General features: G+C 38.2%; 41 protein-coding genes and 1 pseudogene. 31 read left to right on the top strand and 11 right to left on the bottom strand.

Annotated elements, in window-relative coordinates; translation table 11 throughout:
* Positions 1 to 72: 72 nt before the first annotated feature.
* A complete protein-coding gene (locus tag ACHABW_RS17935; RefSeq protein WP_435757247.1) occupies positions 73 to 357 on the bottom strand; it encodes a hypothetical protein in 285 nt (94 codons plus the stop codon).
* A gap of 367 nt (positions 358 to 724) precedes the next feature.
* On the opposite strand from ACHABW_RS17935, the gene ACHABW_RS17940 reads away from it, so the two are divergent.
* The 4 genes from ACHABW_RS17940 to ACHABW_RS17955 all read left to right on the top strand — a co-directional run bounded on the left by ACHABW_RS17940 (position 725) and on the right by ACHABW_RS17955 (position 4,644).
* Complete coding sequence (locus tag ACHABW_RS17940) at positions 725 to 1,246, top strand: heme-degrading domain-containing protein (protein ID WP_435757248.1); 522 nt, start codon at positions 725 to 727, stop codon at positions 1,244 to 1,246.
* 648 nt (positions 1,247 to 1,894) lie between these two features.
* Positions 1,895 to 2,719 (top strand): STAS domain-containing protein, encoded by an 825-nt coding sequence (locus tag ACHABW_RS17945; RefSeq protein WP_435757249.1) that lies wholly within the window; start codon positions 1,895 to 1,897, stop codon positions 2,717 to 2,719.
* A 143-nt stretch (positions 2,720 to 2,862) separates the two neighbouring features.
* Entirely contained in the window at positions 2,863 to 3,156 is a 294-nt protein-coding gene (locus ACHABW_RS17950) for a hypothetical protein (RefSeq protein WP_435757250.1), read from the top strand.
* A 300-nt stretch (positions 3,157 to 3,456) separates the two neighbouring features.
* Positions 3,457 to 4,644, top strand: coding sequence for a PLP-dependent aminotransferase family protein (locus tag ACHABW_RS17955; protein ID WP_435757252.1), 1,188 nt, complete (start codon positions 3,457 to 3,459; stop codon positions 4,642 to 4,644).
* A 122-nt stretch (positions 4,645 to 4,766) separates the two neighbouring features.
* Here the strand turns inward: ACHABW_RS17955 and ACHABW_RS17960 are convergent, their stop codons facing one another.
* Complete coding sequence (locus ACHABW_RS17960) at positions 4,767 to 5,609, bottom strand: EAL domain-containing protein (RefSeq protein WP_435757254.1); 843 nt, start codon at positions 5,607 to 5,609, stop codon at positions 4,767 to 4,769.
* Entirely contained in the window at positions 5,606 to 6,763 is a 1,158-nt protein-coding gene (locus ACHABW_RS17965; protein ID WP_435757256.1) for a methyl-accepting chemotaxis protein, read from the bottom strand. The genes ACHABW_RS17960 and ACHABW_RS17965 overlap by 4 nt, the downstream gene beginning before the upstream one ends.
* A gap of 275 nt (positions 6,764 to 7,038) precedes the next feature.
* Between ACHABW_RS17965 and ACHABW_RS17970 the strand changes: the two genes are divergently transcribed.
* The 8 genes and pseudogenes from ACHABW_RS17970 to ACHABW_RS18005 all read left to right on the top strand — a co-directional run bounded on the left by ACHABW_RS17970 (position 7,039) and on the right by ACHABW_RS18005 (position 14,490).
* A complete protein-coding gene (locus ACHABW_RS17970) occupies positions 7,039 to 9,144 on the top strand; it encodes a sensor domain-containing protein (protein WP_435757258.1) in 2,106 nt (701 codons plus the stop codon).
* A gap of 240 nt (positions 9,145 to 9,384) precedes the next feature.
* On the top strand, positions 9,385 to 10,899 hold the full coding sequence (locus ACHABW_RS17975) for a flagellar hook-associated protein 2 (RefSeq protein ID WP_435757260.1): 1,515 nt from the start codon (positions 9,385 to 9,387) through the stop codon (positions 10,897 to 10,899).
* A 42-nt stretch (positions 10,900 to 10,941) separates the two neighbouring features.
* On the top strand, positions 10,942 to 11,151 hold the full coding sequence (locus tag ACHABW_RS17980; RefSeq protein ID WP_435757262.1) for a hypothetical protein: 210 nt from the start codon (positions 10,942 to 10,944) through the stop codon (positions 11,149 to 11,151).
* A gap of 120 nt (positions 11,152 to 11,271) precedes the next feature.
* Positions 11,272 to 11,622 carry a flagellar protein gene (locus tag ACHABW_RS17985; protein WP_435757264.1) on the top strand — a complete coding sequence of 117 codons (351 nt, stop codon included), beginning with the start codon at positions 11,272 to 11,274 and terminating at the stop codon, positions 11,620 to 11,622.
* A 116-nt stretch (positions 11,623 to 11,738) separates the two neighbouring features.
* Positions 11,739 to 12,128: a flagellar protein FlaG gene (locus ACHABW_RS17990; RefSeq protein WP_435757266.1), complete on the top strand. Its 390-nt coding sequence runs from the start codon at positions 11,739 to 11,741 to the stop codon at positions 12,126 to 12,128.
* 186 nt (positions 12,129 to 12,314) lie between these two features.
* Positions 12,315 to 12,704 (top strand): annotated as a pseudogene (gene fliS / locus ACHABW_RS17995) (flagellar export chaperone FliS); the annotation flags it as partial.
* Between the two features lie 391 nt (positions 12,705 to 13,095).
* Positions 13,096 to 13,506: a hypothetical protein gene (locus tag ACHABW_RS18000; protein WP_435757268.1), complete on the top strand. Its 411-nt coding sequence runs from the start codon at positions 13,096 to 13,098 to the stop codon at positions 13,504 to 13,506.
* 15 nt (positions 13,507 to 13,521) lie between these two features.
* A complete protein-coding gene (locus ACHABW_RS18005; protein WP_435757270.1) occupies positions 13,522 to 14,490 on the top strand; it encodes an alpha/beta fold hydrolase in 969 nt (322 codons plus the stop codon).
* A 46-nt stretch (positions 14,491 to 14,536) separates the two neighbouring features.
* On the opposite strand, the gene ACHABW_RS18010 is transcribed toward ACHABW_RS18005, so the two are convergent.
* From ACHABW_RS18010 to ACHABW_RS18020, 3 genes are all read right to left on the bottom strand, one after another.
* Complete coding sequence (locus ACHABW_RS18010; RefSeq protein ID WP_435757272.1) at positions 14,537 to 15,403, bottom strand: sugar phosphate isomerase/epimerase family protein; 867 nt, start codon at positions 15,401 to 15,403, stop codon at positions 14,537 to 14,539.
* A 124-nt stretch (positions 15,404 to 15,527) separates the two neighbouring features.
* Positions 15,528 to 16,982: a CoA-acylating methylmalonate-semialdehyde dehydrogenase gene (locus tag ACHABW_RS18015; protein WP_435757274.1), complete on the bottom strand. Its 1,455-nt coding sequence runs from the start codon at positions 16,980 to 16,982 to the stop codon at positions 15,528 to 15,530.
* A 305-nt stretch (positions 16,983 to 17,287) separates the two neighbouring features.
* Positions 17,288 to 18,295 carry a LacI family DNA-binding transcriptional regulator gene (locus tag ACHABW_RS18020; RefSeq protein ID WP_435757276.1) on the bottom strand — a complete coding sequence of 336 codons (1,008 nt, stop codon included), beginning with the start codon at positions 18,293 to 18,295 and terminating at the stop codon, positions 17,288 to 17,290.
* 613 nt (positions 18,296 to 18,908) lie between these two features.
* On the opposite strand from ACHABW_RS18020, the gene ACHABW_RS18025 reads away from it, so the two are divergent.
* From ACHABW_RS18025 to ACHABW_RS18035, 3 genes are all read left to right on the top strand, one after another.
* Positions 18,909 to 19,883: a sugar ABC transporter substrate-binding protein gene (locus ACHABW_RS18025; protein ID WP_435757278.1), complete on the top strand. Its 975-nt coding sequence runs from the start codon at positions 18,909 to 18,911 to the stop codon at positions 19,881 to 19,883.
* Between the two features lie 124 nt (positions 19,884 to 20,007).
* Positions 20,008 to 21,552 (top strand): sugar ABC transporter ATP-binding protein, encoded by a 1,545-nt coding sequence (locus ACHABW_RS18030; protein WP_435757280.1) that lies wholly within the window; start codon positions 20,008 to 20,010, stop codon positions 21,550 to 21,552.
* A gap of 26 nt (positions 21,553 to 21,578) precedes the next feature.
* Positions 21,579 to 22,574: an ABC transporter permease gene (locus ACHABW_RS18035; RefSeq protein WP_435757283.1), complete on the top strand. Its 996-nt coding sequence runs from the start codon at positions 21,579 to 21,581 to the stop codon at positions 22,572 to 22,574.
* A gap of 438 nt (positions 22,575 to 23,012) precedes the next feature.
* On the opposite strand, the gene ACHABW_RS18040 is transcribed toward ACHABW_RS18035, so the two are convergent.
* The gene (locus tag ACHABW_RS18040; RefSeq protein ID WP_435757285.1) at positions 23,013 to 23,402 is read right to left on the bottom strand and encodes a tautomerase family protein; all 390 of its coding nucleotides are present in this window, start codon (positions 23,400 to 23,402) and stop codon (positions 23,013 to 23,015) included.
* Positions 23,403 to 23,456: 54 nt separating this feature from the next.
* Entirely contained in the window at positions 23,457 to 24,224 is a 768-nt protein-coding gene (locus tag ACHABW_RS18045; protein ID WP_435757287.1) for a DeoR/GlpR family DNA-binding transcription regulator, read from the bottom strand.
* A gap of 201 nt (positions 24,225 to 24,425) precedes the next feature.
* Here ACHABW_RS18045 and fba point away from each other — a divergent pair, with 201 nt between their 5' ends.
* The 12 genes from fba to ACHABW_RS18105 all read left to right on the top strand — a co-directional run bounded on the left by fba (position 24,426) and on the right by ACHABW_RS18105 (position 38,323).
* A complete protein-coding gene (gene fba, locus ACHABW_RS18050) occupies positions 24,426 to 25,286 on the top strand; it encodes a class II fructose-1,6-bisphosphate aldolase (protein WP_435757289.1) in 861 nt (286 codons plus the stop codon).
* A gap of 205 nt (positions 25,287 to 25,491) precedes the next feature.
* Positions 25,492 to 27,192, top strand: coding sequence for a purine-cytosine permease family protein (locus ACHABW_RS18055; RefSeq protein ID WP_435757291.1), 1,701 nt, complete (start codon positions 25,492 to 25,494; stop codon positions 27,190 to 27,192).
* A gap of 123 nt (positions 27,193 to 27,315) precedes the next feature.
* Complete coding sequence (iolB, locus tag ACHABW_RS18060; RefSeq protein ID WP_435757293.1) at positions 27,316 to 28,131, top strand: 5-deoxy-glucuronate isomerase; 816 nt, start codon at positions 27,316 to 27,318, stop codon at positions 28,129 to 28,131.
* Between the two features lie 78 nt (positions 28,132 to 28,209).
* Complete coding sequence (gene iolC, locus ACHABW_RS18065) at positions 28,210 to 29,196, top strand: 5-dehydro-2-deoxygluconokinase (protein WP_435757295.1); 987 nt, start codon at positions 28,210 to 28,212, stop codon at positions 29,194 to 29,196.
* A gap of 9 nt (positions 29,197 to 29,205) precedes the next feature.
* A complete protein-coding gene (gene iolD / locus ACHABW_RS18070) occupies positions 29,206 to 31,122 on the top strand; it encodes a 3D-(3,5/4)-trihydroxycyclohexane-1,2-dione acylhydrolase (decyclizing) (protein ID WP_435757297.1) in 1,917 nt (638 codons plus the stop codon).
* An 18-nt stretch (positions 31,123 to 31,140) separates the two neighbouring features.
* Complete coding sequence (gene iolE, locus ACHABW_RS18075) at positions 31,141 to 32,034, top strand: myo-inosose-2 dehydratase (protein WP_435757299.1); 894 nt, start codon at positions 31,141 to 31,143, stop codon at positions 32,032 to 32,034.
* Positions 32,035 to 32,049: 15 nt separating this feature from the next.
* Positions 32,050 to 33,063, top strand: coding sequence for a Gfo/Idh/MocA family protein (locus ACHABW_RS18080; protein WP_435757301.1), 1,014 nt, complete (start codon positions 32,050 to 32,052; stop codon positions 33,061 to 33,063).
* A gap of 18 nt (positions 33,064 to 33,081) precedes the next feature.
* On the top strand, positions 33,082 to 33,909 hold the full coding sequence (iolI, locus tag ACHABW_RS18085; protein WP_435757303.1) for a 2-keto-myo-inositol isomerase: 828 nt from the start codon (positions 33,082 to 33,084) through the stop codon (positions 33,907 to 33,909).
* Positions 33,910 to 33,940: 31 nt separating this feature from the next.
* Positions 33,941 to 34,951, top strand: a complete 1,011-nt coding sequence (iolG, locus tag ACHABW_RS18090) for an inositol 2-dehydrogenase (protein WP_435757305.1) — start codon at positions 33,941 to 33,943, stop codon at positions 34,949 to 34,951.
* Between the two features lie 181 nt (positions 34,952 to 35,132).
* A complete protein-coding gene (locus tag ACHABW_RS18095; protein WP_435757307.1) occupies positions 35,133 to 36,143 on the top strand; it encodes a Gfo/Idh/MocA family oxidoreductase in 1,011 nt (336 codons plus the stop codon).
* 27 nt (positions 36,144 to 36,170) lie between these two features.
* Positions 36,171 to 37,094, top strand: a complete 924-nt coding sequence (gene iolE / locus ACHABW_RS18100; RefSeq protein WP_435757309.1) for a myo-inosose-2 dehydratase — start codon at positions 36,171 to 36,173, stop codon at positions 37,092 to 37,094.
* 44 nt (positions 37,095 to 37,138) lie between these two features.
* Positions 37,139 to 38,323 carry a Gfo/Idh/MocA family protein gene (locus ACHABW_RS18105; protein ID WP_435757311.1) on the top strand — a complete coding sequence of 395 codons (1,185 nt, stop codon included), beginning with the start codon at positions 37,139 to 37,141 and terminating at the stop codon, positions 38,321 to 38,323.
* A 659-nt stretch (positions 38,324 to 38,982) separates the two neighbouring features.
* Here ACHABW_RS18105 and ACHABW_RS18110 read toward each other — a convergent pair.
* A complete protein-coding gene (locus ACHABW_RS18110; protein ID WP_435757313.1) occupies positions 38,983 to 40,755 on the bottom strand; it encodes an alpha-glycosidase in 1,773 nt (590 codons plus the stop codon).
* Between the two features lie 286 nt (positions 40,756 to 41,041).
* On the opposite strand from ACHABW_RS18110, the gene manA reads away from it, so the two are divergent.
* Positions 41,042 to 42,001 (top strand): mannose-6-phosphate isomerase, class I, encoded by a 960-nt coding sequence (manA, locus tag ACHABW_RS18115; protein WP_435757315.1) that lies wholly within the window; start codon positions 41,042 to 41,044, stop codon positions 41,999 to 42,001.
* A 244-nt stretch (positions 42,002 to 42,245) separates the two neighbouring features.
* Here the strand turns inward: manA and ACHABW_RS18120 are convergent, their stop codons facing one another.
* The gene (locus ACHABW_RS18120) at positions 42,246 to 42,494 is read right to left on the bottom strand and encodes a hypothetical protein (RefSeq protein ID WP_435757317.1); all 249 of its coding nucleotides are present in this window, start codon (positions 42,492 to 42,494) and stop codon (positions 42,246 to 42,248) included.
* Positions 42,495 to 42,526: 32 nt separating this feature from the next.
* Positions 42,527 to 43,054: a single-stranded DNA-binding protein gene (locus ACHABW_RS18125; protein WP_435757319.1), complete on the bottom strand. Its 528-nt coding sequence runs from the start codon at positions 43,052 to 43,054 to the stop codon at positions 42,527 to 42,529.
* Positions 43,055 to 43,223: 169 nt separating this feature from the next.
* Here ACHABW_RS18125 and ACHABW_RS18130 point away from each other — a divergent pair, with 169 nt between their 5' ends.
* The 3 genes from ACHABW_RS18130 (at position 43,224) to hpf (ending at position 44,831) form a co-directional block, all read left to right on the top strand.
* Positions 43,224 to 43,409 (top strand): hypothetical protein, encoded by a 186-nt coding sequence (locus ACHABW_RS18130; RefSeq protein WP_435757321.1) that lies wholly within the window; start codon positions 43,224 to 43,226, stop codon positions 43,407 to 43,409.
* Positions 43,410 to 43,713: 304 nt separating this feature from the next.
* Entirely contained in the window at positions 43,714 to 43,911 is a 198-nt protein-coding gene (locus ACHABW_RS18135) for a cold shock domain-containing protein (RefSeq protein ID WP_120689036.1), read from the top strand.
* A 371-nt stretch (positions 43,912 to 44,282) separates the two neighbouring features.
* Positions 44,283 to 44,831: a ribosome hibernation-promoting factor, HPF/YfiA family gene (gene hpf, locus ACHABW_RS18140; protein WP_110938723.1), complete on the top strand. Its 549-nt coding sequence runs from the start codon at positions 44,283 to 44,285 to the stop codon at positions 44,829 to 44,831.
* The last annotated feature ends 51 nt before the right edge of the window (positions 44,832 to 44,882 follow it).

Here is a 44,882-nt window from a genome sequence, read left to right on the forward strand (position 1 = left end):
GTTAAATAAGTTAGAAGCTGAATCGAATCAACAATCGGAGATAAATAGATAATAACCGATAAACATAAATGATTATACTTCCTCTTTTATATCTAAATTCTCTAATTTAACAAGAATTTTTTCACCACTGTAACGTTTATATATTGCGAATAATATGTTGGCCACTCCGAATGTCCACCAAACAGTTAATAGACCTATAAAAATGTGTCCACCTACTGAACCCCACCCCCCGTGTTGTCTCATTCTTATTGAAGATTGCCCACGTGAAATCACTTCATAACCCATTGTTACGTAGTCATCAGTAACACTTTCCATTTCACGTACTGAGCCCACTCTTCTAATTCTGTCTATAGCCATACATTACCTCCTTTAAATAAAATAGTGGAAAAGTGTATTAGTAAAATATTCCTTTTAAATGATAAACTTGTTACCATTATATGAGCGGATAACTAAAATTATTAGAAAAATAGTGGTTTATTCTGTGATGATATAATTAAAAACCTTGAGTTATTGACTAGGAATAATTAAAATATATAAGGATCATCGTATTATTATAAGGTTGTTCAATAAAGTCAGTTAAACCGTAAATAATAAAATAATCAGTAGATAGAGTTGATGCTCATTCTACATGTGGAGCAGAGTTAGACAAACATAATGTGTATATTGCAAAACGGTTCAGAACAAATAATCAAATCCTCTATGCCTTTATAGGAGTGGAGGATATTTGATTTTATGGCACCTGTTTACCACCAATGAGATAGAGGGGAGCACAAAAATTATGATAAATGCAAAAGACAATTACGAAGAATTAGCCGCCCAAGAGAAAGGGTTGGAGTTTGAAAGGTTTTCCCGTAACGATGCGTTAGCTATCGGTCTTACTATCAATGAAAAAGCAAAGAAATTTAGCGATCCAATAACGATTGAAATCACCGTAAATGGTCTTGTGATATTTCGATACTTTTCAGAGGGATCAGTTCTTGACAGCGAGTTATGGCTTGCGCGGAAGAGAAATAGTGTCAATCTTATGAGCATGTCTTCACTGCGCTTCAAATACTGGCTGGAGGTGGCAGGGAAAACCCTAGAAGGACGAAATCTTAATGCTAGCGATTATGCTGCTGGCGGTGGCGGATTTCCAATAAATTTAAAGGGCACAGGACTAGTAGGCTCTATTTGCGTGTCTGGCCTACCAAATCATCTGGACGACCATCAGCTAATTGTCGATGCCATAAGTGAATTTTTAAATTAAATCAGGAAACTAAGGGACGGTTCTCTGCTTCCTGAAAGTCACTCTTGGAGTTCAGGTCGCCAGCGATCGCTCACTTATCTCTAAAAGGGCAAAGAAAAAGTCGAGATCACTTTTCTTTGCCCTTAATAGATTCACATTTAGGCGCCGTGCCTGTCACCACTTGGGTTAGGAAACTCGTGATAGGCACCACCCGAGCTTGCTTTGAAATTGCTTAAAGAGGATGAATTCCGAACAAATTCTAAAACAATAAAGGATGTATTAGTTTTAAGGAAGATTGACAACTCAACTTTAGTTGATTCAAAGATTGATAAAATTGAAAATAAAATTAAAGATATGACAATTGCCATATTTGATTCAAAGATAAGTGTAATTTTAATTATCCCCTTCCATCAAGAACTTCACTCATTCCAAATATTTAGAATCTGACGCAGAACACGTACATAATTGTGAATCAAGCGTGACAAGCAAGTAGGTATTTGGTTAGAATTTCCAGCCTACTTTGACAAGTAATAAGGAAAATTTTACCTCAATATTAGATAGATTCTATTTAAAATGGTTCTACATAATTTGGAGAAATTGCTTGTGCCTGCACAAACCTTTTTTAAGTTATAATAAGTTAACTAGAATAGAAAAAAGGTGTGAATATGGATGACCCCATTATTAAATTTTTCCAGGTACATAAGTGAAGATGCGGAATCTTTAGCTATTGAAGTGGTTGAAGGTGTTCTAAGCAGAATGAAACTAGATATTCCGCAATTGGAAAAAGAGCAAGCCAATGTTATGTATATTGAGCTTTTTGGATTTTTGGGAGAGTCATTAATTGATGAAGATAAAGAAGTGTTTCCAGATACCTTAATCGAGTGGAGTAAAAAAAATGCAGAAATGCAAGTGTCATCTGGAGGGGAAATTTCAGAAATTGTTAGGCGTTATCCACCAACACGGGAAGTCTTTAATGAAATAATAACGAGAATTAGTATAGAGATTGGTTTGTCTGTAAACGAAAATGCTATTGTGTTAAAAAGGGTAAACGCGTTGTTAGATGTCAGCTTAAATGAAACCTTTTTATCATTCGAACGTCTTTCCGATAAGTTCAAGAAAGATAAACAAAAAGAACTCCTAAAATTGTCGGCACCTATTGTGCCTGTAAAAGATAATATCGTGATTCTCCCACTGATTGGTGATGTTGATACGAATAGTGTCAAACATATATTAGACAATGTCGTTCCCAGAATTGCTGAAATGGGAGTTAAATATGTGATAGCTGATTTTTCAGGTGCCTTAACAATTAATGTTCAAATTGCACAATCGCTTCATAAAATAGGGGGGACGCTTCGTTTAATGGGTATAGATGTAGTTATTGCAGGTTTACGTCCTGATATGGTACAAACAGTTGTAAAAAGTAATATTGATATGTCTGCCATCAAGTCTTTTGCTAGTGTTAAGCAAGCTTTAGAGAGCATTCAGGAAGCGTAGGGACGGTTCTCTGCTTCCTAATTATTGAATTAGATGAGACTATAAGTTGAGAATAAACGTGAGTCAACCAGGTTGTTTTTCGTTCTGTACATGCTATGACCATAAATAGGTTATACTATACATAGTAGCTAAGGAGGAATCGTATGGACTTAGAAAATGTATGGGAAACGAAAGAAACGCTGAGAGAAGAATGGCGTGAGCATAAGGATATTCTAGTGGGAGCAAAATTTTCAGGAGCAAAAAAAGAGTGGGAAAAATTATTTACACAAATTCTAAACGCTAATGGTATTCTTCTTCAGTCGAATAAAAAAAGTGAACAGTACTTTGTAGAAGAAAACACTGGTGTAAAGCTCCAGGGCGGCGATTTAAAAGAGCGGCTTGAAAGCTTTTTAGAAGAAGGTGTTATTTCCAAAATTGCTTATCATTACGGGTTTTAGGTTCTGGTGAAAAGTGATATATAGAAGAGGGCATTGAAAAAGTCGATTTACTTTTTCAATGCCCTTTTAGTCGTGGAACGCAGGGACGGTTCTCTGCTTCAATCGACTGAATTAGCAATAATTCTATTCAGATCTCCGGAATCTCTCCAGCTGCAGTTACAGGAGAATATTCGGCGTCTCTTTTAAACGTAATTAATCTTAAAATAGTCATCAAAAAAGCAAACTGTTATGTTATGATAATAGTTATCTGATTTTTTCAAATATATGATTATTTAATTACTATAAAGGGTGGGGAATTTCGTGAAATATGGGTTTGCACAACGTGTTCGTTACATGCGATCTTCAGCTGTTAGAGATATTTTAAAGGTTGCTAATAAAGAGAATGTGATCTCCTTTGCAGGAGGAATGCCGGATGAGGATCTTTTTCCGGTAGAGGCAGTGCGCCATGCATTTGATAAAGCTCTTACTTCCGGCAACAAAACCCTCCAATATGGAGAGACGGAAGGTGTGATGGAGTTACGCGAGATATTAGTGGATAGAATGATGAAAAAAGGGATTCATCGGAAAGCAGAAGATATTTTAGTGACTTCCGGATCCCAGCAAGCGATTGACTTGTTCTCTAGAATTATGTTTAATCCGGGGGATATTGTCTTAACAGAGAATCCAACGTATCTTGCAGCTTTGCAAGTGTTCAACTCCTATGAAGTTAACATTGTTCCCGTAAAATCGGATAATGATGGCATGATTCAAGAAGATCTGGAAGAAAAAATTGTGAGGTTAAAGCCAAAATGTATTTATGTTGTTCCTACGTACTCGAATCCGGATGGTAAAGTGTGGTCGCTTGAACGTCGCAAGCATTTACTTGAGCTGGCTAATAAGTACCATGTTGTGATTTTCGAGGACGATCCATATGGTGATCTTCAGTTTGATTCTGCGGAAAAGGTTCCGCCTTTAGCTTCGATGGATGACAATAAATATGTCCTTTATACGAGCACGTTTTCGAAAACAGTGGTGCCGGCACTGCGAACAGGCTGGATTGTCGGGCCGCATCAAATCATTCGTTTAATGGCCCAAGCGAAGCAAGCAACAGACTTGCATACGAACTCGCTTTCTCAACATGCCTTGATTCATTTAATGAATGATTTTGATATTGATAACCACATACAGACCCTAATATCTGCATATCGAGAAAGAATGTATATTATGAAAGGTCTGCTTGATAGCGTGGATAATGATGAAATAAGTTACGTGACCCCGCGTGGAGGAATGTTCCTCTGGGTCAATTTACCTAAGCAGGTGAATACAACAAAACTATTAACTACTGCTGTTGATCACGGTGTAGCATACGTTCCAGGTGCTCCATTTTATGTGAAAAAGCCCAATCAAAACACACTTCGGCTAAACTTCACAAATGCCAAACCAGACCAAATAAAACTAGGCATGGAACGGCTCGTTTCTGTGATAGGGGACGGTTCTCTGCTTCCTTAATCGGGAGCGACATACAGATTCCAAATACACAAAAACAACTCCCAAAAACTTTTGGGAGTTGTTTTTGTGTATTTATTTATCCGAAAGTAAGTTACGTCAAACCAGTCATTCAAACTAAAACACTAGTAACTAGCGATACTCGCTGAAGGAGGTAGCTGAGGAAAGTGAGGGGAGGTTTGCGGGTGTCCAATAAAAAACCCTTGCGCGAAAGTAATTCCGAGCTCACGGATGGTTGCAAGCTCCGCTTTTTCTTCGATTCCTTCTGCGATCACTTCTGCTCCGGTCTCTTTTGCATAGCGAACAAATAAAGGTGCTTGCTGAGAAGGAGAGTGATGAATGTCTTGAATGAAGGAGCGGTCCAGTTTTATATAATCCGGTTGTAAATGTAGAATCGTTTTTAAACTGTTATAGCCGGAACCGACGTCATCGATAGCAATGCGAAATCCCTGTGAACGATAGTTATTGACGACTTTTTTCAAGCGGGCATAATCAGAAACATTTTGTTTTTCTGTGATTTCAAAAACGACCTGTTTAGGACGAAGACCGATCTTTTCCAATACTTTTCGTGTAGCACCTTGCTTATAGAGTTCATCCTCTAATACATTCGGGTGGACGTTGAGGAATAATTTCGTCTTTCGTTTCTCATGACAATTCGTTTGCTGTGAATAAATCGTCAAAGCCTTTTCCCGTGCCGTTCGCTCGTAGCAAAAAACCTGATTCGATTTTCCTAAGAAATCGTAAAAAGTCTCTACATATGGAAATATAGCTGATTTCTTCGGTCTGTTTAAAACCTCTTGGCCGACCGTTTCTCCGCTGGCAAGATGGACGATCGGTTGAAAATAGGGAGTCATCGTTTCATTTTTGATGATTTGATCAAGTTCCTGGTGTTGTTTGTGCTCTTGGTGAACTTGGTGCCAAGCCGAGTGTAAAGAGCGCAAGACACCAAGTAAGCAGGAGTGCTTCACAGGAAAGTTTCTCCTGTATTAACCACGTTATTACTTGTTGCTTCTCTTAAACTGCGAATAAAGCTCATCGATTCGTCACTGCACTGTTTCACAGCATCGGCTTGTTTTGCCATGTTTTTCAACATCTGACTTACTTGGGTAACTTCCTCATGCAGTGCGGAAAATTCTTCATTTGTACTCATCAATTTTTGGCGAAATTGATTCATTTTTTCCTGAGATTGATGTTGTTGTGTTGTTGTTTGTGCAATGACGTTTGTGGTTTCGTGGACATCGGTTTGAATAATTTTCGTTGCCAATTTTGTCTCTACTGCTAGGGCTCGAACTTCTTTTGCAACAACGGCAAATCCTTTTCCTGCCTCACCAGCTCTTGCTGCTTCAATGGTTGCATTCAAGGAGAGAATATTAACTTTGTCGGTGATCATTTCGATCGTATTTAGTGCTGTGGTGATCGCCTTGGCTTTTTCATTCAATTTTGTAACGGTTCGTTGCTGCTCTTCCATATCCAACCATTGCGATTTCGCGTGGATGATCATTTCTGTCATGAAATCGCGGCTTTTCTCAGCACGTTTGCCAATTGCACCAGCAGTATCCTGACCTTGAAAGCTTGTTTTTTCAACTTGTTGAACGTCTTCTTCAATCGTCTGAACATGGGCTTCTAATTGTGTCAAATAGGCCTGTTGGTCAGCGCGAATGAAGTCCTGAACCAATGCGGAAAGTTCCATTAAATCAGTCATCGTCAAATACCCGACAAGAAGAGAATTTACCTCAATAAATACTGCGTCAAATTTATCTTTCTCTTCCCGCTGAAGGGCCTGAGATATGATCTCGGAGACAGGATGATTCAGGGTGAAAACGAGAGGATTTTTTTTAGCGAAAATATGTATTGGGCGGTTGATAAATAAACTGAAACCGAAGCGTGACCCCATTTTTTGATAAAAGTGATTGATCATGATGTAGCCTTGATGATGAAAAGGCTCCTCAATTACAATACACTCCGTCTTCGAACTCTTTAAATAATCAACGAGATTTGCGCTCACTTTATAGGCATCCATGCGGTGAATGGTGCGCATCGTCTTTTGTATGAGTTGTGACTCCTGAGAATTGCTAGTGAATTTTAATTGTTTATTGGTTTCAACCGTTACTAAAGACACCATACCTATGACCTCCTTCTGATATGTTATATTATGCCAGTCATTTGTTAAGGCAATGTAAATATATAATAAAGTCTTTGTGAAGTTGGGTTAAGTTATCAAGTTATCAAGTTAACAGTTTATATCGATCGTTTTACACCTTGAATAATCTAATCTATCGGATAAATATCGACATTTTTAGACAATGAAACTATAATAGTAGATATAGTGTAGGTATTTATACCTTTCGTTAATTTAATTAATCTGAATTTTCAGGCATTGAATTGGAGTGAAAGATAATGAATGACTTAATCATGAGTTATAAACAATTTGCCAATCTAACGAGTGAGTATGTATGTATTCTGAAAAGCGAGAAATACGGTGAATATCGTTATGAATATATAAATGATCAGGCTATGCAGCAATTTCAAGAGTTTGGCGATGATGTTACTAATCTAAAAGTGGAAGAGGTACTTTCTTCTTATGAGGCGCAATTTTTGATTAAAAAATACAATGATACATATATAAATCAGGCAACAACTGTTTTTAACCAACATAAAGGTGGGATTGTTTACGAGACGAAGCTCACTCCATTCATGGATGTGGAAGGCAGGGTCACTCATCTGGTTATGATGATGAGAGATATTACCGTTGAACATAAAGCAGATCTTCATCTAGAAAAAACGAAAAAAGAGCTCTATCATCATATTAAAGAGAATGAAAAAGCTTTAATGGCAAGTAAGGAACGTTATAAATGTTTAGTGAAATACAATAAAGATGCAGTTTTTGAAATGAATCTGGATGGAATGTACCTCCATGCTAATCCGGCAATTGAAGAAGTTACTGGATATAATGCGGAAGAATTGAAAGGCAATACATTTCATTCGATTGTTGCTGTGAAAGATATTGATAAGGTCGTTTATTTTTTTAATGAGGCTAGAAAAGGCAAGGCGCAAAGCTATGAGTGCACGTGTGTGGATAAAAATAACAAATATATTTCCTTAGATGTAAAAAATATTCCCATTTATATAAATAACGAGATTATTGGAATTTTTGGGATTGCAAAGAATATCACTCCCCAGAAACTACAAGAGCGAAAGATTAAATTATTAGCCTATAATGATCCATTGACTCTTCTCCCTAATAAAGCATTGTTAGATGATCGAATCAATCAATCGATTCTTGAAACGAGAAAACAAAAAAACCTTATGGCTTTGCTGTATGTCGATTTAGATGGATTTAAAAATGTAAACGATTATTTAGGTCATTCTATAGGTGATCAATTACTAATCGAAGCATCACAACGCATAAGCAGGTGTTTGGAAAACCGTCAAACGTTAGCGCGTATAGGTGGGGATGAGTTTGTGATTTTACTCTCTGATGTACTGAATAAGGAAGCCGGAGTAAACTGCGCCAAGAAAATTATCGAAGTTTTAAAAGAACCATTCGAACTTCATGAAGTGAGTTTCCAATTGACCTGTAGCATAGGAGTTACTTATTATGATGGAAGTAAAGCTGTTACAGGAGAAGAACTGTTAAAACAGGCAGACTTAGCCATGTATCACATTAAAAAACGCGGAAAAAACAATGTCGTTGTTTATAACGAAGAAATGAATATAAATATAAAAAGGAAAATCACGTTGGAAACGGATATGCGTAAAGCTATTAAAGACGGTGATTTTTATCTGGAGTACCAGCCAATTGTCCATACAAAGACGAAGAAAACAATCAGCGCAGAAGTTTTAATACGCTGGAACCATAAAAGTTTGGGAAGAATACCACCGAATCAATTTATTCCAATAGCGGAGGAAACAGGTTTAATTATTCCGATTGGAGAATGGGTGTTTAGAACAGCTTGTTTGCAACTAAAAAAGTGGCAGCAAGAATATTTCGAAACGTTTAGAATTTCCATAAATGTATCGGTTCGGCAGCTCCAGGAACAGAAAAGGTTTATAGAGACTATAAAAACGATCTTAAAGGAAACGGGAGTGGCAGCGAAAGATATTAATATAGAAATAACGGAAACCCTTTTTATGGAAAATTACGAGGAATTATCTCAGATGATTCATCAGTTATATTCGTTAGGACTCCATATTTCTATGGATGATTTCGGGACGGGATATTCATCGATGAGTATTTTAAAAAATCTTCCGATACATACGATAAAAATTGATCGGTCGTTTATTGATGATGTGGAAGTTGGTTCGAGAAATAGAGCGTTAATTAACTCGATTATTAAACTTGCGGAACGCTTAGATATGCAAACGGTAGGAGAAGGGGTTGAAAACGAGAAGCAATTAGCGATATTGGCTGAAGAAAATTGTGATTACGTCCAAGGCTTTCACATATGCCGTCCGGTGTCAGCGGAAGAGTTTATCTTACAAAATTTCAAAGAAGGATTATAACCATACTTTTAAATATCAAGGGTTAAGAAAGACGCTACGTGTTTTTCTTACAAAAACAAATAAAATGTTAAGCACTAAACAAAATAGCTCTAATGCCGATATAACTAGTAGAGATTACGATTAGAAGACTAAAAACAGAAAAAAGTGGGAAGATCTAATGCTGCTTTTCTGTTTTTAAATTAGATGGAGAAACTCACTTTGTAGATTCTTCGTTATGAAAATAGGAAAAGGGGTTTTTTGATGAGACTTTCAGGTTTTGCTTCGGGTATGGATATCAATCAGATGGTAAAGGATTTGATGCAGGCGGAAAGACAACCAATGCAGAAGATGGAGCAGGATCAAAAAGAATTGATTCTGAAAATGGGTGAATATAGAGAAGTGAACCGAGAGTTCCTGGATTTTAGAAAAAATACGTTTGACACCATTATGCGAAGAGCGAATATGGATGCAAAACAAGTGAGTAGTTCGAATGAAGCGTTGATCAGCGGAACTGCTTCAGCTGGTGCTTCCAATGGGACGTATACGATTTCGAATGTATTGCAGCTTGCAACTGCTGAGTCTCATTCTAGCAGTCAAGGAATTATTAATAGCGATGGTGCTCAAGTAGATCCTAATGCTAGCTTATTGGACCAATTCGGAAAAAATTCCGTAGGATTTTCGATCACGACTTATGATAAGGCGGGGGCTGCAGTAACTAACTCTTTTTCCTTCGACGGCGCAGATACCTTAAATGGTGTATTAAGTGAGATTAACAATTCTGAATTGGGTGTTCAAGCTTTTTTTGATGAGCATAGTGGGAAAATTTCTATGTCTAGAACAGAAGTGGGTGTCTATAACGAAGGTGGGCATGAGATAGAATTTACAGATACAGATGGTTTCTTAACGAATACATTGCACATGACAGGCACACCTGACAATACTGCGCAAAATGCCGTTTTTACTCTGAATGGTTTAGCAACCGAGCGTCAAAGCAATGATTTTGAGATAAATGGAATGAACATTTCACTAAAAAGTAAGACTACAGAATCTGTTACATTAACTGTTTCCAATAACACGGACGATATTTTTGACACAGTCAAGGGATTTATCGACGATTACAACGAACTGATTGAAATGGTAGGTGGTAAGGTTTCACAGGAGTATCATCGTGACTATGCACCACTTACGGACGAACAACGGGGAGATATGTCGGATTCAGAGATTGAGATGTGGGAAGAAAGAGCACATAGTGGGCTCGTTAGAAATGATAGAATTCTATCTGGGGCATTAACTCAGATGAGGCAGGATATATATGCTCCAGTAGGTGTTGGTGAGAATCGGACATTCTCACAAATCACAGAATTAGGTATAACTACAACCAGCAACTATAAGGACCGTGGACGTTTGGAAGTTGATGAGACAAAACTGCGTGCAGCAATTGATCAAGATCCAGAGGCTGTTTTCCAAATGTTTTCTGCAGATGGTGAAACGCATGAGGAAAAAGGGATTGCTAGGAGAGTGCGGGAGACTCTTAACGATCAAATGAAGGTCATTTCAAGAAAAGCTGGGGGATCTGATTCAGCAGCCAATCAAACTTTTACAATGGGGAGAGAAATTGACCAAGCGGATGAGCGTATTACTAATTTCGAAAGACGGATGCAACAAGTAGAGGACCGTTATTGGGCTCAATTTACTGCTATGGAAAAAGCAATGGCTCAGGCAAATGCGCAGGCAGAGCAATTAATGTCCTTTACTATGGGCGGGCAAATGAGGTAATTTTATAGTGAAAATGGTGATCAGCACAATTAATTTGTGTGAATGGTATTAACAAATAAGCTTAAGTATCCGATATATCTAATAGATGAGAAGTGTTTTGGAAGTTGGGACTTTCAGCTTTGCCACAGGTATGGATATCAACCAGACGTTGTAGGATTAATGCGTGAGGAACGTATGTCGATGGATCGGACGCAACAAGATAATCAAATTATTGAATGGCATATGGCTGAATACCGGTCTGTAAAGAGTTGAAGCAAAAAGGGGTGACTTCTCCCGTAAAATGGAAGTAGCTTAAAAAATACTTAAAGCTACTTCTGAATGCTGCTTAACAAAAGACGCTACGCGTTTTTCTTAGAAGATTGGAGGCTGAGTATGTCAGCTATCACGGAGTTACACACAGTTACAAAGGCCCTGTACGGTCATCTGCAGCAGACGATGCCCAAGGATGAAGGGCGAGAGGAATACATTGAAGTTATTGAGAATTACCTGGGTGAACGCCAGCCTTTAATGGATAAAGTATCTCAACCTTCAGGAGCGGAAGAAGAGTTTGCGAATGATGTCGTCAAAATGAATAAAGAAATCAATTTGAAAATGGTGGCAATTCAAGCTGAAATTAGAATGGATTTAAATCGTTTAAAAATGCGTAAACAAACAGGGAAAAAATATGAAAACCCATATGATGGACCTACATCGGATGGAATATTTTTTGATTCTAAGAAATAATCAGTATTAGATTCAAAGTTTTCAGTTATTTCTAAAAAACACTTCAACATTTAGTGAAAAGTACCGATATATTAATTAGTTAATTAGGAAATAGGTCAAGAGTAGGAGTGATACACATGGAAGTGAATTCATTGGGCCGTTTTTCCGCAAATGAAACTACCTCTCAGGTACGATCTGAGCGAAGCCCTACGGAAAACAGGGATAGTGTGGATGCACAAGGAAGTGTCGACACGTCATCTAGGAAAGCTGAGCATGAATCTCGAGTAAAGGGAAGAGAATGGTCGGTGAAAGAGTTGGACAGTGCGATGGAAGCGATGAATGACCTCGTTACCGTTAAAGGTACTTCTCTTAAGTTTGAACAACATGAAACACTGAATCGCACAATGGTTAAAGTCATTGATAAGCAAACAGAAGAAGTAGTGAGAGAAATTCCACCCGAAAAGTTTTTGGATATGATTTCTTCGATGTTAGAGTTTGCCGGAATTATTATTGATGAGAAGGTTTGATGAAAAAACAAAAGAACTCGATTCATTTTTCGGGTTCTTTTGTTTTATTATTAAAAATAATGGAAGACATGCCGATAATATACATGTAAGAGCATGAGGCATTTATCCTAGGAGATTTCCAAGTTTACGATAGAGAAAATGTGTGTCTGTATTCAGATAAGGGATTCATAAGGGGAGTAGATAGTAATGGCAGTAAACAATCCGTACGCGAAGTATAAACAATCATCCGTGGAGACAAAGTCCGCAGGCGAATTAACGTTAATGCTTTATGATGGTTGCTTGAAGTTTATTAAACGTGCTGAAAAAGCATTGAATGAAAAAAATATGGAAGAAAAGAATACGAATTTAATGAAAGCACAAAATATTATTCGTGAATTGATGGTAACACTAAATACGGATGTTAATGTGAGTCAGAATATGATGCAAATGTATGATTTCATTATGTCCAAGCTTATTGAAGCTAATACAGGAAATGATCTTGAAGCATTAAGTCAAGCCGAGCAATTTGTTGTGGATTTTCGTGATACGTGGAAGGAAGTCATTAAGAAAGACCGTCAGAACAGACATGGTGGCGGAACAGTTTCAACTTCAACGGAGCCTAAAATTGAAACAAAGCCTGCAGAGAATAAGGTCACACCGATTACAAAACAGGAGGAAGCACTTGCACCAGTGACTCCTAAGTCAACAGAAGGAACGGCGCCAACGCCTAATAGAAAACCGGCTCCGAATAACCCTTATGCAGCAGCGAAACGAGCGGCAACTGCAGCTGCCGGTTCAGCAGGGACCAGTTACCGAAAATAATGAATGAAAACGAAGACTCTAAGAAAGCAACCGGACAAGCTTGGCTTCCGGTTGCTTTTTTTGTATGAGCTGCTGTTTTCGAAATCCTTATTCTTTTTGGACATCGTGCTATAATTAAATAAAGTGTTATTTAGCTAGATATATACCACAAAAACTAATTGAGTCATTGAATGACAGAGTAAAGGAGGGATTCGTTATTTCTTCTCGGCTTACGTCGGCGAAGCGGCAGTTTTTACATAATTATCTTGATATGCTTCTTGAAATAGAAAATGCGATCCAGTATGTGAGTGAATGCTATATTAAAGGTGATCATGACATTGGTGACCGACTTCTGAAAAGTGTGACGCTAGGATTAATCCCTTATAATGAGGAAAACATGACAATGCAAGCGATTTTCAAAGAGGATTTAAATGCTTTGTCAACGTTGCATCAGTTTCAGGATGCAGTCGAAGAAGCAGCTAATATAGAAAACACCTATCCAAATGAACAGCAACGGATGGTATTTTTACATGAAAAGCTATTACCGCGAAAACACGAGTGGACTGAGATCGTGGAAAGTTATTATAAAACACATTAGCAAAGGGGAAAAATTATGCCTTTAATTGATATGCGTTTAGACGAATTGAAAACCTATCAAGGAATAAATCCGCGTCCGAAAGATTTTGATGAGTATTGGAGTCGTGCGCTGCAAGAGATGAACGAAGTGGAAAGTAATGTAGAGCTGATTAAAAGTTCATTCCAGGTTGCTTATGCAGAATGTTTTGATATGTATTTTACTGGTGTTCGAGGAGCACGAATTCACGTGAAATATGTGAAACCAAAGCTTGATACATCTAAGAAACAGCCAGCTATTCTTCACTTTCATGGCTATTCTATGAGCGCAGGGGATTGGCAAAGTAAACTTGCGTACGCTGCACTTGGATATCATGTGTTTGCAATGGATGTCAGGGGACAAGGTGGTTTGTCTGAAGATGTAGGCGGCGTAGTTGGAAATACATTGCAAGGGCACTTTATTCGCGGTCTTGATGATCATGAGGACAACCTCTTGTTTCGTCATATCTTTTTGGATACTGCCCAGTTAGCAAAGCTTGTTATCGACATGGATGAAGTGGATTCTCGTGATGTCTCGGTAACGGGCTGGTCACAAGGTGGCGGACTGACAATGGCTTGCGCTGCACTTGAACCACGGATTAAAAAACTGGCACCTGTATATCCATTCCTAAGTGATTATCAACGAGTATGGGAAATGGACTTGGCAGTAGGTGCCTATGATGAGTTGCGAAAATATTTCCGGAAGTTTGACCCTCAGCATAAACGTCAAGAAGAGACTTTTGCAAAACTTGGCTATATTGACATCCAACATTTGGCCTCTCGAATTCAAGGAGAAGTCATGATGGGGGTGGGTCTTATGGACACGATCTGTCCGCCATCTACCCAATTTGCTGCTTACAATAAAATAACCTCTCCAAAATCATTAGAGGTATTTCCTGATTTTGCTCATGAAGATTTGCCTGGACTGCATGATCGGATTATGGAGTTTATGATAGCGGATAATTATTAAAAAAACCGCTTAGACGATTGTCTAAGCGGAAAAAGAATGCCATATATTATTTGTAATTGACGAGTTCATCTGTAATTCGATCCAACATAAAGCGACTTGAATCTTCTGCACGGTGTTCTTCACCGAATACGGCAGAAGTTACGATGCCGTCGAATTTGATTTCACGTAGTTTGGAGAAGAGCATATCCCAGTTGATATCACCTTTACCAATATCCAGATGCTGGTGAACTGTGGCATGTACCCCTGGTGGATTAACAACATAGCGCAGACACGATGATGCTTTATGATTAAAAGTATCTGCAATATTTATGTGTCTTAATTTATCTCCAGCGTAGTCTAGCATTGTAGCGATATCACCTTTGCCGTCATCATAGAAAAACGTATGTGGTACGGAATAAAAGTAGCCGAGCCAATCCTTGTCAAAGGCTCTGATCATTTCTACAGCTTCATTATTGTTTTCAATGAAGTCAAATGGGTGTGCTTGAATATTCAAGTTTATGCCTTCTCTTTCAAAGTGAGGAATGAGTTCATCCATCGATTTCACAAACATTTGTTCACATTTATAAGGCATATCGTTTTGTCCCGTAAATTCGGAATTCATTAAATTAACGTCTAACTCGACAGCAATCTCGATCGCGCGTTTCCAGTTATGGACGGCTGATTGACGGTCTTCCTCATTTGGTCCTGCCCAGTGTTGCATCGGCAGGATCGAAGAAAGTTTCACACCCGTGTCACTGAGTGCTTTTTTTAACTCTTTAATTCGTGCTTTGTCTACCCGCGGATATTTATAAAAAGGCATAAAGTCATCTCGTGGTGATAGTTCAATATATTCATAGCCCATTTCTGCGACCATATCGACCATTTTTGGAATAGGTAGATGTCTTATCATATGGGGATCTAATGCTATTTTCATAAGTATTTCCTCCTTAGAGAATTTAGTTGATTTTTAGTAGAAGCACCTACGCTTGATAAGTAGGTGCTTTGTATGTCGAATGGATTTCTTGAAAGTTGAAAGCTTTTTTGCAGTTTTACGAGTATTACCAGCGAGCTGTGACCATTTTTTTGCGAGTGTAAAATTCAACTCCATCTGTTCCGTTAGCGTGAAGGTCACCGTAAAACGAGTTTTTCCAGCCAGAGAATGGGAAGAATGCCATTGGAGCTGGTACTCCTAAATTAACACCTAACATGCCTGCATCAATTTCTTGACGGAACTTTCTTACGCTGCTTCCGCTGTCAGTATAGATGCATGCTCCGTTTGCAAACTCAGATTTGTTCGTTAGTTTAATAGCTTCATCCAATGTTTCTACACGAACAACGGACAAAACAGGAGCAAAGATTTCTTCTTTCCAAATAGTCATTTCTGTTGTTACGTGATCAAAAATTACCGGACCGATGAAATAGCCTTCTTTTAATCCGAGTGCTTTATCTCGTCCATCATAAGCGAGTTCTGCGCCTTCTTTCAGACCAATTTCAATATATTCTTCTGTTTTTTGCTTATGGGATTCTCGAATGACAGGACCGAGGAATACACCTTCATCAAGGCCATTACCGATCGTGATGTCATCGACTGCAGACTTTAGTTTCTCCATCAATTTGTCTGCTACGTCACCGACAGCTACTGTAACGGCTGCGGACATACATCTTTCTCCTGCTGAGCCGTACGCGGCACTGACAATTTGTTGCACTGTAGAGTCAAGATCAGCATCAGGAAGTACAATCGAATGATTTTTTGCTCCAGCGAGTGCTTGTACTCGTTTTCCATAGTTAGCTCCTGTTTTATAAACATATTCCGCGACAGGCTGAGAGCCAACGAAGGAGATCCCTTTAACTTCAGGATTTTCGAGTAGACCATTCACCACATCGTGAGCTCCGTGAACGATATTCAATACACCATCAGGTAAACCGGCTTCTGTAAATAATTCAACGAGTCGACCGGCAAGTATCGGCGTCCGTTCCGATGGCTTTAATACAAATGTATTACCACACGCGATAGCTAGCGGGAACATCCAGCAAGGAACCATCATTGGGAAGTTGAAAGGAGTTATTCCGCCAACAACACCAATCGGGTAACGATACATACCAGATTCAATGCCAGTTGCAATGTCAGGTAACTGTTTGCCCATCATAAGTGTGGGCGCACCGGCAGCAAATTCAACACATTCAATGCCTCGTTGAACTTCTCCATAAGCCTCACTGTAACTCTTTCCATTTTCTTGAGTGACAAGACCAGCTAGTTCCTCCCAGTGTTCTACCAAGAGTTGTTGATATTTAAATAGAATACGAGCTCGTTTAGGAACAGCAGTATTACTCCAAGATTTAAAGGCATCATTTGCTACTTGAACGGCGTTATCTAAATCCTCACGGTTCGAGATTGGTACATGTGCGATTGTTTGACCAGTTGCAGGGTTAGGTACCTCTTCTGTTTTTCCGGAAGTTGATTCGATCCATTGACCTCCAACATAATTTTTGAGATAAGGCGCTTTTTCAGTCATTTTCATTTCTCCTCTCAGATAATGTGTATTTAGTATGAAATTGATAGGGAAGTCAATAATGATATCGATTACATTACTTTCTTTAAAAAAGTACATATATTCTTAAGAATACCTACCAATACTCACTGTACTCTTTCAATTTGATTTAACTAAAGACCTTGTCATGTAATCGATTTCAAAATGTGGTTAGAAGGGTATAGAAATTAGTGTAAACGATTATATTTTATTTGTAAACGCTTTATTTATATTTTTTTATATAAAATATGAAATTTAAATCATCACATAGGGAAAAGTGTGATGATTTATTATTTCGTAACTTTACTATTTGACCCACAGGATTCACGAATGACCAGGGTATCTTTCATAACATACGTTTTCTTTTGGATATCTTCTTTATGGATCATCTTTATTAACAGTTCACCGGCCTTATTGCCAATATCGTATTTCGGTTGGTCAATGGTTGTTAGATGCGGTTCAATAACCATTGACATTTTTAGATTATCAAATCCAACGATGGCAACATCTTCGGGGACGTTTAATCCCGAGTCTTTCACAGCTTTAATTGCTCCCATTGCCATTTCATCATTATATACAAAAACACCGGTAGGAGGGGTGTCTAAGGCTAACAATTTTTTCATCTGATTATAGCCTGATTCAATAGTTAAAGCACCTTCTTGTATATAAGATGATTCCATGAGTACGTCATGACCGAGCATAGCTTGTTGGTAACCCCGTAACCTGTCTCTACTAAGAATGACATTCACGGGTCCGGAAATGTGAGCAATCTTTTTATGCCCTAAACTAATAAGATGCTCCGTTGCTTTCCGAGCACTGCTAATGTTATCAATCGAAACAGTGGGTACGTTTAAGCCATCAATATATTCACAAGCAAGTACCAGAGGATATATATTTGATAGTTCCTCTAATCTTTCCTTATCTAATTTTGCTGTTAATAGGATTACGCCATCTACTTGCTTTTGAAGAAGTAAATTCATATAACTGTTTTCTCTTTCAACACTGTTTTCAGTGTCTCCTAATATAACTTGATAACCTTGTTCAATAGCGATATGTTCAATTCCACGAAGCACTTCAGAGAAAAAAGCACTTGTTATATCAGGTACAACGACAAGTATCATTTTTGTTTGCATTGTTCGGAATTGTCGAGCAACTAGATGAGGCTGATAGTTTACTTGTTCAATTATGGCCAATACTTTTTCTCTCGTTTTTTTACTAACAACATCGGGATTTGTTAAAACTCTGGATACAGTGGCAGGTGAAACGTTTGCCAGTTTAGCTACATCACTCATTTTCATTTGATTCTTCCACTCACCTTCATGGTAGATTATTTTAAAACTGTTTCGGTAAAGTAATAGGTAAATTTAAATTCCTTAAGATAGAATGAGATAGTTCATGTTTTTAATGAACATATAATAAATGTATTTATATTACTATCATAAGCAATATAAGCATTAAATTCAAGTGAAATGAAATCGTTTTCTTAATTGTCAGTCTTAGGATTTCAAATGAAAATATTCTTATCGTAATTAATTAGTATAAGATCGCCTAAATGAGTTTCTTCTATATATGTATTACAGAAATAGTATAGCTTAATATATATAAAATAAGACTACTGTATAACGTTATTACCGTTTTTATAGAAAATAAATTTAATTTTTCTGAATAAAAGCGTTTACATTTTGTTTAAAGTATTATAAAGTAATAGAAACAAAAGATGTTTCATTTTGTTGCTGTAAATGTAATCGATTTCAATTTGGTTAGATATCTTATTTCTTTTAAAGAAAAACAGGGGTAAATTGTAGAATTTAAAAATAAGGGGTGGTTTAACTAAGAGGCTAATAGAGGCAATGTTTTCTTTTAAGGAGTTTTATTTGCAATTTTAAACTAATTATATAGGAGGAATTAGTTATGAATATGTTTAAAAAGCTAGGTTTTTCAGTAGGTATGTCAGTTGTATTGTTATTGGCAGCTTGTGGGGAAGAGAACAGTGGAGCGGAAGAAGCAGACAGTGGGAACGGCGGAGATGCAGAAAAAACGATAGGTGTTTCGATCTCAAACTTGGATGAGTTTTTAACTTACATGCAAGAAGCAATGATTGCAGAAGGAGAATCTCATCCAGATTTTGAATTTGTTTTCTCCGATGCTCAAAACGAGGGAGCAACGCAGCTGGATCAGGTCGAAAACTTTATTTCCCGTGATGTAGATGCAATTGTTTTGCATCCTGTAGATACCGTTTCTGCAGTGGATATCGTTGATAGAGCAAATGATGCTGGGATTCCGATTGTTGTTGCGAACCGAACCTTTGAAGGAATAGAAGCAGCAACTGCATTTGTTGGTTCTGAGTCAATCGTTTCCGGGACTTTGCAAATGGAAGCAGTAGCAGAGCTTCTTGATGGAGAAGGAAACGTCGCTATTATGGAGGGCGAGCTTGGGCACGAGGCGCAAATCATGAGAACTCAAGGTAATCTGGATATCATTAAAGAGTACCCAGGCATTGAAGTGGTTTATCAGGGAACAGCCATCTTTAGCCGTTCGGAAGGTATGCAATTAATGGAAAATTGGTTGAACTCCGGGGAAGAGATTGATGCAGTAGTTGCAAACAACGATGAAATGGCTATTGGTGCGATCATGGCTCTTGAAGCGGAAGGTAAGTTAGATGACGTAATTGTCGCTGGTATTGATGCAACACCGGCAGCTTTGGAATATATGCAGGATGGTTTATTAGATGTGACGGTTTATCAGGATGCCATTGGGCAAGGTGCTAACAGTATTAAAGCGGCTGTAAGTGCAGCAAATGGTGAAGAAGTGGATGACATCCTCGTTCCTTATGAACTAGTTACTCCTGAAAATGTTGATGAGTACATGGATAAATACGATCAGTAATTGTTAGCAATTTATTTAGCATTTAGCATGGACTGTTAGAGACGATGCAAGGGTTTATAAAAACTTTTGCGTCGCCTCTTCCATGATAAATCATTAATTTCTAGAATACCTGGAGGTGGCTTTCATGAGTAATGACTATATTTTGGAGTTGGAAAATGTCACAAAAGAGTTTCCGGGTGTGAAAGCACTGGATAATGTTCAACTAAAGGTGAAAAAAGGCACTGTTCACGCATTAATGGGTGAAAACGGGGCTGGTAAATCAACGTTAATGAAAGTTATTATAGGGATGCATTCAGCCGATAAAGGAAGAGTCATTTTTGATGGAAAAGAAGTAAACTTTAAAAATATTACTGATTCCTTAGATGTTGGTATATCGATGATTCATCAAGAATTAAGCCCAATTCCGGAAATGACTGTTGCTGAAAATATTTTTTTAGGAAGAGAACCGACATACAATAAAAGTGGAATTATTAATGAAAGAAAACTTAAAAAAATGACCTCTGATCTATTAGAGGAATTGGGAATCAATATGTCTCCATCACTCAAAATGGGGGATATCTCTATTGCAAAAACGCAAATGGTGGAAATCGCCAAAGCGGTATCCTTTAACTCCAAGTTAGTTATTATGGATGAGCCAACCTCTGCGATTACAGACAAAGAGGTTGGGCAACTATTTAAAATTATCCGCTCATTAACTAAAAAGGGAGTCGGGGTCATTTATATTACACATAAAATGAGTGAGTTATATGAAATAGCCGATGATATCTCTGTATTTAGAGATGGTCAATACGTTGGATCAGGTACTGCAGAAGAAATGGATCGCGATAAATTGATAAAATTGATGGTCGGCCGTGAATTAAATCAAGTCTTTAACAAACCAAAAGTTGATATCCAAGAGGTCGCACTATCTGTCAGGAAGTTGACTAAATCTGAATTTTTTAGAGATGTTAGTTTTGAGGTTCGGAAAGGTGAAATCCTTGGTTTTGCCGGATTAATGGGTGCTGGCAGAACGGAAGTCATGGAAACAATCTTTGGTATTCGCTCAGCGGAAGCGGGAGAGGTTTATATACACGGCAAGAAATCAAATATAAAAAGTCCGGTAGATGCTGTTAATAATAGTTTAGGTTTCCTAACAGAAGACCGTAAACTAACTGGATTATTTTTACCTTTAGATGTAAGAGAGAATATGATAACCGTTAACATAGACACTTATCTGTCGATGGGTTTATTAAATTCTAAAAGGATTAACGAAGATTGTGCCAGGCAACGAAAAGCATTAAATATTAAGACCCCGAATCTAGATCAAATTGTTGAAAACTTAAGTGGGGGTAACCAACAAAAAGTATTGCTGGCAAGGTGGTTATTACGTAATCCAGATATTCTCTTCCTAGATGAACCAACTCGCGGTATTGATGTCGGAGCTAAGGCAGAATTTTATAATATTATTTTTAAATTAGCGCAAGAAGGAAAAGCAATCGTTGTTGTTTCTTCTGAAATGGCCGAAATTAAAGGATTGTGTGATCGTATTGTAGTCATGCATGAAGGGAAAATAACCGCTCAATTATCAAATGAAGAAGCGGATCAAGAAACAATTATGCAATATGCAACAGGTCAGCGTTCTCAAGAAAAAGTGGAAACAGAAAGTAATAAAGAGAAAGAAACCGTTTAAGCATTAACGAATGGGAGGAATGTAAGATGGGGCAAGTGAATGAAGCGACAAATAATGACAACGAAAATAAAAATAGTCGAAAGAAAGAAATAATGATGCATATCTTTAAAAAGTACGGGATCCTCATTATCCTAATTTTGTTAATTATTTTAATGACACTATTAACACCGCACTTTTTAACTTCGACGAACTTATTAAATATTGTAAGGCAAATGTCTATTATCGGAATAATTGCGATAGGGGTAACTCCTATTATTATTACACGTGGAATTGACTTATCTTCAGGTTCGATGATCGCTTTAATTTCGGTGATTGTTGCGATGACTGCTCAGTCAGGCATGCCAATTATCTTTCCTATATTAGCAGGTTTAGGTGCAGGTTTGTTCGTTGGTATTCTAAACGGATTAATGGTTGCAAAGGCAATGCTTCCACCGTTCATCGCTACACTTGGTATGATGACGTCTGCCCGAGGTTTAGCTTTACTAATAAGTGAAGGCCGTCCAATTGGCGGTATTTCAGAATCATTTAGATTCATTGGACAAGGGGTTGTTGTTGGTATTCCGGTACCGATTATCATATTCGCTTTAATTGGTGCCATAACTTGGGTCATCCTTAATAAGACAAAACTTGGTAAATATATATATGCGATTGGTGGTAACGAGCAAGCAGCAGTTACCGCAGGGATTAACGTTGCTAAAGTGAAGTTATTTGTTTATTCGTACGCAGGTTTACTTGGCGGTCTTGCTGGTGTCATTCTGACATCAAGAATTGCATCCGGACAACCGCAATCAGGTTTAATGTTTGAATTAGATGCCATTGCGTCGGCTGTTATCGGGGGCACTAGTTTATTTGGAGGTATCGGTACTGTAGGGGGAACCATTATCGGTGCATTGATCATAGGTGTAATGAACAATGGACTAGATTTACTAGGAGTAAGTTCTTACTGGCAACAAATCACGAAAGGTGCAATTATTGTCGTTGCTGTTTATATTGATTCTCGAAAGCATCAAAAGAAAAAATAACCTTTTCTGTAATCGATTGCAAATTAAACCTAATCTAGTAAAATCTCAGCTAAGAAAAAGGCTGGCAACAGGATTTAACCTGTTGCCAGCCTTTTTTTAGTTTTTTAGAGATTGTTGTGAGGTAGGTGCTACCGTGGTAGCACCTACAAAAGTAGCAGGTTGAAAACGAGAGCATAGGCGAGGATAAGAGAGATTAGAAGATGAAAAAAGAGGTAGGTGCTACCGTAGTAGCACCTACAAAAGTAGCAGGTTGAAAACAAGAGTATAGGCGAGGATAAGAGAGATTAGAAGATGAAAAAAGAGGTAGGTGCTACCGTAGTAGCACCTACAAAAGTAGCAGGTTGAAAACAAGAGTATAGGCGAGGATAAGAGAGATTAGAAGTTGAAAAAAGAAGTAGGTGCTACCGTCGTAGCACTTACAAAACACGCAGTTCGTAATTACAGTTTTCCAGTTAAAAATTGCGCTTCACCAAGTCCAAAGCTCCAGTCTGCATCATTATTTTCCGTGAGATTAATCATCACATTTTCCGGTGCAATATCACACTCATTTTTTAACCTTTCTGCTATGAGTGAATAAAGTCTTTCTTTTTTTTCTTTCGTTCTAGTTTTACTCACAATACTAATAATAACTACGTCTTTCGTACGATTAAATCCTAGACCAGTATCTTCGATGATCATTTCATTAGGCGAGTGTTGATTGACGATTTGGTAACGATCAGAATGTGGAACGTCAAAAGCCTCTACCATTGCCTCATGACTAGCATCCAATAACCTTCGTAGTTCTTGTTCATTTCTTCCTTCTATCACATCAAAACGTAATAACGGCATGTTAAAACCTCCTAGGTTTTTAAAAATATTCGAGTTTTTTCTATATAATAGTTATCAATAGTTCAAGTTATCAACGACGATAAGTTCGACTTTATGTTGAGAGATGAAATCCAGATACGTATTAGCAGGTGTTTGATCGGTAATGATAAAATCCAGCTCATCTAACTGACTGAACGTGATGAGTGCCTGTTTACCAAATTTTGAGTAATCAGCCAGCAAGTAAGTTTCTTTACTTTTAGAAACAATGTACTTTTTAACCTCATATTCAAGTGGAGATGCGTGTGTAATACCATTTTCTATAGATATACCTGTTGATGCCACAAAGGCTTTGGTAATGTTATAAGATCTTAATACGTCCATGTTTTGCAAGTGAACAAAGGCATTTAACGTACTATCAAGTAAACCGCCGGTTGATATGATACGTAAATTCGGGTATAGCTGAGATTGCACAATGAAATCTAGGTTATTCGTAATAACTGTAACTTCTTTTTCTTGTAAATATTCAGCGAGATAAACAGTTGTTGTTCCTGTATCGACGTATATGATGTCACCATTTTCAACTAGGGAGGCGGCTTTCTGTGCAATAACCTTTTTGGACTTTTCGTTGATCACTTGCCTTACTTGGTAATTGACTGGCTGAGAATTAACAAGGGAGATACCGCCATGTACCTTTTTCATTTTTCCGGTTGTAACGAGAGAATTGGTATCTCTGCGTACAGTGTTTAAAGAAACTTGAAAGACCTCTGCTAGTTGTTCTAATGAAACAACGTGGTGTTTTTCTACATATTTTCTCATTTCTTCGATCCTCTGTGTTTTTAACATAATTATCCTTTCTTAAATTCCCTTAAAATAGCAACTATCTAAATAATACCAAACTATTATCAAAAGTACACTAATATTAGCTTTTATTTAGGAAAAAAATAATAAAATAACTAAAACTTTATCAAAAGATACCAAAAGTATATCAAAAAGTGGTAAGATATTGACTATAAATAAACAAGATATATATGGAGGGAATAAAAAATGTCGTTCGTTTCTATGAAGCAAATGTTAATCAAAGCAAAAAAAGAAGGATATGCAGTTGGTCAATATAATATTAATAACCTTGAATTTATTCAAGCTTTTTTGAAAGCTGCGGAGGATGAGCGTGCCCCTATTATAATCGCCGCATCAGATCGTTTAGTTGATTTTCTAGGAGGTTTCCGCAATATTAGCGGAATGGTGAGAGCGATTCATGAAGAAAAAGGGATAACTGTACCAGTAGCACTTCATCTCGATCATGGTCAAACGGTGGAGCGTTGCAAGTTAGCCATTGATGCAGGATTTACTTCGGTCATGATAGACGGCTCCCATCATCCTATTGAACAAAACATTAAAATGACGATGGAAGTAGTCAAATATGCGAAAAAGCATGGTGTTTCCGTTGAAGCAGAGGTAGGCACAGTAGGTGGGAACGAAGATGGTTTAATTGGTGGTATTAATTATGCAGATGTTGGTGAGTGTAGAAGGATAGTAGAAGAAACGAGCATCGATGCATTAGCCGCAGCTCTCGGTTCGGTACACGGTCCGTACCAAGGGGAACCCCAATTAAGCTTTGATACTATGAAAGAAATCTCGGAAGCTACTGAAATTCCACTAGTATTACATGGAGGGACGGGAATTCCACAACACCAACTTCAAAGGGCGATTAAACTTGGTCATGCAAAAATTAATGTAAACACAGAAAATATTCAAGCTTGGACTAAATCTGTAAGGAAATCACTCTCTGAAAATGAATCCGTTTATGAACCGCGCTTAATCTTACTTCCTGCTATCGAAGCAGTCGTTGAAACTGTTAAAAATAAAATACGCGAATTTGGAACTAGTGGGAAAGCAGTTGAATAACCCAATGACTAAGGCTGAACTCTTAACTTCAATCATAGAATTAGTCAAGAATTCAGAAAAAAGTAGTAGTCACAATAAAAAGAATATTGAAAGCGGTTTAATTAAGTGTTATATTATTAGTAGATAAAAAACTTAACTAAGGAAAAAATTTTTACAACATAATGTAATCGATTGCAATCAGTGGAAATGTGAAGGGGTTGAAGGCATGGCACTTCGAAAGGAAGATTTGCAAACTGTTGAAGATATTGATGTTTCCCATATTCCAAAAGAGGATCGTCCGATATCTCAATATCAACTTCATGGAAAACGACGGTTTCTTGGTCTATTTGCAGGAGAACACGTAGCTGGTACAGAATTTGTCATAGGCGCAACTTTCGTCATGTGGGGGGTTGCAGCATCTGATGTGATTATCGGTTTAATATTCGGAAACTTACTCGCAGTATTAACATGGGCTCTATTTACGGCCCCAATTGCTACGGACACGAGATTGACACTTTACACCTATTTAAAGAAAATTTCAGGACCAACCATGCAGAAAATTTATAATGCTATTAATGGAATTTTCTTTTGTATTATCGGTGGGGCAATGGTTACTGTGTCCGCCTCAGCCGTTCGCGAAATACTTAATATTCCGATTCAAACAACATGGTATCCGACGAGCTTATCATTCATTGCTATCGTCTTAGCTATCGGAACTATTGTCGCGGTCGTTGCAGCATTCGGTTTTAAATCAGTAACACAATTTTCGTCGATTTGTGCTCCTTGGTTAGGTGTTGTGTTCGTGAGTGGTGCTCTCGTTGGTTTATATTATTTGATTGGAGCTTCCACAAGTGTTACTGGATTAAATTCAATGTCTGATTTTATGATATTGGCAAATGAAAGTGTTTGGGTATCTAATCCTGAGAGTCAGTTCACATTTTATCACGTTATTGCTTTCGCTTGGATCGCTAACCTAGCGATGCATGGTGGAATGAGTGATATGGCGATATTCAGATATGCTAAAAAAGCCAGATACGGATTTATCTCAGCTGTAGGAATGTTTTTTGGGCATTACGTTGCATGGATATGTGCAGGAATTATGGGTGCTACAGCGGCCGTTATCCTATCAACTAGTTTAACTCAATTAGATGCGGGAGCGGTTGCTTATAATGTTTTAGGGGTGACTGGTGTTATCGCAGTTATCATCGCTGGATGGACGACATCAAACCCGACAATATATCGAGCAGGGCTAGCTTTTCAGACAATCTTCAGTAAACACTCAGTTAAAACAGTGACATTGGCAACAGGTGCTCTTATTACATTGATTGCTTGTTTCCCTTTCGTTTTCACAAATTTATTAGATGTTGTTGGATTTATGGGAATGATCTTACTACCTGTTGGAGCAATTATTGTTACTGAACACTGGATTTTCCCTAAACTAGGTTTTACAAGGTACTGGGCAAGTTACAAAAAATTGCATTTAAACAAACCAGCTCTTTCAAGTTGGATCATTAGTGCGTTATTTGTCATTGTCATGACAATGACACAAGTAATTCATGTGTATTTTTTAGCAGTACCGACATGGTTAATCGCTTCTGTATCATACATTTATTTAGCAGGAAAAGCTGGAGCTAAAGAGAAATACCCAATGGAAGAGCGTGAGGAAAAATTAATTCAAGAGAAGTTAACAAAAGAGCAAGATCGAGATGCATTGTTAGAGGTAGAGGCTCAAGTTACTACGGAAAAGAAATTCTCGTCTTTGTTTTCGGTCACTGCTTTGCTTGCAGGAGGTAGCATTATCACATTGTTAGTAAGTTCATTCATGGTGTTTTCAGGCTCATTGAATATAGACATCTATAAGATTATCGCATTAGTATCAACGGTTGCTTATTTTGTCTTTGCAACTTACTGGACTAAAAAAGTGTAATGTACTCGAAAACATAAAGAGTAAATCGAGGACACTTTTAGCAAGGAAAACATATTTTTTTATGAACAAATGTAATCGATTGCAATTATGTAATGATTACTACTTGAAGGAGGATGTTTAATTATGAGTAAGTTGATTCGAAAACCACAGAGTAAAGAAGTACAGCCAGGGGTTACGTTAGTTCATGAAATTTCATCAAATAATTCCGGACTTGAGTATGTCAGCTTCAAAATGATTGATCTTGATCCAGGAACGATCTTCTCAGAGGAGTTAGATAAAATAGAATGTTGCGTTGTCGCAGTAACTGGAAATATTACCGTGACGGATGGGGAAGAGACATTCGAAAATATCGGAACACGTCAGTCAGTATTTGAGAAAAAGCCTACAGACAGCGTGTATGTTTCTAACGATCGGAAATTTGAAGTGACAGCTATTAGCAAGGCCAGAGTGGCGCTGTGCTATTCACCTTCTGAAAAACAATTACCTACAAAACTAATCAGAGGTGCTGATATTAAACCAGAGCACCGTGGCAAAGGAAATAATCAACGGATGGTGCATAACATCTTGCCGGATGATGATCCTTCCGCAAATAGCTTGTTAGTAGTGGAAGTTTTCACAGAAAGCGGGAACTGGTCCAGCTATCCGCCTCATAAACATGACCAGGATAATCTGCCAGAGGAATCAATGCTGGAGGAAACCTATTACCATGAGCAAGATCCAAAACAAGGTTTTGTTTTCCAAAGAGTGTATACAGATGATCGATCATTAGATGAGACGATGACAGTTGAGAACGGAGATATGGTTATTGTTCCTAAAGGTTATCATCCAGTAGGTGTCCCAGCAGGATACACTTCTTATTATCTCAATGTGATGGCAGGTCCTCAGCGAATTTGGAAGTTTAATAATGATTCAGATCACGAGTGGATTATAAACTCATGAATGTGCATGAACAAGTGAATGAAACGTTAGAAAACTTTCAGAAAACAATGAAGCTAATTAAAAGGAGATGTTTATTTTATGACTATATCATTTAATACTGACAAAGAATTTGACGTAATTGCTGTAGGGCGAGCATGCATTGATTTGAACGCTGTGGAGTTTAACAGACCGATGGAAGAAACCATCACATTTCAAAAATATGTTGGCGGTTCTCCTGCTAACGTTGCAATCGGAAGTTCAAAATTAGGCTTAAAGGCTGGTTTTATCGGTAAGATACCGGATGATCAGCATGGTAGATTCATAGAGCAATATATGAGTAACGTTGGCATTGATACATCAAACATGGTCATCGACAATGACGGGCACAAAGTAGGTCTGGCTTTCACGGAAATAAAGAGTCCTGAGGAGTGCAGCATCCTTATGTATCGAGAGCAGGTAGCAGATCTTTATTTAGAGCCGGCAGAAGTAGATGAAGAATATATAAAACGGACGAAAATATTACTTGTTTCAGGAACGGCATTGGCACAAAGCCCATCTCGGGAAGCATTGCTTAAAGCAGTGAAACTAGCGAAGAAAAATCATGTAAAGGTTATTTTCGAATTGGACTATCGTCCATACACGTGGAAATCCAAAGAAGAAACAGCCGTCTATTATACACAGGTTGCTGAACAATCAGATGTTGTGATCGGTACACGCGAAGAGTTTGACATGATGGAAAACCTTGACCATGAAGGTGAAAATGAAAAGACAATCAAGGACTTGTTTCAGCACTCTCCGGAGTTGGTAGTCATCAAGCATGGCGTCGAAGGTTCTTTTGCCTATACAAGATCAGGCGAAACATACCGTGGTAAAGCATATAAAACAAAAGTGTTGAAAACATTTGGTGCAGGTGACTCCTATGCGTCGGCCTTCCTTTATGCCCTCGTATCAGGAAAAGATATTGAAACAGCATTGAAGTATGGCAGTGCATCAGCATCGATTGTCGTAAGTAAACACAGTTCTTCAGATGCGATGCCAACAGTAGAAGAGATAGAGAAATTAATTGGGGAAAATAATACAATATAAGGGGCGTAAATGATGGAAAAGATCCGTTTGACGACAGCGCAAGCACTCATTAAATTTTTAAATCAACAATATGTGCATATCGATGGCGAAGAATTCCCGTTTGTAGAAGGAATTTTCAACATCTTTGGTCATGGTAACGTATTAGGAATTGGGCAAGCATTAGAACAGGATGCTGGACACCTAAAAGTGATTCAAGGGAAAAACGAACAAGGAATGGCACATGCTGCGATTGCTTACAGTAAACAAAAACTTCGTAAAAAGATATATGCTTTAACGACATCAAGTGGACCTGGTTCCGCGAACTTAGTAACAGCAGCTGCAACAGCGCTAGCTAACAATATCCCGGTTTTACTCATTCCGGCGGATACATTTGCTTCCCGTCAACCCGATCCGGTGCTCCAACAGTTTGAACAAGAGCACAGTACAGCTATTACGACCAATGATGCTTTGCAGCCAGTATCTCGTTATTGGGATCGCGTTACACGCCCGGAGCAGTTAATGTCTAGTCTTATCCGAGCATTTGAAGTGATGACGGATCCAGCAAGATCAGGTCCAGCGACTATTTGTATTTCTCAAGATGTAGAAGGAGAAGCCTTCGACTACGACGAAGAGTTTTTCAGGAAACGTGTCCATTATATCGATCGGAAGCAACCGGTAGAGAGAGAACTAAAAGGAGCTACCGAACTAATCAAGCAAAGCAAAAAGCCACTGATTGTAGTAGGTGGGGGAGTGAAATATTCCGAGGCCCGTGAAGCAATTATGGCGTTTTCCGAAGCCTATGATATCCCACTTGCAGAGACGCAGGCAGGAAAATCAGCAATAGAGCATACGTTTAAGAATAATTTAGGCGGTCTTGGTATCACAGGAACTTTGGCGGCAAATAAAGCTGCTCGTAAAGCAGATCTAGTCATTGGTGTAGGAACGAGATACACGGACTTTGCAACCTCATCTAAAACGGTTTTCAATTTTGAAAGTACGAAATTCTTAAATATTAACGTCAGCAGGATGCAAGCTTCGAAATTGGATGCTTTCCAAGTAGTAGCAGATGCAAGGACAACGTTTGAAAAGTTAATGCCCATGTTGGAAGGCTATAAAAGTTCTCATGGTGCAACCCTCCAAGAATTAAAAGAAGAGTGGGCGGAAGAGCGAAACCGTCTTCGTCATATCACATATGATCGAGACAACTTTGATCCAGAAGTGAAAGGGCAATTCTCGCAGGAAAAATTGAATCGCTACGCAGATACATTGAATACGAACTTTCCGCAAACAACAGCACTTTTGACCATTAATGAAACGGTGGATAAGGATAGTGTGGTTGTATGCGCAGCAGGATCTCTTCCAGGTGACTTACAGCGTTTGTGGCAATCAGAAGTTCCAAATACGTATCATTTAGAATATGGGTACTCTTGTATGGGCTATGAAATTTCTGGAACCTTGGGCGCGAAATTAGCGGAACCCTCAAAAGAAGTGTATGCAATGGTAGGAGATGGAAGTTTCCTGATGCTTCATTCTGAGTTAATTACGGCAATTCAGTACAATACGAAGATTAATGTCCTTCTGTTTGATAACTCTGGTTATGGTTGTATAAATAACCTTCAAATGGATCATGGCGGCGGAAGCTACAATTGTGAATTTCGCACGGCAGATGACCAGGTGTTAAACATAGACTACGCCAAAGTTGCGGAAGGCTATGGGGCGAAAACCTACCGGGCAAATACGGAAAAAGAGTTAATAGCTGCTCTGGAAGATGCCAAAAAACAGGAAAAATCTACGTTGATTGAAATGAAAGTTTTACCTAAAACAATGTCTGAGGGTTATGAAGGCAGCTGGTGGAATTTAGGTGTAGCAGAAGTCTCTGAAAAAGAAAGTATCCAACAAGCATACAAATTCAAGGAAAAAATGCTTGAAAAAGCGAAGAAGTACTAAAGAGAATGGAGGATATATATGGGACAAGAGCATATTCAATGGGGGATCGCCCCGATCGGTTGGAGAAATGATGATATCCCTGAGATCGGTAAGGAAACGACCCTGTCTCACTTACTGGGAGATGTGTATATTTCAGGTTTTGACGGGACAGAGGTCGGTGGCTTCTTCCCGGAACCTGAAATATTAAACAAAGAATTAACACTGCGTCATTTAAAAGTTGCCTCAAAATGGTTTAGTAGTTTTATTATTCGAGATGGTATTGAAGAAGCATCCAAAGAATTTCATGAACATTGTGCTTATCTGAAAGCCGTCCATGCAAGTGCTGTGGTTGTTTCCGAACAGTCACACAGCATTCAAGGAACAAGTAAAAATGTTTTTCAAGAAAAACCTTATTTTAATGATGGAGAATGGCAAGAGCTTTGTGAAGGTTTAAATACATTAGGAAAAATTGCCGAAGAGTATGGGTTGTTGCTCGTTTTTCATCACCATATGGGTACAGGGGTGCAAACATTAGAAGAAGTCGACCGCCTTATGGAAAATACCGATCCGGTGCACGTACATTTGTTATATGATACGGGACATATTTTCGTATCTGATAACAATTATATGGATCTATTAAGAAAACATATGGATCGAATTAAACATGTTCATTTTAAGGATATTCGAACGAATAAGATGGAGGAATGTGTAAAAGAAGGGAAATCCTTTTTAGATTCATTTTTGCATGGCATGTTTACTGTACCGGGAGATGGAGACATAGATTTTGTCCAAGTCTATCAAGAATTACTTTCGGCAGATTACAAAGGGTGGATTGTGATTGAAGCAGAACAAGACCCGGCCAAGGCTCACCCGCTAGAGTATGCACTTATCGCAAGAAAGTATATCGATCAGAATTTATTAAAGATTAAATAATAGGAGGCATTACTTATGATGTTAGGATTTGGAGTAGTTGGAACAGGTGCAATAGGAAGAGAACATATGAAGCGGATTTCGAACACGGTAACTGGAGCGGAAATTCGCGCGGTTACAGATGTGAATCAAGAAGCTGCTCGAAAAGCAGTAGAAGACCTCGGTTTACAAGCTTTAGTTTATTCGGATGATTCCGCACTTATTCAAGATGATAATGTCGATGCCGTTCTTGTCACGAGTTGGGGACCAGCGCATGAAGCAACTGTCTTGAAGGCAATTGAAGCAGGGAAATTTGTTTTTGTTGAAAAACCGTTGTCTACAACTGCAGAAGGATGTATGAGAATAGTCGAAGCAGAAATGAAATATGGTAAGCGTCTTGTACAAGTTGGCTTTATGCGTCGTTATGACCAGGGATATCGTCAAATGAAAGAAGCAATTGACAACAACTTTATCGGCGAACCACTCATGATCAAATGTGCACACCGTAATGCTGAAGTAGGCGAGAACTATACGACAGACATGGCTATTTTGGATACGCTTATTCATGAAATTGATACACTGCATTGGCTAGTGAATGATGATTATAAGTCGATTCAAGTGACTTATCCGAAGAAAACCAGGAACGCGTTAAAGCACTTGAAAGATCCGCAAATTGTGACGTTAGAGACAGTCGGTGGAATTATTATGCAGGCAGAAATTTTCGTGAATTGCAAGTACGGATATGATATCCAATGTGAGGTTGTCGGTGAGGAAGGTGTCGTAAAATTACCTGAAGTGAGCACCGTTGAATACCGTAAAAATGCAGTACTGGGTTCCACGATCCTTATGGATTGGAAATACCGTTTTGAAGATGCATTTAATAAAGAATTCCAAGACTTTATTGACTCTACAAAAGAAAAAGGCGTACCATCAGGGCCATCCGCTTGGGATGGATATATTGCAGCTGTAACAGGAGATGCAGGAGTGAAAGCGCAGGAATCAGGCGAGAAAGAACCTATTAGACTTGAAGATAAACCAGCATTCTATAAATAATATGAGGAGGTTTTAACTATGAAACTATGTTACAACCAAGCGACGACACTTGAAAATTCGAATCTTGAGAAGGACTTAGATCTTTGTGAAAAACACGGGTATGACTATATTGAAATTCGTACCATGGATAAGTTACCGGAGTATTTAGAGACTAAATCATTGGACGACTTAGCAAATTATTTCCAATCGAATCGTATTAAACCATTAGCTATGAATGCACTCGTGTTTTTTAACAATCGTAATGAAGAGGACCATAAGAAAATCATTGATGAGTTTAAAGAGACATTAGAAAACGCGAAAAAAATAGGTGCTGAGTTTATCGTTGCTGTTCCTTTAGTGACGGAATTGAAAATACTACACAAAGATATTAAATCGAGCAGTGTAGAGGTTTTAAAGGAGCTTTCTGATTTGGCAAAGCCTTACGGAATTAAAGTAGCAGTAGAATTCGTTGGTCACCCGCAATGCACGGTAAATACGTTTGGACAGGCGTATGATATCGTGGAAACCGTTGATCGTGAAAATGTAGGAGTCGTTCTAGATTGCTTTCATTTCCATGCTATGGGTTCAGACATCGAAGATTTGAAAAAAGCAGATGTTTCAAAAATCTTTATCGTTCACATTGATGATACAGAGGACTTCCCAATTGGATTTTTGCGAGACGAAGATCGGGTTTGGCCTGGACAAGGTGTGATCGACTTACAAGGAATCTTATCGATTGTTAAAGAAAAAGGATATTCTGGTGCTGTTTCTGTGGAGTTGTTTCGACCGGAATATTATACGTGGGAAGCAGAAGAGGTAATTAAAACTGCAAAAGACACAACCCTTGATGTACTTTCAAAGTTATAGTTTTCTCTAACATTTGTTGAAAGGGGTTGCTATGAAAACATTAACACTAGGCATTATAGGAGCAGGGCGAATTGGACTGTTACATGCGAATAATATTCTTGGCTCGTCTAATATGAGATTAAAAGCTATTGCAGATGTTTATGTTGAACAATTAAACGGAACAAACATCGAAGAGCAAGTACCTGTTATTACGAAGGATCCACAGGATATATTTAATGATGAGGAAATCGATGCGGTATTAATTTGTTCTTCAACCGATTCTCATATTTCTTTTATCAAAGAAGCTGCAAAAGCAGGAAAACATATCTTTTGTGAGAAGCCAATTAGTTTTAATATAGAAGATACTAAAGAAATACTAGCGATAGTCGAGGATGCAGGTGTGAAGTTTCAAGTTGGCTTTAACCGTCGATTTGATAAACACTTTCGAAAAATTCATGACCTTATTGAAGATGGGCAGATTGGAAATATTCATTTGATTCGGATTAGTTCTCGAGACCCGGCACCTCCACCAGAAGAGTATGTACGACGATCTGGTGGAATGTTTATGGACATGACGATTCATGACTTTGATATGATGCGTTATTTTTCAGATAGTAAAGTCGTTGATATTACTGTTAAAGCAGCGAATTTAGTTGATCCGATGTTTGGTCGTCATAACGACGTAGATACAGCAGTCATCACATTGACTTTTGAAAATGGTTCGCTCGGTGTAATTGAGAATAGTCGTGAATCAGCTTTTGGGTATGATCAACGTGTAGAAGTTTTTGGGAACCTTGGATCTGTTGCTGTAGAAAACGAATCAGAAACGAATATCAAAGTTTCAAAGAAAGAAAATGTCTACTTAGATAATCCGAAGCACTATTTCTTGGAGCGATATAAGGATGCTTATTTTGAAGAAATTCAGGAATTTTCAAATGCGATTCTTGGTGATAAAGCTGTTATTTGTTCAGGGGAAGATGGGTATAAAGCGGAACAAATGGCTTCTGCCGCCAAGCGATCATGGCTAGAAAATCGCACAGTTCGTTTAGACGAGGTGAATTAGCGAAGGTTGGTATCGCGTAACATATCCGTTCGGCGTAGAGGAGAAGGACTGGAAATTAACCTTAAATTTTCAGTCCTTTCCTTTGGACACTTTTTTGATAGCGCTTACTTTAACAGCGTTTACTGGTAAATTTCATGATAACATTCTGATGATTAAATCTAAATGAAAAGGTGGTTTTAAGATGAAAGAAACAATTAGATGTGCAGTGTTAGGATTAGGAAGGTTGGGTTACTGGCATGCTGAGAATCTCGCTTTTCGAGTGAAGGGTGCGGAGCTAGTTGCTGTTTGTGATCCAATGCCAGGAAGGGCCGAACAAGTTGCCCGGCAATTAGGAGTCTCAAAGTGGTCAGATAATCCGGATGATATCTTCAATAATGATAGTGTTGATGCTATCGCAATTATTACACCTACAAACACGCACGCTGCAATGATAAAAAAGGCGGCAGAAAGTAAAAAACATATCTTTACTGAAAAACCAATTACAGAAACGTTAGCACAGGCAGATGAAGTGATTGCAGATATTCAAAATAACGGGGTTTTCTGTCAGGTTGGATTTATGCGACGATTTGATCCAGCATATGTCGCGGCAAAAAACCGGATCAATAAAGGAGAAATAGGGAAGCCACTTTATTTTAAAGGGATTTCACGAGACGGAAATACACCACCACCGGATTTCATTAAAAATAGTGGCGGATTGTACTTGGATTTTTCGATTCATGATTATGATGCAGCCCGCTTTTTCCTTGATCAAGAAGTAAAAACGGTAAATGCACAAGGAAGCATTGTTCGACATGATTTCGTTGCAGAGTATGGCGATGTCGACCAAGCACTCACGTTTTTGACGTTTAATGATGGTGCGGCAGGAGACATCGAAGCAAGTCGTAATGCGTATTATGGCTATGATATTCGTGCCGAAATTATTGGTACAGAAGGAGCCATTCAAATCGGTTCTCTAAAAAACCTTGATCTTCATGTGTTAACTAAAGCGGGGAAGACACATGATATATTACCGGATTTTCCGACACAGTTTGGTGAAGCGTATTTACAAGAAATGGTTGCCTTTATTGATAGTTTACGAAAAGAAGAAAAACCGTCTGTTAATGAAGTCGATGGGAAAATTGCTTTAGAAATAGCCGTTGCAGCGACTGAATCCTATAAACAGAAAAAAACGATAGAGTTAAACGTAGACTAAAAGACTAAAACAGAAAGGAGAGATCAAATGACTAACGTTACTAGTTTTAAACTTGGAATTGCTCCGATTGGCTGGGCGAATGATGATTTACCAGACCTGGGAGATCGTTATACATTTGAAAACATTGTAGATGACCTTTCGAACTTAGGCTATCAGAGTACAGAACTTGGACGAAAATTCCCAACTGACCCGGAAGTGTTAAAAAAAGAATTATCTTCAAGATCTGTACAACTATCGAGTAAATTTGTCGGTACTCATTTTTCTGTTCCTGAAAAAGTAGCGGAAAGCCTGCAAGAAATAGAAGACTGGTTGGATTTTCTTATCCCACTGGGAGTAAAATATCTCATCGTTTGTGAAATGGGAGGATCGATGCATTGGGATCATCTAAACCGAGGCAAAGACGAGCGGGTATTTCGCCTAGATGAAGAAAGTTGGAAACAGTTGATAGACGGCTTGCATCAAGCAGGGAAACGCTGTAAGGAGCGAGGAGTGAAACTGGTTTATCATCCTCATGGAGGAACGGTGATTGAGTCAGAGGCAGAAACCAATCGTTTAATGGCATTAACAGATCCTACGCTCGTACACTTGTTGTATGATTCCGGTCATGTATACTATGGAGATGGGGATCCGATTAGAGTCTATCAAAATCACCGTAAAAGGATTCAATACATTCATTTGAAAGATGTCAGAAAATCAGTTTTACAGGAAATGAAAGAGCAAGAGATGAACTTTAGAACAGCTGTACGGAACGGAGTCTTCACTGTGCCTGGAGATGGAGATATTAACTTTGAACCTGTTTTAACAGAAATGCTTATCGAACACTATGAAGGATGGGTAGTTGTGGAAGCGGAGCAGGATCCAGAAATAAATGATCCGTACGAAATGGCGAAAAAAGCAAAAGGATATATTGACGAAACAGTGCAAAAGATAAACGATCGATTATCTAGGTGACAATTTACTGTCAAATAACTAAAGTGAAGGGAGCTACTATTTGGATGAAAAAGTTTAATGTTGGTGTTATCGGGATTGGCGATATTAGTGACGTTTATCTTGATAATTTAAAGAAATACGATATTGTAAACGTCGTTGCTTGTGCAGGTAGAAGTCTTGACAAAGCGGGTAAAAAAGCAGAGCAACATGCTATTCCAAAAGCATATGCAACGAGTCAAGAACTGATAGAGGACCCTGACATAGATATCATCCTTAATTTAACGGTCCCCGCCGTTCATGCAGAGCTTACAATGCAGGCTTTAAATGCAGGAAAACATGTGTATTCAGAAAAACCGTTAGCGGCAACTCTCGAAGAGGCAGAACGAATTCTAGCATTAGCAAAGGAAAAAGGACTTTACGTTGGATGTGCTCCTGATACTTTTTTAGGTGGTCGTCTTCAAACGTGCCGGAAGATAATAGATGAAGGAAGAATTGGAGAGGTTACTGCTGCAACTGCCTTTGTTGTTACCCCAGGGCCAGAAATGTTCCACCCTAATCCCGATTTCTTTTATAAACCAGGTGGAGGACCATTGCTTGATATCGGGCCTTATTATATGACAACGCTTTTGTCATTACTTGGGCCAGTAAAAAGCTGCTGTGCCATGTCAAAAAGAACCCGTCTTAAACGAACAATAGAAAGTGAGCCAAGACAAGGGGAAATAATAGATGTTGAAGTAGAGACACACATAACAGGAAATCTTGAATTTGTGAATGGTACTATCGCCACAATGATTACTAGTTTTGATGTTTGGGATTCTGAACTGCCGAGGATTGAAATATACGGGACAGAAGGTACAATCTGCATTAATGATGTTGATCCATTAGATGGACCAAATCTTTTTGGCGGTCCTGTGTTTTTGAGAACGAGGGATAACTCTAGGTGGAATGAAGTACCTAGAAAAAAAGCCTATGAAGAGTGGGAAGAAGTTAAAGTGGAACATTCATTTAATGAAATTAGCCAGGAAAAAAATAGCAGAGGGATTGGGCTTGTAGATATGGCCTATGCCATTAGAGATCAAAGGGAAGAACGGGCAAGTGGAAAAATGGCATTCCACTCTTTAGAGGCGATGGAAGGATTACTGAAATCAGCTAAAGAAGGAATTTTTTATCATGTGAAAAGCACGTTCAACCGACCAGAACCCTTACCTGTCGATTTTCCGAGAAACGAAGGAATGAAAACCACTTATTAACAACCCAATGATAGAATATTAACCTCCACTTTTATAACGAAATAAGTTATAATTCAAGAAAGGGATTTCACAATAAAACTCTCTAATTAAATAATTTAATAAGGCTAGCTTCCATTCAGGCTGGAGCTGGCCTATTCGTTTTTCTATATAATGATATCTTATCACCTTGAAGAATAGGGTATAAGATCATACAGGGGGAATTTCAGATGGCTGAGCAAGAACAGGAACAGAAGAAAAAATCATTCTTAAAAACATGGTCCACTACGATTGCGGCAATTATTTTTGTGATTATTTGGACAATTTTGCAGTGAAATAGTTTAACTAAAAGAAACATCCCCACCTGCGCAAAGGGGTTAAGCACAGGTGGGGATGTTATTTATCGAATATAAGTACGAGTTAGTTTAAGATGATGTTCAAAAGGTACAGTCTTCACAGTTATAAATTTCGTTTACCGTTGCCATGTCATTCTTCACAAAGAATATGTCTCGTTTTAAGTTTCTTGGCCGTCGGAGAATTGCTCTTCTTAATCTTGAAGGAACCTCCCTTTGAACATGTTAGTTAAACGTAAGTGTTAAAAAGAAACGCTCACTAACTATACTATGGCCAAGGTACATTTGTTTTATACATTAAAGGAAAAGAAAAACGCAAAGCGTCTTTTATTATTGATCCTTTAAAATAACTGCGCTTACCGCCTCAACTTCCACAGTGATTTCCCCTTTTAAAACTTGATATTTTTCATCTGTATCCATATTTCGAAAGGTTCCCGCAGAGATGTTTTCAAGTGTCACCTTTTGCTTTTGATTATCACTGTTTAAGATAATAATGAAACGATCCATCACATCTGTTCGCTCAAAGGCTATTATTTTTTTGTCTTTTTCAGCCAACAGAAAACGAAAGGTACCGTCTCTTAAGGAGCGATGGTCTTTTCTAAGCTGAATTATTTTTTTATAAAAGGCAAGCATGTTCAGGTCTTGGTGTTCTTTCTCCCAAATCATCGGTTTTCTGCAACCTGGGTCTGCCCCACCTGCCATACCAATCTCATCACCGTAATAAATACATGGCGCCCCACTATAGGTAAGTTGGAACAACGCAGCGAGCTTCATTCGATCCTTATTCCCTTTTGCAATCGTAAGCAATCGCGGTGTATCATGGGAATCTAATAAATTAAAGGCAACCTCATTTGCTTGTTTCGGATAGGCAATTTGCATCGCATCGAGTCTACCCATAAAAGATGCCGCATCAATCTCATCCTTCACAAAAAAGTCGAGAATACTATTTGTAACCGGATAGTTCATCACAGCATCAAACTGATCTCCCCCCAGCCAGGCCATTGAATTGTGCCAGGTCTCACCGAGTATATACGCCTCCGGATTTGCTTTCTTTACGGTATGACGGAATTCACGCCAAAATTGATGGTCAATTTCATTAGCTACATCTAAACGCCAGCCGTCAACCCCAATATCCTCCACCCAATAACGGGCTACTTCCAATAAATATGCTTTCACTTCCGGATGCTCCGTGTCTAATTTAGGCATTTCCGGAACGAAACCGAATGTATCGTAATTTAATGGATTAGTGGAGACTGGGAAACTTTTAATATGGAACCAGTCTTTAAAACGTGATTTTTCTCCGTTTAGTAAGACGTCCTGAAAAGGAGGGAAGTAATAGCCTGAATGATTGAAAACGGCATCCAACATAATTTTTATTCCTTTTCTATGTGCTTCTTTGACTAGTTTCTTAGCAGTATTATTGTCACCAAATTGTGGATCAACTTTTAAATAATCGATCGTATCGTATTTGTGATTGGAATGTGCTTCGAAAAATGGCGTGAAATAAATACATGTGATTCCTAAGTCTACTAAATAATCAAGATTATCAATGACACCTTGTAAATCTCCGCCGAAAAAATTAGTTGCTGTTGGCACAGCATCAGGTGTCCATGCTTCCACTTCTTTAGGACTAATGGAAGGATCCCCATTTGCAAACCGCTCAGGAAAAATCTGATAAAATACAGCATCTTTCACCCAGTCGGGAGGAGAATGAACGTCGATAGGGTTTAAATACGGGAATTCAAACATGCCTGAAGGTGACCAAAGCATGCCGACTCCAGAAGAGCTTAGTTTATCCTTTGTAAAGCCCACTTCGTTTAAAAAAACAGTTTGATCCTTTGTTTCAAATTTAAAGGCATAAGCAAACCGGCGAAACGGAGGTTTTATAGCAACGTGATAATAATCAAATAAATCATCTTGTGCAAAAACAACCATTCTTGTAGTGGTCACTTTTTCAGGAGAAAAGTCATACTTGTCTCCCCATACTACTGATACACGATCCATATCATGTTGCTTCGTGCGAACACGAATATGTAAAGTTTCTTCATTATAGGCATAGGCATACTGAGATTTAGGTTGGTGATAAATGGCTTCCAGTAACATGTTATTCCTCCTAGTAGATTCTAAGTGTAAACCATCAACATGAACAAGGATTGAATCAATGAATGGTTACAGGTAAACTGAAATAAGAACAGTATGAACATTCAATAAGCGCAATCGTTTGCACTAAAAGCCAATAGATTAGACCTATTGCTAGAAAAAGTATAGCATGGTGTATGTAAACGTGTCCAATATAATACTGAGATTCTTATTGCTGTAACTCCATGAAGATAAGACTAGACGCTTTGCTTGCTGCGAAGATATAAATTATAGAGAGGGCGTAATAACGATGAAAGATATTTTAAAATTGGAACCGGTATTGAAAGAAAAAGTATGGGGTGGAAAGAAGCTGAAAGAGTGTTACGGATATGATATTCCCAGTAACCAAACGGGGGAGTGTTGGGGAATTTCTGGACATGAAAATGGCACGAATATTGTAAGTGAGGGATCATATGCTGGAAAAACAGTTCGTGAACTATGGGAGAACCACCGGGAATTATTTAATCATGAACAGGGGGACGAGTTTCCACTACTAGTAAAAATTATTGATGCGCAGGATGATCTGTCAGTGCAGGTTCACCCTGATGATCAATATGCTTTGAAGCATGAAGGCTATGCCTTTGGAAAGACAGAGTGTTGGTATATTCTTGATCGCGAGCCTGGTGCAAAGCTGATACTGGGTCATGGAGCCTCTACTAGAGATGAGCTGAGTAACATGGTTGAGGAAAAAAGATGGGATGATCTCTTTAACAGTGTGGAAGTAGAACCGGGAGATTTTATCTATGTACCAAGTGGAACCGTTCATGCCATTGGTAGCGGCGTGTTAATACTTGAGATTCAACAAAGTTCTGATATAACGTATCGTTTTTATGATTATGATCGACCTGGCCAAGATGGCCAAATGAGGGAGTTACACATTGAGGATTCTATTGCGTGTTCCATGGTACCTCATAAGGATGCAACACCTGCTAGACCTGCTTGGGAAGAAGACGGTTTGAAAATTGAAAGACTTATACAAGAGAACTATTTCACCGTTCACAAATGGGTGTTGGAGAAACGGTCTGGTGCGTTAAAACGAGCGAACATGTCGTATCAATTAGTGAGTGTTATTGAAGGTGCCGGTCAAATTCAAACAGAGGAAGCGGCTCATTTACTGAAAAAAGGAGACCACTTTATTATCCCTTCCACCGTTCAGCACTATGAAATTAGTGGAGATATAACAGTAGTAGTCTCAGAAACAACGAAATAATTCTGGTTTTAGGAGCCCTCGATCTAGCATCAGTTTGAACGGAGAGATACTATCCGAGGACGGATGTAATTAGTAATTAAAAGATAAGAAAGTATAAGATGACAGCTATCTTCATGCCGCACGTAGCAAGGGGAAAACCATTCTCCTTTCGAGTAGCACCTACACGCACTTCGTAGGTGCTACTCGGGGTGGCGAAAGATAACGCTGTATTTAACAAAAGAAGACGCTTTGCGTTTTACTTATTTTATTTATACTGTAGCGATTGATTATCTAAAATGGATCGAAGCAATACATCATCTGAATTCATGTTTTCTATGTGTCTGATATCAAGATTAACTTTAAGTTCCTGTAATGTGTCTTGTATTTGTTTGAGGTTTTCCTGTTGATCAAACAAGCATTCATTTAATTCGTCTAAGTCGTCACGCTTTATTGTGGCAGCTTCTATTTTTGCTAATTTGTGCATGACCATTTTAAGCAAATCCATTTCGTTCATTCAGGTTGTCTCCTTTCGTCATTTCATTTAGATTATTTTTGTGAAGTGGCTAAGGCGGGTGGTACTTGTTTATTGTTGGATGGTGTAGACAATATTGGAGGGGTGTTCGTATCCAAATTCGTGGAAGAAGCTTTGGTGTGTGATTCATTTGAAGCTACACGGTGATTAGCACTGCTTGAATCTTCTAATTCTTGAGGTGCTGAAGGAATAGGTACTTCTTGGCTTTGCTTTTGATGGGCTTTTTTAAGGTGAAGGAAAACGACATTATCTGCAATTATTTCTGGCGAAGTAATCCGTTTCTGGTTTTCAAGTTCTTGCGTCCTCATATGAATTCTGCCATTAAGAGAGACTAATGACCCTTTCGTGCAATAGTCTACAATTGTTTCGGATAACTTCCCCCAAGTAACGCACGGAATAAAATCGGTGTCGTAATTTCCTGACTGGTTTTTAAATGGCCGTCTAACTGCTAACGTAAATCGAGTATACGAACCACCTTCTCTTGTAGTTTGAAGTTTTGGATCTTTAGCAATTCTTCCTATTAGTGTGAGTTGGTTTAACATTGGCAGGCTCCTTTTAAATTTTTTAAAACTAAAAGTATTGGATCATGAAGTAAAGTCTGCAAGCCTCCTTTAAAAGTTGATTGTTGAAAAAATAAAATGGGGAGAGGAAGCAACGGAGAGACGTTGCTCCTCTATTGAGTATTGTGACCAGAGTCGAAGAAGAGTTTACTTGGGTGATGCCTATGTAAAAAGTAAACCTGTTGCTGCCCCTTGGATGTCAAGAGGAACGCTGATCACAGCTCAATTGAGTAAACATCAATTGAGAAGTGTGGTTATTATTAAAACGAATCTGGGTAGTGTGCGTGTAGGGTTATCGTTCAATAAAAGAAAAAAAGGGGGGATGAGCGGATTTTAAAGATTTAGATGACTTAACGGTGATGTTATTAATCAGATCATAAAGGGAAATTAAGAATAAATAAATAGGACTATTTTCGCTGTTTTTAGAATTTTATGTAATTTTATACCCAAATTTATGCTTATTAGGGACTTAGAGGTAGAAAATAAATGATGGTGTGAGGTGAATACTAAAAAATCTAGCACATAGGCCTATTAGTCTGAATAATCTGTTTAAAGGGGATTGACGACAATTCTCTGGGTTTGTTATAGTTTAATTGTGGAGTTTTCCACAGATTTATTAATGAAGGGATCGTGTTATACACATGCAAGGAAAAGTAAAATGGTTTAATGCAGAAAAAGGATTCGGATTTATTGAGCAAGAAGCGGGAGACGATGTATTCGTGCATTTTTCTGCTATTGATCAAGAAGGATTTAAGTCTCTCGATGAAGGCCAAGACGTAGAATTTGAAATTGTTGAAGGGGACCGAGGTCCACAAGCAGCGAACGTAGTGAAGCTTTAATTCGGGGATAAAGAAGCTTTTTATAAATTAATTTAAATGTATATGTAGCCTGTGTTCTCTTTAGAGAGCACGGGCTATTTTTTAAACGTTGCTTTTGGTAAGAAGGCTAGGATTCGTTCTAAGCTGATAAAGATAATGTTAAAAAAGCTTTCGTTTAAAAATAACCAAGTTTTTGATAAAAATAATAGAAATGATTAGGGTCTGTAGTCTGGTTGTTTGCCTATTGGAATGCTAAATGTTTCTAAATGTGAACAGAATGTAAACTTTTCTACATTTTTCGATAAATAATTTAAATTTTATTTAAGTTTAAGCAGGAATGTTAAGGGGAAGTGAAGAATATTACTTACATACCCGAAAGGAGGAGTTTGCTAATGAATTTTAATATTCGTGGCGAAAACCTAGAAGTAACTCCAGCATTAAGAGAGTACGTTGAAAAAAAGGTAAGTAAACTTGAAAAGTATTTTGATACAATCCCATCTTCAGATGTACACGTGAAATTGAGCGTGTTAAACAACGATCAAAAAGTTGAAATCACCATTCCAATGCCGAAGCTTTTACTTCGTGCAGAAGAAAAACATGCCGACATGTATGCGGCAATTGATCTTGTAATTGAAAAATTGGAACGACAAATCAGGAAACATAAAACAAAAGTAAACCGTAAATTTCGCGGTGATGACAGCTTAAAGTATATGTTTAAAAATGAATTAGAACCTCTTGCTGAAGAGGACTTCTCAGAAGATGAAATTGAAGTTGTTCGTACAAAGCGTTTTGATTTGAAACCAATGGATGCAGAGGAAGCTATTCTGCAAATGGACATGTTAGGTCACAGCTTCTTTGTATTTTCAAGTTCTATAAGCGGATTTACAAACGTCGTTTACAAGCGTAAAGACGGTAGATACGGCTTGATTGAGCCAGAATAAATCTTATCAAATAAAGGAGTGTTGACCTGGAACTAGGTCAACACTCCTTTT

Source organism: Salipaludibacillus sp. CF4.18 (assembly GCF_051262595.1).
GTDB lineage: Bacteria > Bacillota > Bacilli > Bacillales > Salisediminibacteriaceae > Salipaludibacillus > Salipaludibacillus neizhouensis.

What these genes read in the sequence shown, in the direction of transcription:
- ACHABW_RS17935 (WP_435757247.1), bottom strand. Translation starts at nt 357, where the DNA reads ATGGCTATAGACAGAATTAGAAGAGTGGGCTCAGTACGTGAAATGGAA.
- ACHABW_RS17945 (WP_435757249.1), top strand. Translation starts at nt 1,895, where the DNA reads ATGACCCCATTATTAAATTTTTCCAGGTACATAAGTGAAGATGCGGAA.
- ACHABW_RS17950 (WP_435757250.1), top strand. Translation starts at nt 2,863, where the DNA reads ATGGACTTAGAAAATGTATGGGAAACGAAAGAAACGCTGAGAGAAGAA.
- ACHABW_RS17965 (WP_435757256.1), bottom strand. Translation starts at nt 6,763, where the DNA reads ATGGTGTCTTTAGTAACGGTTGAAACCAATAAACAATTAAAATTCACT.
- ACHABW_RS17970 (WP_435757258.1), top strand. Translation starts at nt 7,039, where the DNA reads ATGAATGACTTAATCATGAGTTATAAACAATTTGCCAATCTAACGAGT.
- ACHABW_RS17975 (WP_435757260.1), top strand. Translation starts at nt 9,385, where the DNA reads ATGAGACTTTCAGGTTTTGCTTCGGGTATGGATATCAATCAGATGGTA.
- ACHABW_RS17980 (WP_435757262.1), top strand. Translation starts at nt 10,942, where the DNA reads ATGGTATTAACAAATAAGCTTAAGTATCCGATATATCTAATAGATGAG.
- ACHABW_RS17985 (WP_435757264.1), top strand. Translation starts at nt 11,272, where the DNA reads ATGTCAGCTATCACGGAGTTACACACAGTTACAAAGGCCCTGTACGGT.
- ACHABW_RS17990 (WP_435757266.1), top strand. Translation starts at nt 11,739, where the DNA reads ATGGAAGTGAATTCATTGGGCCGTTTTTCCGCAAATGAAACTACCTCT.
- ACHABW_RS18005 (WP_435757270.1), top strand. Translation starts at nt 13,522, where the DNA reads ATGCCTTTAATTGATATGCGTTTAGACGAATTGAAAACCTATCAAGGA.
- ACHABW_RS18010 (WP_435757272.1), bottom strand. Translation starts at nt 15,403, where the DNA reads ATGAAAATAGCATTAGATCCCCATATGATAAGACATCTACCTATTCCA.
- ACHABW_RS18015 (WP_435757274.1), bottom strand. Translation starts at nt 16,982, where the DNA reads ATGACTGAAAAAGCGCCTTATCTCAAAAATTATGTTGGAGGTCAATGG.
- ACHABW_RS18020 (WP_435757276.1), bottom strand. Translation starts at nt 18,295, where the DNA reads ATGAAAATGAGTGATGTAGCTAAACTGGCAAACGTTTCACCTGCCACT.
- ACHABW_RS18025 (WP_435757278.1), top strand. Translation starts at nt 18,909, where the DNA reads ATGAATATGTTTAAAAAGCTAGGTTTTTCAGTAGGTATGTCAGTTGTA.
- ACHABW_RS18030 (WP_435757280.1), top strand. Translation starts at nt 20,008, where the DNA reads ATGAGTAATGACTATATTTTGGAGTTGGAAAATGTCACAAAAGAGTTT.
- ACHABW_RS18035 (WP_435757283.1), top strand. Translation starts at nt 21,579, where the DNA reads ATGGGGCAAGTGAATGAAGCGACAAATAATGACAACGAAAATAAAAAT.
- ACHABW_RS18040 (WP_435757285.1), bottom strand. Translation starts at nt 23,402, where the DNA reads ATGCCGTTATTACGTTTTGATGTGATAGAAGGAAGAAATGAACAAGAA.
- ACHABW_RS18045 (WP_435757287.1), bottom strand. Translation starts at nt 24,224, where the DNA reads ATGTTAAAAACACAGAGGATCGAAGAAATGAGAAAATATGTAGAAAAA.
- fba (WP_435757289.1), top strand. Translation starts at nt 24,426, where the DNA reads ATGTCGTTCGTTTCTATGAAGCAAATGTTAATCAAAGCAAAAAAAGAA.
- ACHABW_RS18055 (WP_435757291.1), top strand. Translation starts at nt 25,492, where the DNA reads ATGGCACTTCGAAAGGAAGATTTGCAAACTGTTGAAGATATTGATGTT.
- iolB (WP_435757293.1), top strand. Translation starts at nt 27,316, where the DNA reads ATGAGTAAGTTGATTCGAAAACCACAGAGTAAAGAAGTACAGCCAGGG.
- iolC (WP_435757295.1), top strand. Translation starts at nt 28,210, where the DNA reads ATGACTATATCATTTAATACTGACAAAGAATTTGACGTAATTGCTGTA.
- iolD (WP_435757297.1), top strand. Translation starts at nt 29,206, where the DNA reads ATGATGGAAAAGATCCGTTTGACGACAGCGCAAGCACTCATTAAATTT.
- iolE (WP_435757299.1), top strand. Translation starts at nt 31,141, where the DNA reads ATGGGACAAGAGCATATTCAATGGGGGATCGCCCCGATCGGTTGGAGA.
- ACHABW_RS18080 (WP_435757301.1), top strand. Translation starts at nt 32,050, where the DNA reads ATGATGTTAGGATTTGGAGTAGTTGGAACAGGTGCAATAGGAAGAGAA.
- iolI (WP_435757303.1), top strand. Translation starts at nt 33,082, where the DNA reads ATGAAACTATGTTACAACCAAGCGACGACACTTGAAAATTCGAATCTT.
- iolG (WP_435757305.1), top strand. Translation starts at nt 33,941, where the DNA reads ATGAAAACATTAACACTAGGCATTATAGGAGCAGGGCGAATTGGACTG.
- ACHABW_RS18095 (WP_435757307.1), top strand. Translation starts at nt 35,133, where the DNA reads ATGAAAGAAACAATTAGATGTGCAGTGTTAGGATTAGGAAGGTTGGGT.
- iolE (WP_435757309.1), top strand. Translation starts at nt 36,171, where the DNA reads ATGACTAACGTTACTAGTTTTAAACTTGGAATTGCTCCGATTGGCTGG.
- ACHABW_RS18105 (WP_435757311.1), top strand. Translation starts at nt 37,139, where the DNA reads ATGAAAAAGTTTAATGTTGGTGTTATCGGGATTGGCGATATTAGTGAC.
- ACHABW_RS18110 (WP_435757313.1), bottom strand. Translation starts at nt 40,755, where the DNA reads ATGTTACTGGAAGCCATTTATCACCAACCTAAATCTCAGTATGCCTAT.
- manA (WP_435757315.1), top strand. Translation starts at nt 41,042, where the DNA reads ATGAAAGATATTTTAAAATTGGAACCGGTATTGAAAGAAAAAGTATGG.
- ACHABW_RS18120 (WP_435757317.1), bottom strand. Translation starts at nt 42,494, where the DNA reads ATGAACGAAATGGATTTGCTTAAAATGGTCATGCACAAATTAGCAAAA.
- ACHABW_RS18125 (WP_435757319.1), bottom strand. Translation starts at nt 43,054, where the DNA reads ATGTTAAACCAACTCACACTAATAGGAAGAATTGCTAAAGATCCAAAA.
- ACHABW_RS18135 (WP_120689036.1), top strand. Translation starts at nt 43,714, where the DNA reads ATGCAAGGAAAAGTAAAATGGTTTAATGCAGAAAAAGGATTCGGATTT.
- hpf (WP_110938723.1), top strand. Translation starts at nt 44,283, where the DNA reads ATGAATTTTAATATTCGTGGCGAAAACCTAGAAGTAACTCCAGCATTA.